At 46.5% G+C, this 57671-nt stretch carries 56 protein-coding genes, 2 tRNA genes and 5 pseudogenes (2 of these 63 only partly in view); 32 read left to right on the forward strand and 31 right to left on the reverse strand.

All coding sequences use genetic code 11. From position 1 onward, the window contains the following. Positions 1 to 37, forward strand: partial view of an ankyrin repeat domain-containing protein gene (locus tag JCM23214_RS01710; RefSeq protein ID WP_148301740.1) — the 3' end only. Its footprint begins 1385 nt before the window's first position; the window shows 37 of its 1422 coding nt (coding positions 1386–1422); its start codon lies off the left edge, out of view; its stop codon occupies positions 35 to 37. Between the two features lie 779 nt (positions 38 to 816). Here the strand turns inward: JCM23214_RS01710 and JCM23214_RS22975 are convergent. Continuing rightward, positions 817 to 1930, reverse strand: a pseudogene (locus JCM23214_RS22975) (IS3 family transposase). Between the two features lie 415 nt (positions 1931 to 2345). On the opposite strand from JCM23214_RS22975, the gene JCM23214_RS01730 reads away from it, so the two are divergent. Then, positions 2346 to 3356: a site-specific integrase gene (locus tag JCM23214_RS01730; protein ID WP_025897199.1), complete on the forward strand. Its 1011-nt coding sequence runs from the start codon at positions 2346 to 2348 to the stop codon at positions 3354 to 3356. Positions 3357 to 3477: 121 nt separating this feature from the next. Here the strand turns inward: JCM23214_RS01730 and JCM23214_RS01735 are convergent, their stop codons facing one another. Then, entirely contained in the window at positions 3478 to 3702 is a 225-nt protein-coding gene (locus JCM23214_RS01735; RefSeq protein WP_025897201.1) for a hypothetical protein, read from the reverse strand. A 156-nt stretch (positions 3703 to 3858) separates the two neighbouring features. Beyond that, complete coding sequence (locus JCM23214_RS01740) at positions 3859 to 4578, reverse strand: hypothetical protein (RefSeq protein ID WP_025897203.1); 720 nt, start codon at positions 4576 to 4578, stop codon at positions 3859 to 3861. Between the two features lie 96 nt (positions 4579 to 4674). Here JCM23214_RS01740 and JCM23214_RS01745 point away from each other — a divergent pair, with 96 nt between their 5' ends. Together JCM23214_RS01745 and JCM23214_RS01750 are read left to right on the forward strand one after the other, a co-directional pair. Beyond that, positions 4675 to 6663, forward strand: a complete 1989-nt coding sequence (locus JCM23214_RS01745; protein ID WP_025897205.1) for a phage exclusion protein Lit family protein — start codon at positions 4675 to 4677, stop codon at positions 6661 to 6663. A gap of 158 nt (positions 6664 to 6821) precedes the next feature. Next, the gene (locus JCM23214_RS01750; RefSeq protein WP_148301741.1) at positions 6822 to 7121 is read left to right on the forward strand and encodes a hypothetical protein; all 300 of its coding nucleotides are present in this window, start codon (positions 6822 to 6824) and stop codon (positions 7119 to 7121) included. Between the two features lie 329 nt (positions 7122 to 7450). On the opposite strand, the gene JCM23214_RS01755 is transcribed toward JCM23214_RS01750, so the two are convergent. From JCM23214_RS01755 to JCM23214_RS01785, 7 genes are all read right to left on the reverse strand, one after another. After that, positions 7451 to 7780 carry a hypothetical protein gene (locus tag JCM23214_RS01755; RefSeq protein ID WP_025897210.1) on the reverse strand — a complete coding sequence of 110 codons (330 nt, stop codon included), beginning with the start codon at positions 7778 to 7780 and terminating at the stop codon, positions 7451 to 7453. 13 nt (positions 7781 to 7793) lie between these two features. Then, on the reverse strand, positions 7794 to 8708 hold the full coding sequence (locus JCM23214_RS01760) for a hypothetical protein (RefSeq protein ID WP_025897211.1): 915 nt from the start codon (positions 8706 to 8708) through the stop codon (positions 7794 to 7796). 244 nt (positions 8709 to 8952) lie between these two features. Continuing rightward, positions 8953 to 9657 carry an endonuclease I family protein gene (locus tag JCM23214_RS01765; RefSeq protein ID WP_025897213.1) on the reverse strand — a complete coding sequence of 235 codons (705 nt, stop codon included), beginning with the start codon at positions 9655 to 9657 and terminating at the stop codon, positions 8953 to 8955. Positions 9658 to 9677: 20 nt separating this feature from the next. After that, positions 9678 to 9935, reverse strand: coding sequence for a hypothetical protein (locus tag JCM23214_RS23250; RefSeq protein ID WP_148301742.1), 258 nt, complete (start codon positions 9933 to 9935; stop codon positions 9678 to 9680). A 286-nt stretch (positions 9936 to 10221) separates the two neighbouring features. Then, positions 10222 to 10854, reverse strand: coding sequence for a lipase family protein (locus JCM23214_RS21935; protein WP_159104281.1), 633 nt, complete (start codon positions 10852 to 10854; stop codon positions 10222 to 10224). A gap of 646 nt (positions 10855 to 11500) precedes the next feature. Then, entirely contained in the window at positions 11501 to 12235 is a 735-nt protein-coding gene (locus JCM23214_RS01780) for a hypothetical protein (RefSeq protein WP_148301743.1), read from the reverse strand. Between the two features lies 1 nt (position 12236). Then, positions 12237 to 12710: a hypothetical protein gene (locus JCM23214_RS01785; RefSeq protein WP_025897217.1), complete on the reverse strand. Its 474-nt coding sequence runs from the start codon at positions 12708 to 12710 to the stop codon at positions 12237 to 12239. A gap of 952 nt (positions 12711 to 13662) precedes the next feature. On the opposite strand from JCM23214_RS01785, the gene JCM23214_RS01790 reads away from it, so the two are divergent. Then, entirely contained in the window at positions 13663 to 13896 is a 234-nt protein-coding gene (locus JCM23214_RS01790) for a hypothetical protein (protein WP_025897218.1), read from the forward strand. 2 nt (positions 13897 to 13898) lie between these two features. Beyond that, on the forward strand, positions 13899 to 14936 hold the full coding sequence (locus JCM23214_RS18625; RefSeq protein WP_025897220.1) for a tyrosine-type recombinase/integrase: 1038 nt from the start codon (positions 13899 to 13901) through the stop codon (positions 14934 to 14936). Between the two features lie 57 nt (positions 14937 to 14993). Here JCM23214_RS18625 and JCM23214_RS01800 read toward each other — a convergent pair. The 10 genes and pseudogenes from JCM23214_RS01800 to hemC all read right to left on the reverse strand — a co-directional run bounded on the left by JCM23214_RS01800 (position 14994) and on the right by hemC (position 23505). Continuing rightward, positions 14994 to 15069 (reverse strand) — tRNA-Thr (locus tag JCM23214_RS01800). Positions 15070 to 15123: 54 nt separating this feature from the next. Further along, positions 15124 to 16479, reverse strand: a complete 1356-nt coding sequence (locus JCM23214_RS01805) for a TRAP transporter large permease (protein WP_025897222.1) — start codon at positions 16477 to 16479, stop codon at positions 15124 to 15126. Next, positions 16479 to 17696: a TRAP transporter small permease subunit gene (locus JCM23214_RS01810; RefSeq protein WP_025897223.1), complete on the reverse strand. Its 1218-nt coding sequence runs from the start codon at positions 17694 to 17696 to the stop codon at positions 16479 to 16481. The genes JCM23214_RS01805 and JCM23214_RS01810 overlap by 1 nt, the downstream gene beginning before the upstream one ends. A gap of 81 nt (positions 17697 to 17777) precedes the next feature. After that, positions 17778 to 18878 carry a TRAP transporter substrate-binding protein DctP gene (gene dctP, locus JCM23214_RS01815; RefSeq protein ID WP_025897225.1) on the reverse strand — a complete coding sequence of 367 codons (1101 nt, stop codon included), beginning with the start codon at positions 18876 to 18878 and terminating at the stop codon, positions 17778 to 17780. Between the two features lie 211 nt (positions 18879 to 19089). Then, complete coding sequence (locus JCM23214_RS01820; protein WP_025897226.1) at positions 19090 to 20073, reverse strand: tetratricopeptide repeat protein; 984 nt, start codon at positions 20071 to 20073, stop codon at positions 19090 to 19092. A gap of 11 nt (positions 20074 to 20084) precedes the next feature. Continuing rightward, on the reverse strand, positions 20085 to 20426 hold the full coding sequence (locus tag JCM23214_RS01825; protein WP_025897227.1) for a heme biosynthesis HemY N-terminal domain-containing protein: 342 nt from the start codon (positions 20424 to 20426) through the stop codon (positions 20085 to 20087). Continuing rightward, on the reverse strand, positions 20427 to 21482 hold the full coding sequence (locus JCM23214_RS01830; protein ID WP_148301744.1) for a COG4223 family protein: 1056 nt from the start codon (positions 21480 to 21482) through the stop codon (positions 20427 to 20429). Positions 21483 to 21556: 74 nt separating this feature from the next. After that, complete coding sequence (locus JCM23214_RS01835; RefSeq protein WP_148301745.1) at positions 21557 to 21796, reverse strand: hypothetical protein; 240 nt, start codon at positions 21794 to 21796, stop codon at positions 21557 to 21559. A 104-nt stretch (positions 21797 to 21900) separates the two neighbouring features. After that, positions 21901 to 22557 (reverse strand): uroporphyrinogen-III synthase, encoded by a 657-nt coding sequence (locus JCM23214_RS01840; protein ID WP_025897231.1) that lies wholly within the window; start codon positions 22555 to 22557, stop codon positions 21901 to 21903. 7 nt (positions 22558 to 22564) lie between these two features. After that, positions 22565 to 23505, reverse strand: a pseudogene (gene hemC, locus JCM23214_RS26405) (hydroxymethylbilane synthase). A 66-nt stretch (positions 23506 to 23571) separates the two neighbouring features. On the opposite strand from hemC, the gene tsaD reads away from it, so the two are divergent. Genes tsaD through JCM23214_RS01860 form a run of 3 tightly spaced genes read left to right on the forward strand, consistent with a single transcriptional unit; the run spans position 23572 to position 25823 of the window. Beyond that, positions 23572 to 24627, forward strand: coding sequence for a tRNA (adenosine(37)-N6)-threonylcarbamoyltransferase complex transferase subunit TsaD (gene tsaD / locus JCM23214_RS01850; protein WP_025897232.1), 1056 nt, complete (start codon positions 23572 to 23574; stop codon positions 24625 to 24627). 12 nt (positions 24628 to 24639) lie between these two features. Further along, positions 24640 to 25326, forward strand: a complete 687-nt coding sequence (rpiA, locus tag JCM23214_RS01855) for a ribose-5-phosphate isomerase RpiA (protein ID WP_025897233.1) — start codon at positions 24640 to 24642, stop codon at positions 25324 to 25326. Then, positions 25323 to 25823, forward strand: coding sequence for a GNAT family N-acetyltransferase (locus tag JCM23214_RS01860; RefSeq protein ID WP_025897234.1), 501 nt, complete (start codon positions 25323 to 25325; stop codon positions 25821 to 25823). The genes rpiA and JCM23214_RS01860 overlap by 4 nt, the downstream gene beginning before the upstream one ends. Before the next feature lie 141 nt (positions 25824 to 25964). Here JCM23214_RS01860 and JCM23214_RS01865 read toward each other — a convergent pair whose 3' ends face one another. After that, positions 25965 to 26579, reverse strand: a complete 615-nt coding sequence (locus JCM23214_RS01865) for a TetR/AcrR family transcriptional regulator (protein ID WP_025897235.1) — start codon at positions 26577 to 26579, stop codon at positions 25965 to 25967. 156 nt (positions 26580 to 26735) lie between these two features. Between JCM23214_RS01865 and JCM23214_RS18635 the strand changes: the two are divergent. The 5 genes and pseudogenes from JCM23214_RS18635 to JCM23214_RS26415 all read left to right on the forward strand — a co-directional run bounded on the left by JCM23214_RS18635 (position 26736) and on the right by JCM23214_RS26415 (position 29413). After that, a pseudogene (locus JCM23214_RS18635) lies at positions 26736 to 27745 on the forward strand (NAD(P)H-dependent glycerol-3-phosphate dehydrogenase). Positions 27746 to 27770: 25 nt separating this feature from the next. Beyond that, positions 27771 to 28057: pseudogene (locus tag JCM23214_RS26410) on the forward strand (YciI family protein). A gap of 2 nt (positions 28058 to 28059) precedes the next feature. After that, complete coding sequence (locus JCM23214_RS01880) at positions 28060 to 28473, forward strand: EVE domain-containing protein (RefSeq protein ID WP_025897236.1); 414 nt, start codon at positions 28060 to 28062, stop codon at positions 28471 to 28473. 26 nt (positions 28474 to 28499) lie between these two features. Continuing rightward, on the forward strand, positions 28500 to 29246 hold the full coding sequence (locus tag JCM23214_RS18645; RefSeq protein ID WP_199899217.1) for a DMT family transporter: 747 nt from the start codon (positions 28500 to 28502) through the stop codon (positions 29244 to 29246). Continuing rightward, positions 29216 to 29413, forward strand: coding sequence for an EamA family transporter (locus tag JCM23214_RS26415; protein WP_439646371.1), 198 nt, complete (start codon positions 29216 to 29218; stop codon positions 29411 to 29413). The genes JCM23214_RS18645 and JCM23214_RS26415 overlap by 31 nt, the downstream gene beginning before the upstream one ends. 20 nt (positions 29414 to 29433) lie before the next feature. Here the strand turns inward: JCM23214_RS26415 and JCM23214_RS01890 are convergent, their stop codons facing one another. Beyond that, positions 29434 to 29619, reverse strand: a complete 186-nt coding sequence (locus JCM23214_RS01890) for a DUF1674 domain-containing protein (RefSeq protein WP_025897237.1) — start codon at positions 29617 to 29619, stop codon at positions 29434 to 29436. 90 nt (positions 29620 to 29709) lie between these two features. Between JCM23214_RS01890 and rsmB the strand changes: the two genes are divergently transcribed. From rsmB to JCM23214_RS01905, 3 genes are read left to right on the forward strand one after another with little or no spacing between them, the layout of a single operon-like run. Beyond that, a complete protein-coding gene (gene rsmB / locus JCM23214_RS01895; protein ID WP_025897238.1) occupies positions 29710 to 31005 on the forward strand; it encodes a 16S rRNA (cytosine(967)-C(5))-methyltransferase RsmB in 1296 nt (431 codons plus the stop codon). A 47-nt stretch (positions 31006 to 31052) separates the two neighbouring features. Further along, entirely contained in the window at positions 31053 to 31715 is a 663-nt protein-coding gene (rpe, locus tag JCM23214_RS01900) for a ribulose-phosphate 3-epimerase (protein ID WP_025897240.1), read from the forward strand. A gap of 3 nt (positions 31716 to 31718) precedes the next feature. Beyond that, the gene (locus JCM23214_RS01905) at positions 31719 to 33380 is read left to right on the forward strand and encodes a heparinase II/III family protein (protein ID WP_025897241.1); all 1662 of its coding nucleotides are present in this window, start codon (positions 31719 to 31721) and stop codon (positions 33378 to 33380) included. Here the strand turns inward: JCM23214_RS01905 and JCM23214_RS01910 are convergent. Further along, the gene (locus JCM23214_RS01910) at positions 33377 to 34654 is read right to left on the reverse strand and encodes a nucleotide sugar dehydrogenase (protein ID WP_199899218.1); all 1278 of its coding nucleotides are present in this window, start codon (positions 34652 to 34654) and stop codon (positions 33377 to 33379) included. The genes JCM23214_RS01905 and JCM23214_RS01910 overlap by 4 nt on opposite strands. Positions 34655 to 34900: 246 nt before the next feature. On the opposite strand from JCM23214_RS01910, the gene purH reads away from it, so the two are divergent. Both purH and JCM23214_RS01920 read left to right on the forward strand, forming a co-directional pair. Further along, positions 34901 to 36499 carry a bifunctional phosphoribosylaminoimidazolecarboxamide formyltransferase/IMP cyclohydrolase gene (gene purH, locus JCM23214_RS01915; RefSeq protein WP_025897244.1) on the forward strand — a complete coding sequence of 533 codons (1599 nt, stop codon included), beginning with the start codon at positions 34901 to 34903 and terminating at the stop codon, positions 36497 to 36499. A 36-nt stretch (positions 36500 to 36535) separates the two neighbouring features. Beyond that, positions 36536 to 36850, forward strand: a complete 315-nt coding sequence (locus JCM23214_RS01920) for a heavy metal-binding domain-containing protein (RefSeq protein ID WP_025897245.1) — start codon at positions 36536 to 36538, stop codon at positions 36848 to 36850. A gap of 18 nt (positions 36851 to 36868) precedes the next feature. Here JCM23214_RS01920 and JCM23214_RS01925 read toward each other — a convergent pair whose 3' ends face one another. The 3 genes and pseudogenes from JCM23214_RS01925 to JCM23214_RS18650 form a co-directional block, all read right to left on the reverse strand. Further along, complete coding sequence (locus JCM23214_RS01925; protein ID WP_025897246.1) at positions 36869 to 38215, reverse strand: MFS transporter; 1347 nt, start codon at positions 38213 to 38215, stop codon at positions 36869 to 36871. Between the two features lie 60 nt (positions 38216 to 38275). Then, positions 38276 to 39499: a hypothetical protein gene (locus JCM23214_RS26420; protein ID WP_369405886.1), complete on the reverse strand. Its 1224-nt coding sequence runs from the start codon at positions 39497 to 39499 to the stop codon at positions 38276 to 38278. Continuing rightward, positions 39494 to 43109: pseudogene (locus tag JCM23214_RS18650) on the reverse strand (NAD-glutamate dehydrogenase); the annotation flags it as partial. The pseudogene JCM23214_RS18650 and the gene JCM23214_RS26420, both read right to left, overlap by 6 nt. 539 nt (positions 43110 to 43648) lie before the next feature. On the opposite strand from JCM23214_RS18650, the gene JCM23214_RS01940 reads away from it, so the two are divergent. Together JCM23214_RS01940 and JCM23214_RS01945 are read left to right on the forward strand one after the other, a co-directional pair. Further along, positions 43649 to 44821 (forward strand): M20 aminoacylase family protein, encoded by a 1173-nt coding sequence (locus JCM23214_RS01940; RefSeq protein ID WP_025897248.1) that lies wholly within the window; start codon positions 43649 to 43651, stop codon positions 44819 to 44821. A 16-nt stretch (positions 44822 to 44837) separates the two neighbouring features. Continuing rightward, positions 44838 to 45941 carry a YhaZ family DNA alkylation repair protein gene (locus JCM23214_RS01945; RefSeq protein ID WP_025897249.1) on the forward strand — a complete coding sequence of 368 codons (1104 nt, stop codon included), beginning with the start codon at positions 44838 to 44840 and terminating at the stop codon, positions 45939 to 45941. Between the two features lie 44 nt (positions 45942 to 45985). Here the strand turns inward: JCM23214_RS01945 and JCM23214_RS01950 are convergent, their stop codons facing one another. Further along, entirely contained in the window at positions 45986 to 46450 is a 465-nt protein-coding gene (locus JCM23214_RS01950; RefSeq protein WP_025897250.1) for a YtoQ family protein, read from the reverse strand. Positions 46451 to 46867: 417 nt separating this feature from the next. Between JCM23214_RS01950 and JCM23214_RS01955 the strand changes: the two genes are divergently transcribed. Both JCM23214_RS01955 and JCM23214_RS01960 read left to right on the forward strand, forming a co-directional pair. After that, entirely contained in the window at positions 46868 to 47494 is a 627-nt protein-coding gene (locus JCM23214_RS01955; RefSeq protein ID WP_148301746.1) for a PEP-CTERM sorting domain-containing protein, read from the forward strand. Between the two features lie 133 nt (positions 47495 to 47627). Next, entirely contained in the window at positions 47628 to 48170 is a 543-nt protein-coding gene (locus tag JCM23214_RS01960) for a hypothetical protein (RefSeq protein WP_025897252.1), read from the forward strand. Positions 48171 to 48186: 16 nt separating this feature from the next. Here the strand turns inward: JCM23214_RS01960 and JCM23214_RS18655 are convergent, their stop codons facing one another. The 3 genes from JCM23214_RS18655 to JCM23214_RS01975 all read right to left on the reverse strand — a co-directional run bounded on the left by JCM23214_RS18655 (position 48187) and on the right by JCM23214_RS01975 (position 50460). After that, positions 48187 to 49692: a two-component system sensor histidine kinase NtrB gene (locus JCM23214_RS18655; protein ID WP_025897253.1), complete on the reverse strand. Its 1506-nt coding sequence runs from the start codon at positions 49690 to 49692 to the stop codon at positions 48187 to 48189. Then, a complete protein-coding gene (locus tag JCM23214_RS01970) occupies positions 49667 to 50179 on the reverse strand; it encodes a methanogen output domain 1-containing protein (protein ID WP_025897254.1) in 513 nt (170 codons plus the stop codon). The genes JCM23214_RS18655 and JCM23214_RS01970 overlap by 26 nt, the downstream gene beginning before the upstream one ends. A 206-nt stretch (positions 50180 to 50385) precedes the next feature. Then, positions 50386 to 50460, reverse strand: a tRNA-Gly gene (locus JCM23214_RS01975). A gap of 159 nt (positions 50461 to 50619) precedes the next feature. Here JCM23214_RS01975 and JCM23214_RS01980 point away from each other — a divergent pair. The 5 genes from JCM23214_RS01980 to JCM23214_RS02000 all read left to right on the forward strand — a co-directional run bounded on the left by JCM23214_RS01980 (position 50620) and on the right by JCM23214_RS02000 (position 53406). Then, positions 50620 to 51108: a prolyl-tRNA synthetase associated domain-containing protein gene (locus JCM23214_RS01980; protein ID WP_025897255.1), complete on the forward strand. Its 489-nt coding sequence runs from the start codon at positions 50620 to 50622 to the stop codon at positions 51106 to 51108. 95 nt (positions 51109 to 51203) lie between these two features. Beyond that, positions 51204 to 52112 (forward strand): thioredoxin, encoded by a 909-nt coding sequence (gene trxA, locus JCM23214_RS01985; RefSeq protein WP_025897256.1) that lies wholly within the window; start codon positions 51204 to 51206, stop codon positions 52110 to 52112. Next, on the forward strand, positions 52109 to 52771 hold the full coding sequence (locus JCM23214_RS01990; protein ID WP_025897258.1) for an LON peptidase substrate-binding domain-containing protein: 663 nt from the start codon (positions 52109 to 52111) through the stop codon (positions 52769 to 52771). Before trxA ends, JCM23214_RS01990 begins: the two co-directional genes overlap by 4 nt. 21 nt (positions 52772 to 52792) lie before the next feature. Beyond that, entirely contained in the window at positions 52793 to 53008 is a 216-nt protein-coding gene (locus JCM23214_RS01995; protein ID WP_025897259.1) for a Trm112 family protein, read from the forward strand. 20 nt (positions 53009 to 53028) lie between these two features. Continuing rightward, positions 53029 to 53406 (forward strand): gamma-butyrobetaine hydroxylase family protein, encoded by a 378-nt coding sequence (locus JCM23214_RS02000; RefSeq protein WP_025897260.1) that lies wholly within the window; start codon positions 53029 to 53031, stop codon positions 53404 to 53406. 1 nt (position 53407) lies between these two features. Here JCM23214_RS02000 and JCM23214_RS02005 read toward each other — a convergent pair whose 3' ends face one another. Beyond that, a complete protein-coding gene (locus JCM23214_RS02005) occupies positions 53408 to 54637 on the reverse strand; it encodes a UbiH/UbiF/VisC/COQ6 family ubiquinone biosynthesis hydroxylase (protein ID WP_025897261.1) in 1230 nt (409 codons plus the stop codon). A gap of 53 nt (positions 54638 to 54690) precedes the next feature. On the opposite strand from JCM23214_RS02005, the gene JCM23214_RS18660 reads away from it, so the two are divergent. The 4 genes from JCM23214_RS18660 to JCM23214_RS02020 all read left to right on the forward strand — a co-directional run. After that, entirely contained in the window at positions 54691 to 55695 is a 1005-nt protein-coding gene (locus tag JCM23214_RS18660; protein ID WP_051547983.1) for an amidase, read from the forward strand. Continuing rightward, positions 55584 to 56063, forward strand: a complete 480-nt coding sequence (locus JCM23214_RS25780) for an amidase family protein (RefSeq protein ID WP_084264644.1) — start codon at positions 55584 to 55586, stop codon at positions 56061 to 56063. The genes JCM23214_RS18660 and JCM23214_RS25780 overlap by 112 nt, the downstream gene beginning before the upstream one ends. A 196-nt stretch (positions 56064 to 56259) precedes the next feature. Further along, positions 56260 to 56598 carry a P-II family nitrogen regulator gene (locus JCM23214_RS02015; RefSeq protein ID WP_025897262.1) on the forward strand — a complete coding sequence of 113 codons (339 nt, stop codon included), beginning with the start codon at positions 56260 to 56262 and terminating at the stop codon, positions 56596 to 56598. A 10-nt stretch (positions 56599 to 56608) separates the two neighbouring features. Beyond that, positions 56609 to 57671, forward strand: partial view of an ammonium transporter gene (locus JCM23214_RS02020; protein WP_025897264.1) — the 5' portion only. Its footprint extends 257 nt past the window's final position; the window shows 1063 of its 1320 coding nt (coding positions 1–1063); its start codon is at positions 56609 to 56611; the stop codon falls past the right edge of the window.

The following is a 57671-nucleotide window of genomic DNA, read 5'->3' on the forward strand; positions in this document are numbered from 1 at the left end:
TAAGACCTATTGGGCTATCAGAAATTCATGTAATTAACTCTAGAAGACTCGACATTATCTGACATTCCTGGTGGCTTCCAGTAATGTCAGAAGCACTTATTGATGAGTTTATTTCTTAACCTTTGAGCTTATGGATAATAAGGATAAAAAACCATTTGCTAACAATTTTTCTGCCGTTTTCATCCAGTGAGCCAGTAGTACCAATAATATCAAAACTTTGTCCAAACCAGACGGCGAGCAGAAAATTTAAGAAATACGTTTCACCGCTACTCGTGTTACCCAAATTGCAGTCTATCTTGTCTAAGAGGATTCTTCCCCTTGCTGTGTCGAACTCCCAGCAGTGCTCAAATTGCTTCAAGAGTGGATCTTGCAGCAGCTGGAAAAATCTCGTCTTTGAATCACTTAAGTCTGGGTGCAATCCACTTTTTCCTCGAAATTCTTGTAGTTTCGCTTAGTCTTTCTTGTAGGCCTTGTACTTGGCTTCAAACTTTCGTTCATATTCTGCGCGTCTAATCTCATTGGTCTCATTGTTCATTTATTTCTCCAATAAAAAAATTGATTATGGGTATCTCAAACCTCTATATTGGTTCGCTTCTTGAAAATGTCCCTTTTATCTTCAAAACTTAGCTGTCAAAACAAATTGCACTAATTTACTGCGCAAACTTCCAATCCCTTCTTCAACAAAATTGCTAGCAATATCAAAACAACTAATGATTAAAGCAACCCACTAGAAATGCGCTTTACAGAACACTTTCCAATAGAAGTGACCTTCCCCCCGGCTTAAGGCCATTTCCTAGGTTAGGAACTTGATGGTTATCATGCCACATCCTTCTGAGCTACAGGTAAGTTAGTGGAAGGAGCCGGAGGCGACTGTAAGCGTCTTGCCTGTAGCTTGGCAAACGTCGCCGACGGCTGATATCCGAGCGAACTGTGGGGCCTTTCTTCATAATAATGTTTTCTCCATTCGTTGATGACTGAGCGAGCCTCCTTGAGGCTCATGAACCAGTGCTGGTTGTGGCAATTGTCTCTGAGAGCACCATTGAAGCTTTCGCAGAAAGCATTCTGCACCGATTTGCCGGGCTGGATGAAATTGAGCTTCACGCCGGTCCTTTGCGACCACAGGAACATTGCATTGCTTATGAGCTCAGGGCCATTGTCAAGAACAATCTCCCGAGGGAGGCCGTGTTGGCTACCAAGGACATCCAGAAATGTCGCCAGCCGCCGGCCGAAGATCGATGTATCCACCAGTTGGCCGACACACTCGCGGGTGTAATCATCCACAATATTAAAGGTGCGGAAGCGCCGGCCAGTTGCCAACTAATCCGATACAAAATCCAGAGACCACCTCTCTGTCTGCCATGACGGCAGAGCCATTGGCTGGCGCGGCACCTTAGGCAGCTTGCGCCGCTTCTTCGTGCGCACCTGAAGTCCTTCTTCCGTATAGAGGCGGTACGTCCGTTTGGCATTTTGCACGAGGCCTTCCTGTCTGAGGAAAGCATGCAGTATCAGATAGCCATATCGGGGATAGCGTTCCGCCAGTTCTTTCAGGCACAACCTTAGAGCCCCTTCACAGCGGCGCTGGCTGTTATACTGAACCACCGACCTTGATATGCCAACAAGCCCACAGGCACGGCGTTCAGACTGCATCTTGCCCGCTACAAGATGCTGAACCTGCTGGCGCCTGACTGAGGGCTTTACCACTCCTTTGAATGCAGTTACTTCAAGGCTGTGTTGTCGAGCATCTGATCGGCCGGAAGCTCCTTCAGCCGGGCATTCTCGACCTCCAGCGACTTCAGCTTCCTAGCATAAGACACATCCATACCGCCATACTTGGACTTCCACCAGTAAAAGGTCTGTTCGGCGGTGCCTTGCTTGCGGACGAGGTCCTTAACCTTCATCCCCGCAGTATGCCCTGCAGGATCGTAATGATCTGTTCTTCTCAAAATCTTTTGCGCTTCATAAATGGATCTCCTGATCATCGTTTCACAGAAAATCCTAACTTTAGAAACGGCCCTATTTATGGGGAGGAGGTCAGCAACAACCAAATATTTTATGATATAAGGTAACTTCTCTAGCTTTTGGCCTCAGAGTTAGTTCATACCCACGTCTCTCTTCCACTTCTTCCAGGATCACCTCCACGCTCACCGCCCCCCCCCTAATCGGTCCCCGGAAATATTGCGCCTCTCCCAAAGCTTGATCCCTTATACAGCTAACGTTTTTGTGAGAAAGAGAGCGAAGACATTTGAATTCCTGGCCTACAAATCGCTCAATCCGGGCGCGATCCGCACCTCCCCTCTTGACTTCTGCTCAGGCGGCGCTAGGTGAAGCCTCAAAGGAAGGGTCCGATGCCAAACCTGCGCGTCACAAAGGGGGACCATTACACATCCGAGCCGCAGCTGACTGCGCTCGGAAAAGACGTCCTGCCGCCCTCGTTACAACCCGCTTTGAAACGCGCCCGCCGCTATCTAAAAGCGGCCCATGCGGACACCACCCAGCAAGCCTATCATGAGGACTGGACCGCGTACAAAAGCTGGTGTGCGGCGCAAGGTCTGGCACCGATCTCGGACGGCCCCGGCGAGCCGCTGGTAGGGCTGTATCTTTCGGACGCCGCCGATCACCTGGCACCGACCACATTAAATCGCCGCATTTTTGGTATTGCCGATGGCTTTTATGCGCGCGGGCGCGCCTTTGATCCGCATCATCCGTTGCTGCGCCAGGTCATGGACGGGATCTACCGCCTGGAGGGGCGTCCGGTGGCGGCGCGCAGCCCGCTCTCATACGAGGAGCTCGCCGCCATGGTGAGAACCCTTGGAACCAATCTCCGGGATCGCCGCGATGCCGCCCTGCTGCTGGTCGGCTTCTTTGGCGCCTTTCGCCGCAGTGAACTTTGCGCCCTCACCGTTGCCGATCTCAGCTTTCGAGCGGAGTCTTTAAAACTTCTCATCCGCCGCGCCAAGAACGATGCCAGGCGCCTTGGCCAGATCAAGAGTCTGCCGCGCGAGACAGATCCCGCGCTCTGTCCGGTGGCGGCCCTGCACCGCTGGCTCGCCGCGGCACAACTTAAGGAGGGCGCTGTCTTTCGGAGTGTCGATCGTTTTGAGCGGTTGGGCCGGACGGCTCTCACCCCGCGCTCCATTGCCCGCCTGGTCAAAAGCCGCTACCAGGCGATGCTCAAAGCGACAGGTCATACGGACGCTGATAGTGAAGAAAGGAGCCAGCTGATCAGCGCCCATAGCCTTCGAAGCGGCTATATCACCCGGGCCGGTCTCAAAGGTGACAGTCTTTGGCAAATCCGCGCCCGATCCGGTCATAAAACCCTGGAAGGAGTATCGCGCTACATCCATATACCCGACTAGAGATCAGCCCCGGTCCCGGCACTGTTATTAATTTGGTGGTACCCAAGAGTCCGCTAATCCTATTTATGGGACTCGTGCCGCCAAAATTGGCAGAATTCCAGCCCCTTCCGACGATGCGGTTTTAACGCTCCGGAAAGGCAAACCACCCTGATTTCAACAGAGCCGCCCTTCGCGCCGAGGTCTTTGGTGACTTTGGCGACCAAGCCATTCTCATTTCACTTGGTATATCTTCTACTTTCCCGCGTTCAATCGCATCGAGCCCAACGAGCGACGTAATAATCAGGTGGTTGGCGTTCCCGAGATTTGCTTTAAAGCGCTTGCGTCCGAAGCTTTTGTTTAGATACATAGTGATTTCCTATTGGCGCGCTTGGCACGTGCATCACCTGCTCTAAGAAAGCAAGTGCTTCATAAAGGCAGGAGCTTTAACATTAAGCTACAAGCGCACTACAAAAGCTACGCATATCTTTAGGGAAGGTCAACTAATGTCTGTATTAGGGAGACTCTAAGACGGCGGCGTGGTAAGAGATGAATGTCCGGTAAGGGCCGATTTCAACCGATATGTGCCAGGAGCCGACCTTCGCTGCAAGACTAGCGACCTCACACAACGCCGAGTAAAACAGACATTGGAAGTCTCGAGGTCTTTGGAGAGCCAATCGCGCGCTGCGCGTTCAGCAAATTTGTCTGCGGCAAGTTCGTCGGCCCGGTTGCCAATGTTGTCAAGTAACCCAAAGAGTCCGCCAGCAGCGACATGGTTTTCGGCACGATGACCAAGTTCATGTAGGATCAATAATGACAGCCACGTGGCGTCAAGAATGGTTGATCCGCCTTCGCCCAACACGCGTTTAACTTGCACCTGATCAAGAAAAACTATGTCATCTTCCGAAGCATAGGCGGCATTGCCCAAAACCCAGCCACGTTTGTCAAATGGGTAGCCATCAAAGGATTCCGCAATCGTCAGGACATTTAATATGTTGTCATGGACGGGTTCATTGATCGCAAACTTCGTGTCTGGTGTTCCTGCAGCGGCAAGCGCCTGCGACATTAAATCCTGAAGCCTGGCTGCTTGCATTTTGTCAAGCTGACCAACGTTATTTTCTCCTAATGCAGCGTTGAGCGCTGCAGAGATGGAATTGCGATCAGTTAATAGCGCGAGCAAAAGTAAGGCGAAGATAGCTATCAATAGAACGAGTGTCGTGAACTGACTGACGTGACGAGAATTCATCTAAGCACCCGATGGAAAGAAAATTCAAATTGGTGTACTTTGGCAGGTGCAAAACATAGCTCGAACATAAAGGAGAAGCAATTTGTGAGATCAACTATGATAAAAGGCATTGAGTGGATGCGACTTGCCATTGCCGCTGTAGTGATCATCCTCTTAGGGTTACTTGCATTTTCGGAAACCCCCAATGAGCGCCGCGCAAAGGCCATCAATGAAGCATTGGCCAAGGTGGACGTAGCCCCCGCGCGGCTTCAGAGTTTACGAGAACAAACGGAATGGATCCTGCGCAACACCGATCTTAGCGAAGAGCCTTATGTCGAGCAGAAAATCTCGCTGGATCGACTCGATATTGTGGTAACCGACGACAGCTTTTCGAATATCACGAAGACCGGACGGGCCAATGCGATTTACGATCCCGGATTAAAGGTCATTTTTATCGATCAATTTCTTCTTCGACCGACTGATTTGACTTATCTGGGCACTGACGGCCCGGCAGCGGCATCTTCTGAATCAGAGTTTGGTTTTTGGAACACGAGCCTAAGTTTCGTCATTGCCCACGAGCTGGGTCATCATGCCGCGACCGACGCGGCCTCTGCCTTTTTTTCCGTCGACTGGTTAGGGCGTTCTCCTAGCGAAGTTGACGCCGAAATCGCTGCAGATGCCTATGCGCTAGCAACATTGTCTCGAGCATATGCGGATCCGGCCATGCCTGAAGCGCTTGTCAACGAGAATGCTTTGTTCTTTTTCGGATTGGATCTGAGTGACCTTTCGGGCGCAGAACGGGCTGCGGGCGACATTATTGGGGCATTGAAGGGCATGACATTGATGATGCAATTTTCTTCTGGCCCGTACAGCCCGTTCTATCAGGATAAAGCGCATCCAAGTTTCTTGGAGCGCATCCGTATGGCCATAGAAGGGCTTTCAATTGGATCGGAGTCGATTGTGCACGGGCAATCCCCAATTCTTGTTGAAGAAACGCGCCGCCAGCAACTGGCTGCCAACCGCCGGTTTGTGGAAATTCAGGCCCCCGGACCGATTGCACGGGTCGTTGTTGGTTCCGACAATATCTTTGTTGCAGTGCGAAGTTTGATTCAAAACAGAGGCGACGAAGGGTTGGGCGCAATTCATCGTTTGCATCTTCATGACGGCGAAGAAGAGATGCGCTTTGAGTTGGTGGACACTGAAAATATCGCTCCTGCTGAGGATGAAGACCCGAATGCTTGGATCGAAGGTCGCCTTGGGCAACTTGCGCCCGGGTCGGGAACAGAAGGCTTCGTCACAGAACCAGGTACGGCGAAAACGATACGGTTATTTGAAGCACTCGAAAATACTGCGTCCGATGAACTAATGTTTTTTGGGGAGGGATGGGCGTTTCCGGGTGGCGATCAGCGGTTGGTTGTCTCAACCGAAACAGCACAAGCAACGATCCGCTCCTATCTGGGTGTTGACCGGGTGGAGTTGGGGCCACCGTTTGCTTCCGCCTCCGAGATGATTTTTCCCACTTACTTTCCTGACGATAAATTGTTCCGAACTGTTAGCGTGATCCCATCCCCGGAAGGTACGACGGCAAAGTCATTGTTTGTGTTTGAACAGGACGGAACAGTAGCTGTGTCCGAACCTTCTATCTTGGTTGGTGAGGCAACAACCCCGTTTGCGGCTCTTTTCTCACCGAAAGATGGCTGGATCGACGTTGAAGGTGCGCGTTGGGCAGGCACTGATTGGATGGTGCCGGGGCGCGCTTCAAGCGAGGATGAGCCTTACGTTTGGAAACTTTACAGAGGCAGGGGAGTGGGCGGCTGGGTGACTCAATCGCGCGAACGGCTTTTGGCGGATTACATTGCCGAGACGGGAGAGGCTTCTTTTGGCCGTGACCTTGATCCACAAGGTGCATCACTTCTCGTGTTGGACGAACATGTGGTATTGGTTTGGTACGATAACGACACAGTTTGGCTGTCAACGCCCGATAGGACAGTTCCGATTTTTCATCCAGCATCAAGCTTTCTTCGTGTAACGCGAATTGACAAATCCCGCGTATTATTCTGGATTAGCAACGCGACAAAAGCTTACCTTGTTAGCATTGACAATTGAAGGTACTTGACATGAGCCAAACAATTAAGCGTCGGCTACTCCTTTTTAGCGCCGTCATTGTATCATTCGCGATCATCTTATTCTTTGTAAACGGGTCCAGCCAGCCGAGTATCAGTGGCGCCTTTGGAGTTAATTCAGATTCGACTTTCGGGGCAATTTTGACGGCTCTGAGTGCGTTCGTTATGACACTTTTTGGCGTTCTGATTGGCGCACTTTACCGCCGGCTGGTCCAGATGCAGGAGGATGGGCGAAAAACAGTAAAGTACATGGTGCTTTTGAGAAATGTCTTGCGCTCCATCGACTTCCAGATCGGCCTTGTTGGCGCACCAGTGGTTTTTGGATTGCTGTGGCAAGCGATTTCCGGCCTCTCCATTGAGGCCATGCTCGTGATTGCGCTGCAGAACGGTTTCGCAAGCCATGCCGTTTTGAAGGAAGTCGCACCATTCCGAGGAGAGTAGAGTAACCATTGGAAATCATCCAAATTCGAGAAAGTCCGAATAGGCGCTTCATTGTCGGCTCTTGCCCGGGCTTCGGCTGACACCACAAATTTGAGTTCTCATATCGACCTTAAACAACAGCTTCAAATGGAGGGTTAGATAAACTATCCTATCTCCCAACCTCACCGGAAGAAAAGAAATTATGCCCCTTTAATCTGCGGGCTGAAAAACGCCATAGTCAGATATCAGTCACTCTCAAATGCCTTTGGCGCGCCACTCGAGGGCATAAACAGGACAGGAACTCTCTATATATCCTTTTCGTATTCCTCGTTATGTCCGTTGAAGAGTGTTTAAATAAATTTGCCAATAAAACCGAGGGCTTTACCGATACTTTTGACTACATCAGCAGCCAAATCAACTTTTTCGATAATGTCATCAATTTCTTTTTTGAGTTTTTCGAGTTTTTTATTAACCCGTACAACGTCAAAGGTCAAAACCTCATACTCTTTTGATCTGTTTTCTATTTCCAATTTATTCAGTGCGCTGATTTCTTTATAGATGCTGCTGCTAATTCCTCTAATCAAATCACGGTCTTTAGGGTCACTTGATGCCCAATATGCATCGTCAAGCGACTGATATAATTCATCTAGAATATCGATTGCTTCCTGGTTTGTAGTCATAGTTGGATATTCCTTATCCTTCAGAAATTACTTTTATTAGCTTGTATATTTCACGAATTTCATCAGCTGCATTTTTGAACTGACTGATTGTTAGATCCACATCCAAGTCTTTAGGGTTAGCTGCTCTTCGGAGGTTTTCGTGTGCAGTGACGAGTTTATCCATTGACTTTGCTGCAGCATCCATGGAGGCGTCGACAGCTTTATAGCTAGCCTGTTTAGCAAGCATATGCTCCACTTCGATCCGTAACTCGGTCGCTGTCATTTTTTGCTGTTTAAGGGCCTCTGCGATGAATCCATCTCGGGTTTGAAGGTATTGTTTTCTACTATTCTCTAATTGCCCTTTTAGATTATGCATGTCTTCGTTTAGAAGTTTTGCAATGCTTACAATATTTTTATGCTGATCTTCTATTATGCTTGGTAGGCCTTTGTTTAACTTAGCCTGAATAATAAACTTGCCAATATTGTGTATAGCTTTTTCACCTGCATCTATTGCGCTTGGAGAAACTCCGGACAAAAAGGGTTTGCCATCAATCTCCAGGCCTTGAAGTTCTTTGGATAAACCTTTGACAGAGTTTCCAAGTTTTTCTTCAGCATCTCCATTCGTTAGTGACGCAATTTTTGTGCTGTAACCGTTTAGTGCTTTGAGTATTTGTAGCCTCACTCGGATGTGTTTGGCACTCAAGAAGGGTTCAATTTTTACAACTGCTGTGCCCGTTTTGAGGTAATCTAATCCGATTTTTTCGGTTTGTACTGCAGCGTGAGCTTGATTTGCTGTAGCAAAAGCCATCGAAGTTCCGTCGGTTGTTTTAGAAACAGCCGCTGAAAATTTTTGTAGCCGCTTGGTGAGGACATCGTTGCTTGCGCAGCCTGCTAAAATAGTTATGCAGATAGTAATCGCTGCAATCAGTGGAAATGGCCTAGTAAACATAATGCTAGTGTACCCTCCTTATTAAATTAAATTTGGGGCCGATGAAAAACACTCTTGCATTGGTTGGTTTCTAACCCGCAAATTTAGATTTATCATGTAATTCTCGACTTAAACCGGGTTGCCTTTCAGTTATCTTATTAGACCCAAATTCTGCACCTTGTTTTACATCAATCTCGAGTCACGCCAGTCCAGCGATAATTGAGATGATTAGTACTGGAAAGCATGGTTGCTCCTTGAGCTTCTATCATTCGGCTTTTTCAACGTATGGATTGCCGTTACCCTGAACGGCTTTCACTCGACGATTCTTTTCGCGTTCCCAGTCACTTACCGGATCATTCTCATGCCAACGTAGGAACATGGCTCGTTCGGCCTCAGGAATCTCTACACCATGGCGATCGCTCATGTAGAGCCAAATCCGAGCGACATCGCCACGCTGATTATCGCCAGGTTCAAAGGAATCGCGCGTATCCTCGATAGGGCAATCACCAAAATTGCGAACCTCGCCCTCGATCTCGGCGTAACGGTCGTTACCGCGAAGCGCGTTGACCTGGCCAATCGCGGGTACAAGGTTATGGAGGTCAAAAATCATGACCTGAGCAGCCGCGTCATTCCGTTCGCAATAATTGCGGTCGTGTTCTGTCCAACACGGAAACTGCCGGGCAGGCATGAGAGAGGCAGGAACAACATGCTCCCATTCAACCCGCCCGGCACGGTGCTTGTGCTTGTCTGGGGCAACGTATCCGCAGATATCGGTGTCTGTAATCTTGCCGGACCCGTCCGAGTCCTCATCACTGGTGTAATGGCAACGACAATAGAACGTGTGAGCGTTGCCTTCGTGAATGATGTCGTCTGCTGCATTTTTGGCGCTTCTCCAACTGGTCGAAGGATCTGCATCGGCTGCCGCAGTCAATGTGAGGCTGAAAAAGACAGCAAGAATGAATTTTCTCAAGAGATTAGACCTTACTTGCATCAATTGTTGTGATGGGCTACAGCTCGAAGTTTTTCACAGTAACGTTCCATGTCGTGATACAGATCAATGCGATCTGCTCCGACAGTTTTGATAGATGAGGAGGCAGCCGCAGTTGGCAAATTATTTGCTCTTTGAGCCGATGGATTTGCTAAGTCTGGATCCTTCGGCGGATCGTGAGCCGGGTTGAACTTGTTAATTCGCCAAGGCATGCCCTTGTTTTGCCAGAGCATACTTAAATACCGACCAAACCGACTCATGTTGCCGATGTGTCCCCGGATCATTAGACCAGGGTAAGTGCCGTCGGGACCAGGTTCTGAGAACGGAAGATAACGCATGTCGCCGCAATGTCTCATACCTTGCAATCGGACCGTTTTTTTAACAAGCCAATTGATCCACCCGAACCAAGGCAATAGCGTTTCCAAGAACCTGAGAAACGCCTTAATACTCCAGACGGTAAAATCGTTTGGCGGGACAAACGGAACTGGGTCAGCTGCGTTCACAATCCGGTAGATGGGTGTCTTGAATCGTCCCTCTAAGCCTTTATCACCAACACGGGGCCCCAAAAGTATAACATGCAGCTAGTTTTTGAGCGGACAAATACCATGTTGCGACAACGGCAAGTGCTCCGCCTAGGGAATGGCCGGTGACATAGATCGGCAAGTCAGAAACAGCCTTTGCCGCCAAGCGTTGTTTGATGACTGGTTCGATCGCCTTGTAGCCTTGATGAAACCCTCCATGCATGTTGCCAATTGTGCCGCCAATACCTTTCGGGTCGGCGATCGGCACCGGTTTGATTTTGAGGTTAGTAATCCAATCACGAATCTGTTGAGTGCCTCGAAAGCAAACGACGACGTAATTCTCACCGTCAGTTCCCTTGTGATGAACAACAAACGCCTGAGTATCCGTATTTTGGTCGTGTATCGGTGCATCTCCAACGAGGCTAAACCCACCCGCCTCAAGCGCCGCCTTAAGGGCCGCATTACCGCTATCGCCACCGCCAGCACGTCCGATGTCTGCCAGAGTCTTTGTAAATTTGTCTAGACGTTGCTTAATGTCTGCTTCGCTATTTTCAGCGCCTGTAAGTGCCGCCAGCTCTTTCGCAAGACCTTTTAAAAAATCGTTCGATTCCTCGTCAAAGCGGATGTAGCGAGTTTTGCCAGGAGGGCCATCGTCCAAGCCATGCGATCCGAGTAGGCCGCACGTTTGGCGGGTACCCTCATCTTCGCCAATAATGCAAAGTGGTCGTTTGAATCGAAGCTCACGCGTCCCCCCTCTCACGCAATAAATCAATTTAGAGTAACTACTATAACATATTTCTCCTCAATAGTGCGCAAAATATTATTTTTATCTAATTTGTTAATTTTATATGTCTATTCCAATGGGTTATCGGTTATCGTTATTATTTGGAAAGAACACTCAGTAGGGTAGAGAGATGGACCACTTAGAGGTAGAACTACTTCTTTGGCAACTGCACCCGAATGGCTATTCTGGACCAGAAAATTCATATATTTTTAGTGATAATAGTAGCCGAGCTATATTAAAAACCAAGTCCTCGATATATCAAACGTCCAAGAGTTTACCCCATTTTTTGCGCTTCATAAGTGCCTCTTTTGTTTCAAAAAAAACATTAACCTCAATTCGGATCAAGATTTTGAAAGAACGTCAACTTTTAAAGGCCTACTGTGTAGCCTTGCGCAGAGGTACTTCAGGGCATGTTACACTGTTGTCAGCAATTTCAGCTGCAGGAGAAACGCAGGAGTGGCTCCGAAACCTGCCCTGCAAAGAATTCAATATGCCAGATATTAGGGGATGCAATCCTAACTTAAGAACATCGCCTTGTCAGAGCGCGTATCACCGAAGCCTGGCGCTTGCGATCCACACTTTCTTTTGGGATTGGGATTTTGCAACTACCCAAGACAGTCCAGTCATTTGAACCTGGAAACCGTCCCAATATCTCAATCGGGATTCGTACGCCACTTAAAGGGGAGGGATCTTGTAATATCAGATCTCGAAACTTTGAAAACACTATTTGGTTTTGTTTTTCAAAGGCTCGAAAGTCAAACTCAAGAGGGACACGCTGGCCTGCAGCTAATAACATCATACGCCATGGCCACCTTTGGCTAGTTTGTGTGTCATTCTCCAAAATATGATAAACCAATCTAGTTTCATTCCAAACCAGCGGTGTATCTGATAGGCCTAATTGTTTTGGAAAGTTTATACGCAACGCAACACTGGCAAGCGTTCGATCAATAGCATCTTCGTTTTCAAGATCAAGCTTTACCCATGCCGATAGAGTTGCCTCATTGCATTGTTCGACACCATAAGCTTGGCGATCTGTCACATGAGCCGGAATGCGATCAATTGCAGGACCACACCGCAGACCAACACTGTGAACATCAGCCATTACGTCAGGTCTTGTCAGCACATCTCCAATCTCATTAAAAAATACTGTTATTGTGAAAATCGCACTTGGCAATGCAATCAATGTCATCAATTTCCCGCTGATGTCTCCGATATGGAGTATCCTCGCCCAAAGGCGTGTTAGCGTCACTCGCATCCTATTGTCCCGGCAACATGACCGGTCCTTTTTTCTGAATTAGATTTTCCAATTGTTGAAATTGGTAGGGTTGCAGGTTTAGTAAATTATCCGGATTTGGCACGTTTTGGCTCAGGCTCAGTGCTTTTCCCATTTCCGGCAAACCAAATTTTTGCTCAAGTGCCTCTGTATAGTCTTCTGGACACTGGCAAAGAGGAAGGATCGGGTTAACAATGTCAGGTGGGATAGCAATAGGGCGCACAGGCTCGTTTGATGTCGCAGCAAATGCAGTCGCAGATCCTTGGAACACAATGAAATCCTCACCAAGAAGTTGATGCATTTTGCCCGCGCCTAGAGCATCAACACTTGAGGCTGCAACACGCGGCCGTTCGCCTTCAACTTTGAAGATGTACACCTTAATAGTTTCATCGGCAAGGACGGATGTTACACATATTGCGCTTACCGTAATAAGGGCTGAAAACAGAGTCTTGAACATAAATTTTCCCAACACGTTTCATATGCAATATTGCGGACTTAAGTCACTCCGATAGCGCAATAAGCCGGACCGACCAGCAGTAATTCTACAGCTACACCGAGGCACTCCATACACTGAAGAGTATCAGGTTTGGGCCGTTCTATCGGGACCGAACGTCCGTCTTGTCTGGTGATCTCAATTGTACACGGATAGAATACGAAAAACAATCACTAGGAGTTTTTTTGTCCGCCCAATAATAATCTTAGTTTTTTTTAAATATTCGCCTCACAACCAAATACCCGAAATAATCCGTTCAATACATGTCGCAAGCTGGATAATAAATGTTGCTCAACTTGGTCACTTAGTCCGCCTAGCCACCTATCAAATAGATGATCTTTGCGCGAACGCCCGCTTTCGGGAAGATACATACTGATGGTTAGTAGTAGTTGAAGGTCGGCTTTGGGCCGTTTATGGCAGAAACCTTCTCGAAGTCGAATGTACACTCTGCATTAACAGTAAACTGACCAAACTCGCGAAGTTTGAATTCGCTCTAAGGTGGTCCAAGTCTCTTTTCGATTTCACCAATATTTTCTATGTTTCCTGATACCACTACACTCTAACCATACATTCACGTTTTATAGAATTATTATCCATATTAACACACCCTTAAGTTACATTAAATCGTTTCCGGTGTTAAATGCAACAAATCAGGTAAAATCAGCTGTTTATTTCGATTTCGCGACATTCTTCGATTTCAAAATCAATTAAAACCTTCACTAATTGTAGAAAATCCGTTCACCTAGGAGGATTTTTTTTCAAATCACATATATGGAAGTAATCAGTCCATTTATTGCGTGTTTGTCTATGTCTACTAATTTGTCAGCAACTTCTCACATTACTCCTCTGAAATGCAGGTCGGCATTAAGAGTTTTTAAAACCAACCTTCCAAACAGAAAACCTGATTGGAGGTTTCATGGTTAGGAAACTCTCACTCTCTGAATATCCTGATTGGCCGCGCATGATGAGTAAATCCACTGCGGCAGCTTATCTGGATGTTTCCATCGCAACTTTTGAGAAATATGTTCCGGTTGAAAGCCTGCCTTTTGGCTCCCGCGCCCTATATGACAGGGAAGAGCTGGATCAATTCGTCTCCGGATTGACTAATCGCGGACCTCTTGATCTGGTAGCCACTTATATGGAGCACTGATCATGGACGTCAAAACCCCCGGAGTAAAGGCATACTGGTCAAACGGCAAAAAATACTATTACCATCGTAAATCTGGCGTTCGAATTAAGGAAAAGTACGGAACTCTTCGCTTTGCGCTCAAAGTAGAAGAACTCAATCAAATCCATGAGCCAGAAAAATTTCATTCCATACCCGGAACATGGGGAGAGCTAGTCGAAAGGTATCGTGGAAGTGAAGAATTCCGTCGCTTGGCACCAAGAACTAAGTCAGACTACCAAAAAATATTCAGTTATCTTAGCGGTACGAGGATGGCACCCCTCGAAAGAATAACTCCTGTCTCTTTGGAAAAACTGAAAAACCATGCACTAAAGGAAAGAAAAAGAGACTTTGCGAACAAGCTTAGGAGCGTTATGTCCCTCACATTTAACTTCGGCGTTCGAAACGATATTTGCAAAAAGAACCCGGCAGAAAAACTCCGAAAAATTCCTAGGGACAAACATAAGCCTCCTGCAAATAGGCCCTGGACCAACGAAGAAATCACAACGGTTCTTGAAAACGCGCAAACGGCTGAAATAGCAGCTGGGATTGGCCTGAGTGCGTATACTGCTCTTCGAAGTGGTGACATGTTAAGTCTGAAGTGGAGTGATTACCAGAACGGATTCATACAATGCCAACAATCCAAAACAGGAGATTTTGTGTGGGTGCCTGTAATTGCAGAGCTCAAAGCGATACTAGATAAAATGGATAGAAAATCGCCATGGATTGTCCTCAACACACGCGGCAAGCCATACACATCTAGCGGGTTTCAAACTCAATTTCAAAAACTGAAACGCTCGCTTATTGAACAAGGAAAAATAGGTGAGGGGCTCACCTTTCATGGCCTTCGCGTTACTGTGGCCACGCGATTGGCAGAAGCGGGATGCACAATCAACGAGATCAGAGCCGTAACAGGGCACACAACAAATGATTCCGTTGAAAGATATGTCAGAACGGTTGATCAAAAGGGTCAAGCTCAGAAAGCAATGCAAAAATTGGAACAAAGCAAATACAAAAGTGTCTAAAACACCGTCTAAAGATGTCTAAAAAAAAGTATGCTCTCGGCTAAGTCATTGATTTTATGGTGCCGCTGGCGTGACTCGAACACGCGACCTACGCATTACGAATGCGGTGCTCTACCAACTGAGCTACAGCGGCACTTGATTTTCGCTTTATACTCATCTCAAAACGCGAAAACAAGCAGATCTCTCATCACCCATATACCATTTTAGGTAACCAGGTAATAATCTGTGGGAAATACATACATAGCGCCAAGCCAACCACTTGCAAGCCAAGAAATGGTAAGGCTGCCTTAAAGATATCGGACATGGGAATATGGTCAGGCGCGACCCCCCGCAGATAGAATAAGGCATACCCAAAGGGCGGAGAGAGAAAACTCATCTGCATATTGACAAGATACAACACGCCAAACCACAAAACCAGGTCGCCACTGTCATCCAAGCCAAACGCAGCAGCCCCCAAACCTTTGATTATGGGGACAAAAATAGGTACGCAAAGCAGTAAAATACCGACCCAGTCCAAGAACATGCCCAGTATGATCAGCAATATCTGCATGAGGATTAATATTCCCCATGGTCCCAGACCTGTTGCCGCAAGAGACTCCGTTACGAACGCCTGCCCGCCTTCCAAAACGTATAAGCCGACAAATATGGTCGCACCGAACATGATCCAGATGACCATGGAAGAGGCTTTCAAGGTGGTAATCACTGCTTCACGAGCTGTACTCCAGTTCAGTTGCCGGTGAAGTGCGGCAACTATGAACGCACCAAAAGTGCCTATTCCTGCCGCCTCGACCGGGGTTGCAGCACCAGAGAAAAGCACCGAGAAAACGACCAAGATCAAAATGATGGGCGCTGCCATCTGCTTAAGCAATAACAGCTTTTCCCGAAAATCAATTCGTTCCGAAACCGGAATGGGCGGGCCTTTTTCCGGGTCCAGATTGGACATGATGGTGACATACAAGATGTAAAAACCCGAAAGCATAAGACCGGGAATAACAGCCCCTATGAACAATTCGCCGACAGATTGCTCGGCCACCACGGCATAAATAATGGCTAGTATGGACGGAGGGATTAATATTCCCAACGTACCACCGGCCATAATCGAGCCCATTGCAATTTTCGTATCATATTTACGTGCCAACATTGCAGGCAGGGCAATTATTCCCATCGTAACAACGGCAGCCCCAATAACCCCAACCATAGCCGCCAATATGGTAGAGGCGATAATGGTTGCAGAAGCAAGGCCTCCTTTCAGACCTCCCAGCAACTTATAGATCACATCAAACATTTCCTTGATAAGACCTGCACGCTCCAACATCGCTGCCATGAAGATGAAAAGCGGTATCGCAGACAGCTGATAATCCGTCATCAGAGGAAATATTCGGCTTGGCACGATATTAAGAGTTTGCGCATCACCGAGCACAAACAGAAACACACAAGCCAAACCACCCGTTACGAATGCCAGCGGCAAACCTGCAGCAAGCAATAACAACAGACTGCCGAACATGATCAGGGTCAGCCACCCGATTTCAATTTCCAATCCCATCAGGCAGCCTCCCTCTCAGTAGAAGAAGGATCGATCAGGGTTTTCACATCTTTGAGAACTAACGAAATTCCCTGAATAATTAACAACAAACTGCCAACAATCATCACACATTTCACAGGCCAATATTGTATGGCCCATTCTGTAAAAGAAACTTCCTGTTGACCGATTGCATCAACTGAAAATATGTAGCTCGTTACAAGTAAAGTACCCGCAAATATGAAAAAGAAGATTGAAGTCAACAAATCCACTGCGGCCTTCATTCGCGTGGAAAATTTCGCATAAAAAATATCCACACGGACGTGGCTACCGGTTAGCATAGCGTAGGCACCGGCTACCAGATATTGCATTCCAAACATCAGAAACATACTTTCATGAGCCCAGTTGGTTGGGCTGTTAAATACATATCGCACGACAACTTCGTAGTAATAAACAAACACTGCAATGATTGACCAAAACGCGACAAATTCTCCGCTATACAGGGATATTCGATCGAGGATTCCCGGAACGCCCTGACCAACAAAACGGCTGTCTTCTTCGACAGGTTCACGAACAATTTCTGGCGCACCTTCGCTTGCAAGCTTGGCTGCCGCCTTTTTCAATAGTGACGGAATAAGCAGCAAATCAATCAGCAGCAACAAACCGATTAGATACCCCGCATATAAGGCATAGCTATCCCATGCAGCTCTTTTTGCCTCGGCTGCTTTTGCAACAACATTCAATCCCGCGATTTCCGATTTTATTTTTGTAATCTCAGCCTTGTTGCGAGAGATTTTTTCTTCTTCTTTAAGAATGCGATCTGCATAGCGTTTGGCCAGTATGGAGCCCTCTTCCAAACTTTCGAGGCGTTCACGGGTAGCCTCAATTTTCTGATCAGATTTGGAAATGGATTTTTCTTTTCGTTCAATTGAACTATCAACCAGCTCCAAATTGGCTATGGCATCCGAATATTCCACGCGTGCCGATCTCTCGATGGAGGAAGCGTAAAGAATGAGCGCGAATAATGGCCAAAAAACAAGGCCCCAAGCGCTTCTCAGATAAAGACGATGTAAGCCCAGAAAGCCACCGACCAACCACACAAAATAGGCGGTTCCGATAGAGTATCCTTGAGCTGATGAAGTTTTTTTGGTCTTGCGGGCCAGATACATGGCGACAAGGGGAAACACAACCAGCCCCACCCAGTACAGCCAATGGGGCAAGACGAAGTCGACGCTTGGCATCTCTTCGTTCTCCTATATAACAAAGACAAATTGAAAAATCTGAAGGATCAATCTCATTGACCCTTCAGAAAATGCGCTTGATCAGAACTTCAGGCTATAATTCTCAACCATCTCTGGTGTCACATACCCTAAAGACCCGGACATCATATATTCGAGCTGAACTTTGAAAATTTTCGCAGCATCAGCATCCTTGTTTGCCCACGCAAACCAGCGCTCAACCGCAACTTCGGTCAAGGCTTCGATGTCATCTTGTGAAAGACGGGTGACCTCGTTGCCTTCCTCTTCGAATTTCTTCCATGCTTCCTGATCCGCCTTCTGGATTTTCGCATGATGTTCAACTGAATAGGATTTCACTTCCATCTCAACAAATTGTTTCATGGCGGGGCTGAGTTTGTTCCAAGTCTCCATTCCCACGGTAAGATCCATAACATCAACCGGCTGATATACTGACATGAAACCAGGAGGGCCCATGGAAATATATTTGGTGACCTGCCCAAATCCAAGCGCGTGGTTGATTGCCGGGCCGACATAGTCAGCAACATCAATTGTTCCCTTTTCAAGGGCTGGGAAAATTTCCGATCCGGGCAACAATGTGGTTTTAGCACCTATTGCCTGAAACACCTCAGCGACCATGCCGCCAGGTAGCCGCATTTTACGGCCTCGGAAGTCATCAATTGACCGAATTGGAACTTTCGAATGGATAATATTTGGACCATGGTGAATGGGGCCAACATAATACATGCCCTGTTTGGCAAAAACTTCACGGGCCATTTCCAATCCACCTAGCCCATAGAAAAATACATCCCATTCATGAGGGTTGCGCAATCCAAGTGGATAGGAAGACAGGAATACGGCAGCAGGAATTCGACCTGCCCAGTAAAGTGTAAATGGGTTCATTGCCTGAAGAACACCATTTTTCACAGCGTCAAAAAGCTGAAAATCACCAACCACATCTTTGGCGCCGAAAGGAATGAATTCCAATTCGCCCCCGGTTTTCTCCTTGATTGATGCACACCACTCTTTAAAAATATTAAGACCTATTCCTCCCGGCCAAGAAGTCTGCACCTTCCATGTAGTTGTCTCTCCTGCGGCGGTTCCAATTGACGGTGCCGCCAGAGCAGCCGCGCCCGTTGCCGCGGTTCCGGCAAGAAGTTTTCGTCGGTTGAGTGTTTTTTCTGTCATCGCTACCTCCCTGTTTATAATGTTGGTTGCGCCCAAAAACTCGAAACTCGACTTTTCTTTTTATGATTTAGAAAACCCTATACCATTTTTATAAAATATAAAATTGCAGACCATCGCATGCGGAATAATTTCCACATTACGGAATTTCAAAAACTAAAAACCGAATAAAAAGGCGGGTCTGCTACGGACCACATATTCAGCTTCAACTCAGTTAATTGCCGGTTAGTTCCTTAACTACCTGCGCTTCAATTAGCTGATCTTCCAGATCAACATCAGTAGATTTCCACTCGAAGCTGTCAAAGCTGTTACAGGATCCACATCGAGAGGTCCACTTTCGCTGGATTCTCCCGCAGTGATCACAATGCCATTCCGGATCCGCTTTTGCTTCGGGAATTTTTTGAATCCAGTTACGTGCCGCGGCCGCATCGGCATTCGCTTTTTCTTCAAGATCTGCCAAGAGGCGGTAGACGCTTACACTCGGATCACTCTCCAAAAGTGCATTCAGGTATTTCCGTGCATCTCCCCACTCACGAGCAGCCAAAGCTGCCTTAGCAAGTTCTATGAGGCTTTCCCTATGATCGGGATTGGTCGAAAGAAATAGTTTTTTGGCACGAGCATACCAGTCTGCTTCGCTCTCTACAGGAACAAGCCGTTTAATTGCGAGCGCTACATCCGGATGAGGAGTTTGTCTCCATGCAGCTGATATCAGCTTTTCCCGGCGGCGGCCATCGTCTGATAATGAAATTAATTTTGCTGTTGCAGGTACAAAATCCGGATCAAGATCATGTGCGCGTTGCAGTAGTGCCTGCGCCTGCTGAACATCCGAGGCATCCAGCCTGCGAATTGCACGCTCATACTCGAGTATGGCTTTCAAATGTAATCTGGCTGGGTCTTTGGCTGCTTTACCTTTTCCAGATCTCTCAAGATACTTCAAGGCGCCGTCAAAGTCTTTAAGTTGCAAAGACAAATCAAACAGTTCCTTTAATACCCAATCAGTGCCGGGTTTTTCCTGATCTGCCTGAAGCGCAAGTTCCAGCGCCTTCTGGTATTCATTGTTTCGCTTAGCCTGATTAACCAACCCCCTCAGCCCAAGAAGACGAGTCTCGGGTTTTTCAGTCATTTTGGTATAATATATGCCTGTTGCGCGTTCATCTCTGTTCAATTCTGCAGCCTGTGCGGCCAACAGCAAAGTCATAGGCTCACCACTCAGGTGTTTCTCAGCTCGATAGCCGCACGGCGGGCATCATCCGGGTTACCCGATGCAATGGCAACCATCCCATGACTGATAGCATCCAGTCCCCTGCTCCGCCTGCGCGATGCAAACAAACCACCGAGCTTTCCAGGGCTTTTCCGAAGCCAGCGATAGACAAGAAACAACACAGAAACCATGACCGACAATAAAGCGGTAGCGCCCAGCAAAACAACCAATGTGGTTTGCACCACATAGTCATTCCATCTCAATGACACATTTCCGGGATTATCTGCCAGCCACACAGCTCCAAATGCAACGACTGCAAGCAAGGCAAAAAGGTAGAGTGATCTAATCATCTATTTGTCCTGCTTTCCATCTGCCGAACTGTCCAGCACCTGACCGCCAACATCACTCATAAGCTGCGAAAGTGTTTGATCAATCAAGTGTCTCGCATTCGCTTTTTCAATCCAGTTTTTCGCAACTTCAGCGGAGGCACCATCCAATTGTTCAAGCACAGCTACGGCGTCGTCAAGGTTACCGATGGCTAAGTGTTTTTCCGCTCTGGCAACTTTGGCATCCACGCTGTCATCCTGAGTATCGGACACTTTTCGAAATTTGACCAATGACGCGATGTTATGAAGTGTTTTGCCATACCATGTATCGCTAGAAGGAAGTCTTGCTGCCTGCGTAATATCAATGGCAAGTGACGAAAAGCTCTCCTGAAGTTGTAGTAGCGTTGGGGCGCCAGATTTCGCGACCGGTGATAATTGAGCAATCGTATCCTGATAGGTATCAGGTAATGCCGCCATTGCCTGTTGCCAAGCACCGACAAATGGTTTGTCAGTGCGACTTTCCCGATGAAGTTGTCCCAACGCCAAAAGAGCAAGTGCCTGATCACCATTTGCATTAACCTCGACTGCACTTCGCAGTCCCGCTTCCAGAGATTTTTCAAGGGCCGCAACTAGTTCTTTCTGTGCAGTCAATTCAGCTTCTGAACTCTGCTTGGATTTCTGCAAACTGTCGATTTCTGTTTTGAGCCCCTGAACAACAAGCTGCAGGTCATCCAGCGTAGCGGTTAAATCCGTTTGCTGAGGCAGTGTTTCGATTTGAGCTGAATCAGAATTAAGATCCGCCACAGCACTTGCTTGCCCGGCTTCCATTTCCTGCGATAATTGAGCCAGCCGACTTTCCAAAACTGTCAATCTGGGCAGAAGCTGTTCCAATGCAGCTTTATTACGCTCAACAATCCCGACTTGACTATCCAGACTTACGTTCAAATCCTGCAACTGCTTTTCCAGCGGTTTCAGGTCAGGGCTTTGTGCTTCACCAAGCTTCGCCTCTACTTCAGCAATCCGTGTCTTCAGCTCCTGTACTTCACCGGAATTATTTTGGACACCTGTAAGTAGGGGCAAGCTTTTCTCTGGCAAATAACTCACCACACTTGGCAAAATAACCGGCCAAGCAGCCACTCCCAGCAAAAAGGCAATCAACGCCAACAATGCGTAGCGCGTAAGGTTGGAAGACGTTCCCTCTTGCGAAGCTTTGCCGATGCCTGTTCTGTCTTGAGAGTAGAGTCAGGTTTTGGTTTATTTTGCCCGGCCCCGATTTTCGCGCTACCCGGCGTTGTGGAAGCAGTAGATCCTGATTTTGAGCCGCCGTTATCTGCCACGGTCTTCGAATTTGTATCCGACGGTTTTGATGTGCCTTGCCCCGGTTTATCTGACACAGTTTGCTCCCCTGCTATGTTGTCTGGACCGCTTTGCTCAGAAGAAGCGGTATTTTCCTTCTCTTGGATCAAGTCCAGCAAAGACTTCTCGCTTGGATGATCCGCTATATAGATATTTCGAAACTGGCATCCGACAAGTTCATTTGCCACATTCTGACTAAGGCACCAAGCGTCAAATGTCGAATTTGCGCCTTTAAGTCAGGTTCGTCAATAAGCTTGCAAAAAACTTTTGCCGTATGCGGTGAGAAAAGCAAAACACCGTTCAATGACCCATCGAGAATAGCTTCAACCGCATTCGAATTGAGTTTCGAAGCATCAATCGCCTCGTACAATATTTCTCTTTGATATTTGTACCCTGCCTTTTCGAGTAAGCCTTTCAAATCACCGGCAAGACGCGCACCGCCCAAATGTAATAATGTTCCTCTAGACGGATCTACTTCACGCACAACAAGGTCAAAGAGACTGTTTACATCCCCGTTTGCTGAATGGACGTTCTTAAAGCCTAGCTCACTAGAAACCTGCGCTGTTTTATCGCCAACACAGTAAAGTGGAAGCTCTCTCTCGGTCGTATTACGAGCAAGACCCTGCACCCCGTTCATACTTGTTACAACTAACCCCTGAACCCCATCGAAAGTCAGCGCAACATTTTCATTAAACTTTACAGTTAACAGCGGAGAACAGATAACAGAATGTCCGCGCTCCATTAGTGTGGCAGCCAACTCAGTTGAAGCTGATAAGGGTCGGGTAACCAGAAGTTTCATGTTTTCTTCAAATCTGAAAGGCGACGAAATTAGTCCCCGCCATCTCTCTTAGCTTGTGTCCAAGTTCGTTACCAAGCTCAACTCCATCTTCAGGTAGCGCCGTTCCCTGAACGTCAAAGCGCTCTTTACCATCCGGGCTAAGCAAGCTGGCCCATAAAACAAGATTACCGTCATCCAGTATTTCCGAGTAGCCAGCTATAGGCGTTCGGCACGATCCATCAAGTTCGGCAAGCATTGAACGCTCTGCTACTACTCTTTGTTGACTATGAATATGATTAATCCCCTCAAGGAGCTCTTTCATATAGGTATCATCCTCTCTGCGTTCAATACCTATTGCTCCTTGTGCAACAGCAGGGAGCATTTGATCGGTTTCCATTGCATGAGTAATGACAGAGGTTTTCCCGAGCCTGTTAAGGCCTGCCATTGCCAATAGCGTTGCATCGGCCTCCCCCTCTCGTAATTTCCGAAGCCTCGTATCAACTGCTCCTCTGAATATACACACAGCCAGGTCGGGACGTTTATTGAGTATCAAAGCCTGTCGCCGCAAACTGGAAGTTCCAACAACGGATCCTTCTGGCAAATCATCCAGCTTTGGCCATGCGCAGATATAAAAGCATCCCTTGGATCTTCTCTTGGTAATATACAGTCAATCACCAAATTGGGCGGCAACGTCGTTTCCATATCTTTCATGGAATGAACGGCAATATCGATGTCACCACGCAAGAGTGATTCTTCGATTTCCTTAACAAACAGTCCTTTTCCACCGACTTCACTAAGCGCGCGATCCTGAATCTGATCCCCAGTGGTCTTAATGACGATAATTTCAAAATCATTGGCAGTCAGTGTATTTTGATCATCCTCGATAAGGCGATCACGGGTTTCATACGCTTGTGCCAAGGCAAGCGGACTACCGCGAGTACCGATACGCAATTTTTTCTGGATCGTCATGTTGCGAGTTTACCTATTCAATGTTACAGCCTTACCCAATTTGCACCGCTTTTGAACAGAAAACAAATGATTGTCCTCGGCCTTGAAAGTAGTTGCGATGAAACTGCTGCCGCTGTCGTTACGGCAGAAGGCAAGATATTGTCAAATGTCGTTTTGTCGCAGATTGAAGAACACGCGCCTTTTGGTGGTGTCGTACCTGAGATCGCGGCTCGTGCCCATATTACACAAATGGACAGATTGGTTGATCAGGCAATCACTGAGGCAGGGATCAGTTTTAACGAACTTGATGCGGTAGCTGCAACAGCTGGTCCGGGTTTAATTGGCGGAGTTCTGGTCGGTTTGATGACGGCCAAGTCCATTGCGCTGGTTTGCGACATTCCTTTTATCGGCGTCAATCATCTTGAAGGTCATGCACTCACTGCACGTATGACCGGCGATGTAAAATTTCCATATCTACTCCTACTCGTATCCGGTGGTCATTCTCAAATTCTGGTGGTGGAGGGTGTTGGCAAGTTCAGGCGACTTGGCACTACAATTGATGACGCTGTTGGCGAAGCTTTTGACAAAACTGCCAAAATGCTTGGCCTCGGCTTCCCCGGAGGACCCGCTGTAGAAAAAGCTGCAAAGAATGGTGATCCCAACAGGTTCGACCTTCCCAGACCGATGAAAGGCCGTATAGGGAGCGATTTTTCCTTTTCCGGCTTAAAAACAGCGGTTAGAACTGCGCTTCAAAATCTTGGCGATACAATCACCCAACAAGACAAAGCAGATCTTGCTGCCAGTTTCCAGCAAGCCGCGACTGAGTCACTTTGCAGCCGATTGGAAAATGCCATAACCACCTTCAAAACTGATTATCCAACGGGAACACAATTGGTTGTGGCGGGTGGCGTAGCTGCCAATCAAACTCTTCGAAACAAGCTGAATAATCTTTGCGCCTCAGCAAATCTTGAGCTGAAGATTCCTCTTCCGGCCCTTTGCACTGATAATGGTGCTATGATTGCCTGGGCTGCAATAGAACACTTGAAACTGGGCCGCTCGGACTCGCTGGATATGGCAGCTAAAGCCAGATGGCCACTGGACCCAAATGCAGAACCGGCACCATTTGCTGGAAAGAAAGCGTAATTAGGAAAATCGATGACCGAAGATGATCAAAAACTCGCGGCAGCCAAAGCGGCGGTGGAATATATAAAAGATGGTATGATCGTGGGCCTCGGCACTGGCTCTACTGCAGCCAAGATGGTCGACCTTGTGGGTGAGAAAGTCAGAAATGGTCTCAATATTATTGGAGTTCCAACCTCTGAGGCAACTGCGAAACAGGCCCGAGAAAATGGAATAAAGATTGCCTCACTTGATGATGTTTCTGTAATTGACCTGACAATAGATGGAACTGATGAAGTTGACCCGCAAATGCGTCTGATCAAAGGCGGTGGCGGTGCTCATTTAAGAGAAAAAATAGTGGCGTCTCTATCGGATCAACTCATTATCATCGCAGAAAATAAAAAAATGGTCGCTCATCTGGGTGCATTTAAACTGCCTGTCGAAGTGATTCCTTTCGCCTGCGGTGCTTTATTGCCAAAGTTGGAAGCGCTTGGTTGTACTCCTGCTGTGCGCATGAATTCTGGCGAGCCTTTTCGAACAGACGAAAATAATCTAATTGTAGATTGTGATTTTGGAAAAATCGACGATGCGGAAGAGCTGGCTTTAACTCTGAGTACAATGGCAGGTGTAGTTGAGCATGGGTTATTTTTGGATCTTGCTGACATCGTTCTCATTGGAACCGAAAACGGTGTACGGAAATTTGAAAGAAACGAGCTTTCATGAGTAATTTTAACATCACCAGCTCGACCGTTGATTACGAAGATCCAGTCCAAAGTGCTGAGATGATGGCGCTCCTTCAAGCGTACGCGTTGGACCCGATGGGCGGTGGTAAACCTTTGGATGAACAGGTTATTGAACGCTTGCCAATAGAATTATCAAAGCGACCCCACGCTTTTTCCATCCTTGTTTATGTTGACGGAGAAGCCGCGGGGTTGGCTAACTGTTTTGAGGGCTTTTCCACATTTGCCTGCGCCCCACTCGTAAATATCCATGATTTGGTCGTACTTCCTAAATTTCGCGGTCTGGGGCTTTCTTTAAAACTTTTAGATGCAGTCGAAGAACATGCAATAGCACGAGATTGCTGCAAAATCACACTGGAAGTCCTCTCAGAAAATGAACCTGCGAAACAGGCTTATCTTAAATTTGGATTTGCACCCTATAATTTGGATCCAGAGGCAGGGCAAGCCGAGTTTTGGCAAAAACCTCTACTTTTCTCCTGAAAATTACTTCATATAAAACAATCACTTAACAGAAATAATAAAAAATTCTTTATTTTGCAGTTAAGAATGAGTTGCAATTGCAAAAACTGACGTTATGATGGGTCTCGAGAATAAGCAGTGCTTATCCTCTCTAGCTCAGACCTAGCCCTCTGCTTTCCCGGCAGAGGGCATTTTTTTGGTCAATATTCCTGTCATCAGCAATTCAATAATATCTCGCAAGCTGTGGCGTTGAATTTCAATATCCGCGCTGGATCCAAACGTCGGGTAACGAGCTGAATGCGTAATTACATGAAGTAGTTGCGCCAATTTTACAGGGTCCTGAGGTTTAATTTGTCCAACTGATATTTGACGGTCCAGATATACGGATAAATTTTTCAGATACCTTTGCTCAATCCTTTCATAAGCCATCCGGTTTTTATTGCGCACCATTTGAAGCAACGGCTTCATTCCCGCATGGCGTTGCAAATCACGTGCGTGAAACATCAATTCCTGATCAAAATAGGTCAACAACACCTTTTCAACCGGTTGATCCGATTTCAGGAAATCGCGTAACTCATCTTCATATCCACGGTTGATATCGGCAAGAACCGCGACAGCCAAATCAAGCTTATTCTTAAAAAAATTATACAAATGTGCTGGCGACATTGAGCAGCTTTCTCCTATCTCGCTCATTGTCGTTTTGTGGATTGGAGTAGACAAAATCAACTTTTTTGCTTTTGTCAAAATTTCCTGGCGTTCAAATGAAGCTGTTCTCATAGTCGCATTTATGAAAATTGAATAAGTTAATTATTATTCAGTAATACTAATTTTCACTGCATTATGAAAGCCTTATCAACAAATATCTTTTGTTTTTTAATTGATCCTGTCGTGCTAATAACAACCTAATTCAAACTGCATAATCACCGGGTGGTCATGGAAATTCGTAACATTGGAGTGTTGGGCGCGGGTGCTTGGGGAACCGCACTGGCTATTTCACTTGCGCGAAAAAATATACCTGTAACCTTGTGGAGCAGACGCGCTGCCCATGCAGAGGAAATGAGTAGTGTCAGAGAAAACCAGCGTTACCTGTCCGGCTTCAAATTTCCAAACACTTGAAAATTGAAACTGATCTCAAGTTTCTGCGGGACTGTGAATTTATTCTCAATGTTACACCTGCGCAGCATTTGAGGGCTAACCTCGAAGCATTAAAACAAAACATATCCCAAGATGTGCCCATGGTTATCTGCTCAAAGGGAATTGAAAAAAACTCAGGTAAGCTCATGAGCAGCGTGTTCGAGGAAACCCTCCCTCACTATCCGTTTGCAATATTGTCTGGCCCAAATTTTGCGCATGAAGTTGCGGCGGGACTTCCTTCGGCCACGACTTTGGCTACAAGTGAGGAAAAGCTTGGAAAAAAACTGTCTGAAATGATTGGACAGAGTACCTTTAGACCCTACTTGACCAACGATGTTATTGGCGCACAAATGGGAGGTGCGCTAAAGAATGTGCTGGCGATTGCCTGTGGTATAGTGGCTGGTGCCAAACTGGGTGAAAACGCGAAAGCAGCACTTCTAACGCGCGGCATGGCAGAAATTTTGCGTCTGGGTGATAAAATGGGAGCAAGAGCGGAAACCTTGATGGGACTATCCGGCTTTGGCGATCTGGTGCTAACCTGCTCCTCACAAGCCTCCCGAAATTATTCGCTTGGATTTCAGCTGGGCGAAGGTAAACAGTTAGACACAATTCTGAAATCACGGGTTACGGTTACTGAAGGCGTTCACACAGCAGAAGCAATTCACAGGTTAAGTGTCGACCTACAGACTGAAATGCCAATATGCCATGCTGTAAACGATATACTCAACTACGGTGCATCTGTGAAAGAGGCTGTTGAAGGATTACTGAACCGGCCATTTAGAGATGAAAAGCTAGCCGGCTTCACCTAAACTAAATTTGTAAGGAACGAGTGAAATGCTGTTTATAGCCCATTGTATCGATAAAAAAGATCATTTGCAGGTTCGACTGGATACCCGCCCCGCCCATCTTGAATTTATCAAAGAAAAAGGGGATGCAATGAAAGCTGCAGGCCCGACAACTGCAGACGATGGCGAAACACCAAACGGTAGCTACTGATATTTGAAGATACATCTCTTGAAGCAGCCCGCAACTGGGTCGCAAAAGATCCATACGCCGCTGCCGGGTTATTTGAGTCCGTTGAGGTAAAACCCTGGAAACACCTACTTGGTGCCGGATTGTAATCATGCAGTATTGGCTTATTAAATCAGAACCCGGTAGTTGGTCCTGGCAGGACCAACTGGATGCTGGCGAGAAAGGTACTTATTGGGATGGGGTGCGAAATTATCAAGCATCCAATAATATGAAATCCATGAAACTGGGAGACCAGTGCTTCTTCTATCATTCTGTAAAAGAAAAACAGATTGTTGGTATTGTCGAAGTCATTAAAGAATACTACCCCGATCATACCGACCCGAAAGAACGTTTTGGAATGGTTGATGTCAAGGCGCTGAAATCCATCCCGGTTCCTGTTACCCTTGCTGACATCAAGGCAAATGAAAAACTTGCAGACTTGGCACTTATCCGTCAAAGTCGGCTCTCTGTCGTCCCTGTAGACAAACAAAGCTGGGATATAATCTGTAAAATGGGCGGACTTTAACCTGCCACCTTCCACATGGGCTCCTGATGCAAATACCTATCTCCATCCCTGGCCTGTCGCCGAGTATGCATGCTTATGTATTCCTGACCCTCACAACCTTATGCTGGGCAGGAAACGCTTTATTCAGCCGACTTGCTATTGGAGAGGTGTCTCCCCTGACCCTTGTTACTTTTCGTTGGTTATCGGTTATACTCCTTCTCATCGTGTTTGCACGAAAAGACCTGAAACGCGACTGGCCGATGCTAAAACCAAAGCTTGGTTATATCCTCGCGATGGGCGCAATTGGATTCACGGGTTTCAACGCGCTTTTTTATATTGGAGCCCACTATACGACAGCTGTAAATATCGGGATTATTCAAGGCACAATCCCAATGTTCGTTTTTCTTGGGACTTTTCTCTTATTTAAAACCCCCGTATCCAGCAAACAAATCACCGGAGTAATCGTAACTTTAATTGGAATTGTCGTGGTGACGTCTGCCGGTAGTTTTGAGCAACTTAAGAGCCTTGCGGTGAACAAAGGGGACCTTTTACTTCTAATCGCCTGTATTTTGTATGCTGGATATACCGTTGCGTTGCGGTTTAAGCCCGATGTTGCTGCACTTTCCTTCTTTTCAGTGCTGGCTTTCGCAGCCTTGGTATCCTGTATCCCGTTGATCGGTTATGAAATCATCACAGACACAGTACAAATGCCGACAACAAAAGGTGGATCCTCATTGCTGCGATCGCAATACTACCTTCTTTTCTGGCTCAGATATTCTTTATCTATGGTGTAAGCCTAATTGGACCGTCCAGAGCTGGGATTTTTGTAAATCTCGTTCCCATATTTGCCCCAATTCTGGCGGTTCTATTCCTGAACGAGCCGTTTCATCTCTATCACGCGATCGCACTTGCGCTTGTTTTAGGGGGAATCTATCTGGCGGAAAGAACAGGCAAACAATAAGTCACTAACAGCGGGTTGCCTTAAAAATCGCTGATAATGCCTTTTCTTTCCCAATCGCCATAACGAGTAGGCTCTAATCCGGATGGCCCGCCGATTTCCCCTTCAGCCTGCTTGAGCTTGTGCGCGGGGTCACTGGTTTTACTCATCTTTTCAGCTTCTGCCTTAGATGACTGATCTAATTTTTTTGCTGGTTTTTCGTTTGTCATAAATTTTCAAACCTCAATTTTTTCGCTCTTTAGCATATATAGTCATAAACCGCTATAGACCAACGGTCGGAATTCACCTACATAGCCTCAATGACAGATCAATATCCAAATACCCGACGACGGGCCGTAAACATGCTCAGCCAGGTTCTTGACAAGAACCGCCAGCTTGAAGACATCCTCTCTGAAAACCTTAAGGGACTCTCAAACCGTGATCGAGCTTTAGCACGCGCAATGGCGTCCACCTGTTTGCGTCATCTGGGCATAATAGACAGCCTAATTGACAAAATGCTGGACAGACCCCTTCCAAAGGCAGCTACCAACATTCGAAATGTAGTAAGGATTGGATTGGCCCAAATTCTGTTCATGGATATACCGGCCCACGCTGCTGTTCACGACACGGTGGAACTAATTCCTCAAAACAGCAAATTTAAAGGTCTGGTAAATGCACTGCTCCGCAGGGCTGATCGGCAGGGGGCAAAGCTGCTCACCAGAATAAATAAAGCTCACAAAAACACACCGGATTGGCTTTGGAAAAACTGGAAATCCCACTATGGCGCCGAAGCTGCAGAAAAAATCGCGTTGGCCCATCTCAACGAAGCCCCGCTAGACATTAGCGTTAAGAAAGATCCAGAAATCTGGGCTGAAAAACTGGATTGCAAACTATTACCAACAGGTCATTTACGCAAATCAGCGGGCGGCGCAGTAACTGCCTTTGAAGGGTTTGAAAATGGGGACTGGTGGATACAGGATTTTGCAGCAAGCCTGCCGGTTAAGCTATTCCCTGATCTGCTTGGAAAGCGCGTTTTGGATGTTTGCGCAGCACCGGGCGGTAAAACAGCTCAACTGGCCGTTCGCGGTGCAAAGGTTACGGCAATAGACCGATCAAAAGCGCGCCTTGGCAGGCTTTCTGAAAATATGGATCGGCTCCAACTTGAAGTCACGGTAAAAGCCGCGGATGCAGCCGGTTATTTACCCGCAGAGCCATTTGATGCAGTGTTGCTGGACGCGCCTTGTTCCAGCACAGGAACCATACGGCGTCATCCAGATGTCGCCTGGCTAAAAAGCCCTGAAGATGTTGAAAAGTTAGTTCAGCTTCAATCTCGCCTTTTGGATGCCACAATTTCCCAGTTAAAATCTGGCGGTGTTTTGGTTTATAGTACCTGTTCTCTTCAACCCGAAGAAGGGGAACTCCAAATTGAAGCGTTTCTGGACAGGCATCAAAATATGAAACGATTACCAGTCAGAAGTGACGAAGTTGGTGGGTTGGCTGAAATTATTTCTGAAAAGGGCGACCTTAGATGCTTACCCTTTCATTTGAAAAATGAAGAAGATCAGACGCTCTCGGGAATGGACGGATTTTACGCAGCGCGTATGGTGAAAGAGTAAACTAAGTTTGAAAACTTTTGGTAATTCAGTAATTAAGGAAACAAACAATGGGTAAACCCGTCAAAATTGCACCTTCAATCTTGGCTGCAGATTTTGCACGTTTGGGCGAAGAAGTAACTGCAATTGCGGACGCAGGAGCTGATTATATTCATATCGATATTATGGATGGGCACTTTGTCCCTAATATCAGCTTCGGACCAGCCATCACCAAATCTGTAAGAAACTACACAGATCTTCCTTTTGACTGTCATCTGATGATTTCCCCTGTCGATCCATATATTTCTGAATTCATTGATGCCGGTGCTGACATAATTACGGTTCATCAGGAAGCAGGTGCCCATCTGCATCGCACCCTTCAACTTATCAAATCCCATAATGTAAAAGCAGGAGTTTCGCTTAATCCTGCGACCCCGGCTTCGTCATTGGAACATGTAATGGACGAAGTTGATCTTATACTTGTCATGAGCGTCAATCCGGGATTTGGCGGTCAAAAATTTATTCCCTCTCAACTTCCAAAAATTCGCACCTTGCGTGAAATGATTGATGCAACCGGACGCGATATTGATTTACAGGTGGATGGAGGAATTAACGCCGAAACCGCACCACTTGTAATTGAAGCCGGCGCCGATGTTCTCGTTGCAGGAAGCGCTGCATTCAAAGGTGATGCAGATCAATATCGCGCCAATATCACAGCGCTTAGAGGATGCTAGCAGATGAAAGGGCGCTCAAAGGATAGATTGTCAACGTCCGAAAAACGCTCACTCAAAGATTATGTTTTTTCAAGTGCGCTTTATACAAGCAGCCTGCAAAACCGCACGCCTAAACGCCTAGCTCATATTCCCGTCGATATTATTTCTGGCGATCCCACCGCCGCGGATAAGCTGTTCAAGGGCAGCTATTGCTTACAGGGCATCACCAATGAAATCACAGGTCGAAAGCCTTGGGATTGTGAAGAAATGCCACTTTATTGGCATCAGGAATTACACAGGTTTAATTGGTTAAGAGATTTTACAGCAAACGGCTCAGACTCTGCAAAGCGGCACATTAGACCTTTGATAGCCGACTGGATTGTGGAATTCGGTGAGTATCAATCAATTATTTGGGATCCTGAAATACTTTCTCAAAGGGTCAAGAACTGGATGATGCAATCGCAATTTCTGCTCACCAGTAATGACGGGGATTTCAATTACAAATTCTTGAAATCTCTCAGAATACAGTTGCAACATCTGCAACGCTATTGTCGATATTTCGCGAGGGAACCCTTTCAGTTTAACTATTATCTTAGCCTATATCTTGGAGCAGCGTGCTTTTCAGACACGCAGGATCAAGCCCCTAGGTTAAAAAAACGCATGCTCGACGAGCTGGATAAAGAAATTCTCCAAGACGGGCCTCACGTGACGCGAAGCCCAAGTAAACAACTTCACCTGCTAGCCGATGTTATCTCACTTCGTGAAACGCTGCGAAATATGGACAAGGGAATTCCTGATCAGCTGGTATCCGCCATAGACAGGCTGACAACCGCAACTCGGTTTTTCCAGCATGGAGATGGTGACCTTGCACTCTTTAACGGTGGCTTCACAGTGGGTGAAGGGCGTTGTGATCAACTGCTGGCCATGAGTGAAGTTCTTGGACGTGCCCCCCACCATCTCAAGCAAGGTGGGTTTGAACGGTTAAAAGCTGGAAGGGCACTCGTTCTTTTCGAATCCGGTCAATCTGGCAGGTCTGAAAAACTCCAACACTATAAAGGTTTAGGAAGTTTTGAACTAAGCTATGGTCGAGAACGACTAATCGTGAATTGTGGCGCTCATCCGGACCCGCAATCCCCATGGTATAATGCATTGGCGGCAACCGCTGCGCATTCAACCTTGTCTGTAGCGGACACAAATTCGGATTTCCCTAAAACCGGTTCTATGAATGAAGACAATAGTCCGGTATCTGTACTTGAAGATGGTGGTAATCTGTGGCTTGAATTTGAAAACAGCGGATACGAAAACTCCGAAAAAATCCGGCATACAAGACGGCTTTATTTGGCTGCAGATGGTAAAAATTTACGAGGCGAGGACACAGTACAGAGCTTTGAGCAAGACACAGAACTGACTGAGTTCGTGATACGTTTTCACATTCACCCTGACGTCACCGTTTCAAAAAGTATGGGTGGGCGCAGTTTTTTAATGCTCACAAAGCAAGGGGTTGGCTGGCAATTTCTTACCAGCCTGTCAGAAGCTGAACTTGAGGACAGCGTCTACTGTCCCGCTCCAGGTATCGTGCGAAACAACAGACAAATTGTCTTGAAAGGGCGCGTCCATGGGCAGGAAGAGCTGAGTATAAAATGGGCTCTTCAACAAAAAGGGGATGTCGAAACGTCCGACACCTAGAGTTGCCACCGTCGAGTTTTTGAAGAAAACTCAGTATCCCGCCAAATACCTTTAACGTCCGCCAGCAAGCCCCCTTCGCTCATCATGGCTTCAATCGCAACAGGCGAAAGGTCCCGGTAAACCGAGTGCGCAACGGCCCCTACGATGGCGTCATACCCTTCAAGTGAATTCAGATTTTCTTTCAATTCTATGTCAAAAAACTGTCTGGCTTCTTCTGGGTCCGCCATTGGATCGTGGACATCAACCTTATGCCCATGGCTCTCAAGACCTGAAATGATTTCACGAACCTTTGTATTTCGCAGATCCGGAACATTTTCCTTAAACGTTAGCCCAAGTACGAGAACCCGACATTGACCATCCAGCAAATTATTAACCGTATCAGCAATAAACTGACCCATGCTTTCATTGATACGCCGACCGGTCAGAATAAGGTCAGGAACATGACCTACTTCATTCGCGCGGTGAGCAAGATAGAATGGGTCAATACCAATACAATGTCCACCAACGAGGCCTGGTGTAAAATTCAAGAAATTCCATTTCGTACCCGCCGTTTCGAGCACGTCATATGCTGAAATTCCAAGCTTTTGAAAAATCATCGTCGCCTCATTCACAAAGGCGATATTGATATCACGTTGGGCGTTTTCAATAACCTTGGCGGCCTCTGCAGTTTTTATGTTTCGAGCCCGGAATGTTCCCCCAGTTGTTGCAGCCCCATAAACCTGTTCCAGAATTTCAGCGACCTCATCCGTTTGACCAGCAACCACCTTAATAATTTTGTCAACTGTATGAACTTTATCACCTGGATTAATTCTTTCGGGAGAATAACCAAGGTAGAAATCCGATCCTGACTTCATACCTGATACTTCCTCTAAGAGCGGGCCACAAATATCTTCGGTAACGCCAGGATAGACGGTGCTTTCCACCACAACTATCGACCCCTTTTTAAGGATCGGACCAATAGTACGACAGGCTGACTTTAAGGGTTCAAGGTCCGGCTTGTCCCCTTCATCAACTGGAGTTGGCACGGTGATAATGTGAATATCTGCATCAGCTGTGTCGGCTATATTTTGTGTATAACGCATACTGCTTGCCCGCAGGACAGGTGTATCGATCTCAAAAGTTCGATCATACCCGTTTTGCAATTCCTTAACGCGACTATCACTGATATCGAAACCGATCACGCTAAAATGTCGCGCCAGTGCAACAGCCAATGGCAGCCCCACGTATCCAAGACCAACAACTGAAATTACTGATTTGCTGGAAACTTTCATCATTTAATGCCTATCCGGACTAAAGGTATCGCTAATATCTGAAACAGGATACGTAGACCCCATCTTGTCCCTATTGTCAATTGAAGCCGTCCAATCATACTCAGTCAAAAATCGTAAATTCTTAAAAAGTTGCTCAAACAAACCGGCTTTCTTTAAAAACTTCCCGCAAATACGGTTCCGAAAAATTACTGATCATGCTATAGGGCGCGCATCTGCTCACTTAATTTTTGCTCACAGGACATGACGTCAATGCCATCTTCCGATTTACAACCAGTAACACGTGCTCTCATTTCAGTATCTGACAAAACCGGACTTGTTGAACTGGGTCAGGCGCTCGCAAAACATGGCATTGAGATACTTTCAACAGGCGGAAGTGCAAAAATGCTTGACGAAGCTGGTGTTCCGGTCACCGAAGTCGCGGATCACACCAAATTCCCTGAAATGATGGATGGGCGCGTCAAAACACTTCACCCAATTATTCACGGTGGTATTCTGGCGCTACGAGATAACTCAGACCACAATGAAGCGATGGAAGCACACAATATCGCACCGATTGATCTGGTCGTTGTGAATCTTTACCCTTTCGAAGAAACCGTTGCCAAAGGTGCTGACTTTCATACCTGCATTGAGAATATCGACATTGGTGGTCCCGCCATGATCCGCTCAGCTGCTAAAAATTATGGGTTCGTGAATGTGGTCACAGATCCTGCGGACTATGAACTCATCATTAGGGAGCTGGATGAGAATAACGCTCAGACAACGCTGCAAACTCGAAAAAAACTCGCAGCAAAAGCATATGCTAGAACTGGCGCCTATGACGCAGCAATTTCAAACTGGTACGCCGATCAGATCGGCGAGGAGTTTCCCGATCGCATTGTACTGGCCGGCACCCGTCAGCAAACTCTTCGCTATGGGGAAAACCCTCATCAATCTGCTGCATTTTATAGAAACTCCGAAAAACGGATTGGCATCGCCACAGCCCAACAACTTCAAGGCAAAGAGCTTTCCTACAACAATTACAATGACACAGATGCAGCATTCGAACTTGTAGCTGAATTCAATCCCAATACTGCTGGACCCACTTGTGCCATCATTAAACATGCCAATCCTTGCGGTGTCGCAAAAGGAGAGACACTGGCAGAAGCCTACAAGGCTGCATTTGCCTGCGATACCACATCAGCGTTTGGTGGGATAATTGCAGCAAATCAGACGCTGGATGCAGAAACAGCAGAAGAAATTGTCAAGATATTTACCGAAGTAATTATCGCACCGGACGCCACTGATGAGGCTAGAAACATTATCGCCTCCAAGAAGAACCTTCGATTGCTTCTAACCGGAGGACTACCAGACCCTGCTGCTTCAGGACGCCTTGTAAAATCACTTGCTGGCGGCTACCTCCTTCAGGGACGTGACAATTCACTGACCGCCAACCCTGAATTACAAGTGGTTACAAAACGCAAACCAACCGATCAGGAGATGGCTGACCTGTTATTTGCCTTTACAGTTGGCAAGCATGTAAAATCCAACGCAATAATTTATGCCAGAAATGGCGCAACTGTTGGAATTGGTGCAGGACAAATGAGCCGGGTAGACAGCTCAAAAATCGCTGCATCCAAATCACTGGAAGCGGCTCAAAATGCCGGTGAAAACGAGGCATGGGCAAAAGGATCTGTTGTTGCATCAGATGCATTCTTCCCATTTGCTGATGGTTTGCTTGCAGCGGCCGAGGCCGGCGCCACTGCAGTAATTCAACCAGGTGGTTCTATGCGAGATGATGAAGTGATTAAAGCCGCGGATGAGGCAGGGCTTGCGATGGTATTCACCGGTATGCGTCATTTCCGCCATTAATTTTACGTCAACCAAACGATTTCAAGGGGTATCAGAATGATCGTAACCACAACAGGTTCAATTGAAGGTAAAAAAATTACGCAGTATCACGGAGTTGTTGCCGGTGAAGCCGTCATGGGCGCCAATTTCATTCGGGATTTCTTTGCGCGCGTGACAGACGTGCTGGGCGGACGCTCTGGTGCCTACCAGAAAGAACTCAGAAAAGCCAGAGAGCTTGCGCTTGAAGAAATTATCGAAGAAGCACAGGGCATGGGTGCCAATGCAATTGTTGGAATTAGCATGGACACTGAGGTCATGGGCGAAAGTATGCTCATGATGGTCGCAACAGGTACAGCGGTTACTGTCGAATAATCTGATGAAAGAGGTGCACTAGCTTGCTGACTGCTCCTCTTTCACAAAACTCATTAGGGCTGCGCCCACAATCAACAACACAAAGATCACGATCATTGCCGGGCGTTGCTGACCTGTCACGTCCGTTACAACACCTATCAGAAATGGGGCAAGAAACGCTGTCGCCTTGCCTGAAAACGCGAATAATCCAAAAAACTCTCCTGTTTTTGCAGGAGGGGACAACCTCGCCAGCATGGTCCTGCTGGCCGCTTGGGCGGGGCCAAGGAAAAACCCCATCACAAAAGCAAGTGCGATAAACACCAATTCGGCAGGGCTGGACAAAAAACCACTTGTCTCAGAAGGCATTGCTGCTGGCAGACCAAAAAGCACTTCGCCGTGACCAATAGAAAGAACTCCGACCGATGCAAATGCCAGACCAAGAACTGAAATGACAATGGTTGGTTTAGAGCCAAGCTTGTCGTCAAGAGCGCCTCCGGCAAATGAGCCCGTAATGGCAAAAACATTAATCAGTATCCCAAAAACCCCAAGGGTCATTGTATCCCAACCAAACAATCCCGCCGCATATATGCCGGAAAATCCGATCAGCGCCAGAATTCCATCGTTGTAAAACATGCGCGCGATCAGGAACGCCATTATATTGCGATAATCTTTTAACGAACGAAGTGTCCCCATAAGTGAAGAGAGACCAATTCGAACGGCTTCTTTTTTACTGATCCCGGTTGAATGCGCATCTGGCGTAAAGAACATCATCGGTAAAATAAAGATCAGGAACCAGATACCGGACAGCGGGCCAGTAATCCGATCATGTTCATGGGTAACTTTATCCAGCCCGAAAAGAGGGTTTTCCGGAAGTGAAAATGCCAGCAGAACTATAAACAATACAGTCAAGCCCCCCATATAACCAAGCCCCCAGCCAAAGCCGGATAATCGACCCATATTCTCCGGACCTGTAATTGTAGGAAGCATCGCATTGTTAAATACGAGTGAAAATTCAATGCCAACTGTGCCCACAATTATCGCAAACAAAATCCAATAGAGCCCCGTGCTCTGTTCGGGAACGGCCCACCAAAGGCAAAAACTGCCAATCGAACACAACACGACAAAAGCAGCGATCCACGGCTTTCTGGGCCCACCAGCATCCGCAATGGAGCCAAAAACCGGGCTTAATAATGCAATGAGAATACCCGCAGCTGCTTGAGTGTAACCCCAATATGCCTGTCCCTGGGCTGGATCCCCAACTACAATCGACGTAAAATAAGGAGCAAAAATAAATGTCGTAACTACCGTGAAATAAGGCTGGTTTGCCCAGTCAAATAATGCCCAAGAAAATTTGCCAAGCCTTGAAGCTTCACGGATCTGCGACATGCGTACTTCCCCCTCTGTTTCGGTCAGTTTAGACCAAAACAAAGGAAGAAGAAGTAAAATCTAACTGATCATGGATCTGAATTGACGATTGGCAAAAGCAAGCTTCGCGATATCAACTGTTCCACTCGCTTTAAACTCTTCAATCAGGTGTTGAGACCGCCGTACTGGACTTTCATTTTGTTCCTGCCAATGTTCCAGCGCCTTTAAACCCTTGTGTTTTCCTGCCAGAGAAAATACCGAGTTTGTTAATGCACGCTGTTGACCATACAGATCATCGATAATCGCCGTGACAGCTAACCGTTCCCAATGATTTTCGGGCTCGATTCCCTCTGCTGCAAACCGCAGCCAATCCAGATAAAGATTTGCACCAACGGCGTAATACACCCCACCAACCTCACCAATCGGCCGGTTCGAAATTTTACCAACCTGCACAACATCCAGTGATGAGCGAAGCGGTGCAAGGCTGGCAACACGCCTCGCCAGTTTTTCAGGCACATTCATGCCAGTAAAATATCTAGCTTTATCCTGAAAGGATTTCCGACCCATTTCACTAAGCAGTTTTTCGAGTTGTTCTTCAAGCTCACGCATTGAGGGCGCCAACTCATCAATTTGACCACCAATTTCATAAGAAGCAGGCAGGTGCCTCAAACACCACAGAGTGGCGCGCCTCATCAACATTTGCGTCGCATCGATCATCTGACCTTGAATTTCGGTATCTACCTTATTGTCCAATGCTTCAATTTCCGCCCATAAGGACTGTAAATCAAAAACTTCAACGACTAATGCGTAGGCTCTTGCCACATCGTCTGGACTAACACCCAGCTCCTCAACCATTTGCATAACAAAAGTAATACCAGCCCTATTGACCAGAGAATTCACGACAACAGTGGTAATGATCTCTCGGCGCAGACGGTGACTCGATATGTATGAAGCGTACTTTTTCCTAAGTTGCGGTGGAAAATAGTCACGTAGCCAAGCTTCGAAAAATGGATCATCTGGCAAATCAGTTTTGAGAATATCCTCATAAAGCGTCATTTTGGCATAGGCGAGCAATACACACATTTCTGGGCGCGAAAGCCCAAGGCCTTTAGACACTCTGTCTTCAAGCTCTTCTTCATCTGGAAGATATTCAACCGCGCGATTGAGACGACCCTGTTTTTCCAGTTCGCGCATGAAACGCGCCTGCTCATTAAAATTGGCAATACTTTGACGTTTTGCTGTCGTTAATGCCTGAGTTTGCAGATAATTGTCCTGCAATACATGTTCAGCCACGTCATCCGTCATATCAGCAAGCAAGCGATCTCTTTGCTTGTCAGTCATCTCCCCGTCATCCAAAACTGCACGAAGGAGAATTTTGATGTTAACTTCGTGGTCGGAACAATCCACGCCCGCAGAGTTATCAATGGCATCCGTGTTCAGGCGCCCCCCTTTAAGAATATTCTATACGTCCCAACTGAGTGGCACCGAGGTTCCCCCCCTCACCTATTACTTTGGCCCTGACATCCTTGCCATCAATCCGAATGGCGTCATTAGCACGATCACCCACCGAACTATGGCTTTCACCGCTGGCCTTCACATAGGTTCCAATTCCGCCAAACCATAATAAATCAACATCTGCTTTTAATATCGCAGTCAGCAATTCATTTGGCGTTAGCTTGGAGTCTTTGATACCCAGCAACTTCCTGATTTCAGTAGTCAGTGTAATGGACTTGGCGCTGCGATCAAACACCCCGCCCCCTTTTGAAATCAGTTTGGGATTGTAATCCTCCCACGAGGAGCGCGGTAACTTAAACAGACGCTCACGCTCTTTATAGGATTTAGCCACATCTGGATCCGGGTCGATAAAGATATTTCGGTGATCAAATGCGGCGACAAGCCGAGTTTTTTTAGAAAGAAGCATTCCATTGCCGAACACGTCACCAGACATGTCACCCACACCGGCAACTGTAAACTCTTCTTCCTGAATATTTTTACCGATTTCCCTAAAGTGACGTTTAACAGATTCCCAGGCACCACGAGCCGTGATAGCCATCTTTTTATGATCGTAACCGGCTGCACCACCCGAAGCGAACGCATCCCCCAGCCAAAAACCGTAGCTGATTGCGACTTCATTGGCGATATCAGAGAATGTAGCCGTTCCTTTATCAGCCGCAACGACCAAATAAGGGTCGTCCCCATCATGACGGACAACATCGTTAGGCGGAACAACATCACCGCCCACAAGATTGTCTGTAACATCCAGCAAACCCGAAATAAAAATTTTGTAACAGGCAATACCTTCTGCCTGTATCTCTTCACGGCTTCCACCGGCTGGCAATCGTTTTGGATAGAACCCTCCTTTGGATCCCACAGGCACAATTACTGTATTTTTAACCATCTGGGCTTTCATAAGCCCCAGCACTTCTGTTCTGAAATCTTCCCGCCGGTCTGACCAGCGCAATCCGCCTCTGGCAACGCTGCCACCGCGCAGATGTACACCTTCAACACGCGGGCTATAAACAAAAATCTCCACATATGGGCGCGGAAGCGGCAAATCGTCAATTTTTGCACTGTTAAGCTTAAATGAAAAATACGGCTTGCTGGCCTCTCCCACACCTTCCTGGAAATAATTGGTGCGCAGAGTATTTTCTATCAAGTTCAGAAATCTTCTTAGGATTCTGTCATCATCAAGGCTGGCAACGTGATCCAATTCATCAATAATTTCACCCCGCACAGCTTTAAATGACTTGTCGCGATCTTCGCTAAATGCTGGATCAAACCGAATTTCAAATAGTTGTACCAGCAATCGGCTAATTTGCGGGTTTTCTGAAAGTGTATTCGCCATATAGGTTTGCGAAAAAGTAATTCCCGTTTGACGGAGATACTTTGCCAGTGCCCGCAAAACTGCCACACTTTTCCAACTCAGACCTGCAAGCATGACCAGACGGTTAAAACCGTCACTTTCAGTCGTCCCGTGCCACACCCGCTCAAAAGTTTCTTCAAATTTTTCTTTTAACTGGTGCAGGTCCAGCTCAACGCCACTTGGCTCAATCAGCTCAAAATCATGTATCCAAACTTCACGCGACTGATTGGTGGCCTGAACCAGATAGGGATTTTCGGAAAGAACCTTCAAGCCCATATTCTCGATCATTGGCAAACAGTCAGAAAGAGGAAGCGGTTCGCCAGGACTGTAGATCTTGAAGCGGACTTTGCTGTCAGGATCTTCGACCCATCGATACAGGTTTAATCCAACACTACCGTCGCGCTCAATTTCTTCGAGCTTGGCGATATCCCGCAGTGCAAGGTTGGCATTAAATCTAGCTCTATACCCGACAGGGAAAGCCTCGCCATATTTTGCGAAGAGTTTCAGGGACTTTTCTTCACCCCACCGCTCGAGTAGAGCGTCGTTCAGATCATCAACCCATTCTCGTGCGGCTGAAACAAGCCGTTTCTCCAAAACAGCTTCGTCAACATCCGCTACGCTTTCACTGTTCAAAGAAATGATAAAATGAATACGCGCCAGCGCATCATCACCTACCTGTGAATAATGCGCAGATATTTTACCGGCATGCATCTCTTCTAAAATGCTGCCAAACTTTCGGCGTAGATCGGTATTGAATTTTTCCCTTGGTACATAGACGAGCGCGGATACAAAACGCTGAAAACGGTCGCGCCTCAGAAAAACATTGATACGTGGCCTTTCTTGAAGTGCAAGGATACGCGTTGAAATTTCATGTAATTCATCAACAGTGATTTGAAACAATTCATCTCGCGGATATGTTTCAAGTATGTGAGCCAGCGCTTTCTGGTCATGACTACTTTTCGTCAGGCCAGACATCTCCAGCGTTTTCTGAACTTTGCGGCGCAAGTACGGAATGTCACGAGGAATTCTGTTGTAAGCTGCGGAAGTGAATAAGCCTGTAAATCTATATTCGCCGGTGACCTCACCTTTTGAGTTGAACTTCTTGACCCCTACATAATCAAGATGAACAGCCCGATGTACAGTTGAGCGTGCATTGGCTTTCGTCACAATAATCAGCTCAGGCCGATGGAGAAACTCCCGAACTTCAGGCGACATTTCAGCCTTGCCGGTCATTATTCTCCGCTTGGGGCTTCTTAAAATCCCGAGCCCTGATCCCTCTACAGGTTCCCAGTTTTCAACCTTGCTTTTTCCTGTATCGGTAAAGGCATATTCACGGAAACCCAAAAAGGTGAAATGATCATCAACCATCCATTCCAGCAGCGCACGACCTTCATCAATTTCCTCCTGCTCTACTGGTGGTGGATCTGACTTTAAAATCTTAACAATGGATTTTGCTTGTTCAACAATCGGCTTCCAGTCCGCAACGGCAATTCTTACATCCTCCAGAACTGAAGTCAGCTCAGCTTCAATTTCCTCTAGGACATCAGTGTCACTCAATTCGTCCACTTCAAGATGCATAAAAGATTCAGCCGCACCTTTCTGTTTGCCATTTTCGCCCGCGGGATGGAATTTTAGATGCTGACCATCTTTATCTCGCTCAACAAAAAAGATCGGATGAATAACCAGATGTACATTGACGCCTCGCTGATTTAGCGCAGCAGTGACACTGTCGACAAGAAACGGCATATCATCATTCACAATTTCAATGACTGTATGAGAAGTCCGCCAGCCATGCTCTTCTAAAGTGGGGCTGAACGCTCTTATCTTTGCACTACCGGGTGTTCTGTTTGCAGCAAATTTGTAAAGGGAGAGAGCCGATCCGTATAAATTTTCGAGCTGAATACCAAGCACATCATCAGGTGCAAGCCGTTCATATAGCTTTTGCACAAAATATCTAACATCCTCAGCTTGCTTTTTTTCAAGGCGATTGTCGATCATCGCCAGAACTTCGCCTATTCTTTCCGCCTTCAATTCTTGTGCACTTGCTGCCATGACTGCTATCCCATTCCCTCAGTGTCTCAAGTATCGGAAGTATTTTACTAAAATATTATGCAAGATGAGTGTTAACGTATTCTTTTCATTTCTAATCAATTTCAATCAACAACTTAAGCCGTGTTAAATCAGGTAAAATACTCATGCTGAAACCTTCAAATCTGTTTAATATTTGAACCAACAAACAAGACTTACAAACTTAGAAAATACGGCGATAATTATCACTATAGAACGTTAACCATCGACTTGTTTATGTGGTTATGCAGCCAGCTTCAACCAAAAAATACGCTAAAAATCAAATAGTTACCGAACAAACGTTAGGCTACTTTTATATTAGATTAACCATGTTTTGCTAACCGGGTCAACTTCTGCGCAGACAGGAACGGCAAACAATTCCATTCAAGCGCTTTTACATGGTACTCCACAATAATTTGCTCATCAGTTTCATCGAATAATTCACTTGAGTCCCCACCTGAACTTTGACTACAATTTTTCATCATCAGCGCTGCATCCCCTCCATGAATCAAGAAGGAAAGCAAATGCCCATCTACAACAGGATCGCCGAACTACATGAAGACATGCAAACCTGGAGACGGGACATCCATCAACATCCTGAGCTTTGTTTTGAAGAAGTACGAACTGCGCAAATTGTTGCTGAAAAACTTCGCAGTTGGGGAATTGAGGTTACCGAAGGCATTGGAGTTACCGGTCTTGTTGGTACTTTAAAGGGTCAGGGTGATAGCAAACGGACAATCGGAATCCGTGCGGATATGGATGCTCTTCCCATGCAGGAATTGACAAACCTTCCCTACCAATCCGTACATGAAGGAAAAATGCACGCTTGTGGACATGACGGACATACAGCGATCCTGTTGGGTGCGGCGAAATATTTATCTGAAACCCGTAATTTTGATGGCACTGTCCATTTCATCTTTCAACCTGCCGAAGAGGGGGGCGGAGGCGGCGATGCCATGGTCAAGGACGGGCTGTTTGACCGCTTTCCATGCGATGGAGTCTACGGCCTTCACAATATGCCTGACCAGCCCAAGGGAACGTTTCATATCAAATCTGGAACATTAATGGCATCAGCAGACATAGCAACCATTACCATCCACGGGAAAGGTGGCCATGCCGCGCATCCACAGCGATCCATAGATCCACTAATGGTTGGTGTCCAACTTCACACTGCATTGCAGACAATTGTATCGCGAAATGTCAGCCCTATCGACAATGTTGTCGTTTCTATCACTGAGTTTCACGCAGGGACTGCTCAAAATGTAATTGCTCATGACGCAAAATTGACAGCATCCATTCGTACGACCAGCGAAGAAATGCGGGATATGGTGGAGCGACGATTTAAAGAAATTTGCAAAGGCCACGCCGACAGTTTTGGTGTAAAAATTGATGTCGAATACCATCGCAATTACCCTTGCACGGTCAATCACGAGAAAGAAACTGAAATACTAGCTCGAGCTGCGAGGGCCGTTGCAGGTGAGGATGCTGTAAATACAAACGCCCCTGTGAGAATGGGCAGTGAAGATTTCTCATTCATGCTGAATGCATGCCCAGGCGCCTATATATTTCTGGGCGCAGCAGATGACACCCATAAATTTGCAGTTCACCATCCCGAGTATGACTTTAATGACGATATTCTGGGTTTAGGCGCCAGCCTTTGGGTCAAACTTGTTGAGCAGGAATTACCTCGCACTTGATAGACGGAGACTCAAATTGGCAACTGAGCTAAGAAGTTATTACTCTGATGCGTATATTCAGTTGATTGCTGATGAACTATCCAAAACAGCGGACATCAATTCAAATCTGTTTAAGGCGGAAGTTCTTGGAGGCAACTGGGTTGAATTAAGTCTCAAAGAACGCTCAGCCCGGCTTACACAGTGTCTTGTCAATTTTCTTCCGGATGATCCTCACGAAGGAATTGCGATACTAAAATCGCTCCTCCCCAAAATTAGCGGCGACGCCCAAAAATATGCAGATATGCTGTGTATTTTTATCCCCGATTACGTCAGCCATTACAAAAACACCCTCCCTCTTGAGGACGCCCTTGACGCTCTTTGTTATTTTACATCCAATGGTACGACTTCCGAATTGGCAGTTCGTCCTTTTCTACTGGAACATCCAAGCGAAGTGCTAAGCATCCAAAGAAATTGGCTCGCACATGAGCACCCACATGTTCGCAGATGGATATCTGAAGGATGCCGTCCCCGACTTCCTTGGGCACCTGCTTTGCCTCAGTTTAAAATTGATCCAAAACCAATTTTACAAATCCTGGACGCCTTAGTTGAGGATACCAGCAAGTTTGTACAAAAAAGCGTGGCAAACAATCTCAACGACATTTCAAAAGATAACCCTGAAATTGCACTTCAATTTGCAGAGAATAGACTTGGAAAAAGCCCGCAAACTGATTGGATATTAAAACACGGTCTCAGAGGTCTATTAAAGTCGGGAAACCCAAAAGCACTTGCCTTGTTTGGGGCTATGCCTGTTAAACTTCGCAATCCAAAGCTTACTCTTGAACTGCCCAGCATTCATCTAGGCCAGTCACAGACCTTTGATTTTTCTGCACATATTGACGCTCCGCTACCGTCAACTTTACGCCTTGAATATGCAATGGACTTCAGAAAAGCAAACGGTCTTACATCCCGAAAAATCTTCATGATCAGTGAAAAAAAGCCGGCAGATCCACAAATTCAGATCAGAAAATCCCACAAATTTGTCGACTACACCACACGCCGACATTATTCAGGGCAACATTCAATAACCATTCTTGTAAACGGTGCAGAAGTTGCAAGCCATGACTTTGACCTGATCCGCTAGACTTGCCAATAAATGACAAGTCTGTTGGATAAGGAGGGACCAATTTACTTGGGCATACTGCCCGCGATGATATAGGCAATGGCCTGCACAATCTGTTCTGGTTCACGTGCCATGCCTTTTGCGCCAGCATCGACTTCTTTCAATGCGTGATCATGTTCCGCTGGGTGAAGGGTTAAATAAGGAATACCAAGTGCTGCGGCTTGCCCAGCATCAAAAGCGGCGTTCCACTGTTTATATTTCTCTCCAAAGCGAACGACTACCAGATCGGCCTCTTTGAGCAGTGTTTCAGTTCTAATACTATTGAGCAAGGCGCCCTTGCGATCGTGCCAGTACTTATTTTCCTCTGATCCGAAAATTGCAACTCCGCAATCATCACTGTCTTCGTGAACCGTATTTGGGCCCGTCAAAATTACAGGCAAATTTGCAGCTTCAACACCCGCCTTGATCCGCTCTCGCCAGTCTGTATGAATTTCACCTGACAAATACACTGTCCAGATTTTATCACTCATCCTCAATCCTCCGCTCAGAAATTGCCGCAAGTACTAAACCAGCCTGCAATCAATGTCACCCGGTAAAAGCATGTCAATTGATTCGATGTCAGTGAGTAATTGCTTTACCCACAAACCAAACCAGCAAAAGTCGCAAAACAGTAAGGCGTTGAAAAATTGAACAAACTAAATTCCGTTTAGTTGAACGACTAATAAAACTTGAAATTACGCAATTATTGGTTTTATCTAAAAATAATATTCTATTAATCTAATAATAAATATATGTTGGAGGGGGTCATGCTTTTTAAGCTGCAACAATCAATAATACCCATAGTTTTAGTTGTTCTCTCTTGTTTTACAGTTACACACAATGCTACTGCCGCAAACGTTACCCCGGATGTTATTTTTGGTTCAGGCAATGCAAATGGTAGTTTTACTGTGGGTACCAGTACGGATGGAGCTCTTGAGGTAGGATTAAGAGCAAAACAACGGTATCCAGCAGCAAATATTTTTAACTATGACGGTGTCGATACATACAACTTCATCGCAGGCCCAGCACCAGGAAATCCAAGCAGAGCCCTTTGGAATTTTGAATGGTCAGTCAACACAAATGTAAACGGATCGGGTGGTAATTTATCCGACTACACATATGCCCTTCGTCTGGACTCCGATCCAACCGCAAATACTTCATTTGTAACATTCGACCCTATCTTGAACACCTATTCTGATCATGCACTCGGTAATAATGGGACAGGAAACGGAGGCGGCACTGTAATTGACAGGAATGCAGCGGATAGAGACACACAATATTCGAATGCATTAACTCAATATAACGTGGCACAAAATTCATGGACAATGCATTGGTTTGTCCTCGGCTTCGATCCTAATAATACAGGTACGTACACAATAGAGCTGGACATTTTTGACGATGCAGGCGGACTACTGGCTGGTAGCTCAATCGATGTAATTGTCTCTGCCGTACCATTGCCAGCGGCCCTTCCGATGTATGCAATTGGAGTGGCAATTTTGGGGTTCATAGGGTGGCGCAAACATAAGTTGAGTTAATTATAATTTGGCTAATTTAAATCCGTCTCATCTACTTTTCATTAGCTTGGTGAGCAGTAACCCTTGAATCTGCCATAATTTGACCCTTTATGTTTAGGCAGGATTAATCATTGTCGCAATATGGGGTGCAACCATGAAAAAACATCTGGGATTTAGTATATTATTGGGTCTGATAACTGCATCTTTTTCCAACTCCTATGCCGCCGAGTTGAAAGAGCACAGTTTAAGAGGTTTTCCAAAAGACCTTAGTCTTGGCAAAACCTATGACGAAAACACCCTTTCCCCAGCACAGCTGAAAAATTGCCTGCAAATGTCGCGTAAACTTGACCTATTGAGTAATATTCTCAATAGCCAGAGTGAAGGGTTTGCTTCAAAGCTCGCTGAGCTTAACGAGCTATCAAACAATATAGATGAATCCCAAGCCTATCTGGATCAAAATCCGACAAAAGAAGTAAATGACGACGCTGCGATGGCTCAACGGAATGCGCGCGTTCGCGCTCACAACGAGCTTGTAGATTTATACAATACGAAGACAGCAGCTTACGAAAAAGAAACACAAGGGTATCGGGATAACACTACGCGCTATGAAGAAATGCGGTCAGAATTTACTGAAAATTGTGCAACCAAAAATTACTACAGCGACGATATGGACGCCGCGGTGCTTGAAAGTAAATGAGTATACACTTTCGCTATCAAGACGCGGACTTAAAAAACAGGCTAACAACGGTTCCCTCGTCGGGTGAACTGTTGATTGTCATAAATCCACCCGACTGTTTCACGTATCCATGAACCATTGATAGCCCAAGGCCCGTACCCATCCCCACGTCTTTGGTTGTGAAAAACGGTTCGATTGCTTGATCAAGAACGTCTTGTGACATGCCGGTACCGGTGTCGGAAACAGTGATCTTGACGAATTCGCCATCACGGCCTTCATAATTTTTGGCAGGATCTACTGTTATTTTAATGACACCGCCTGCCCCCAATGCATCACGAGAATTGGTTGCAATGTTTATGAGCGCATTGTTCAATTGCACTGCATCAGCAATTGCCATGATATTGTTCGATTTTATATCTGTCTTTATCTGGATATGCTCACCCAGAACCCTGCTTAGCATTTCAACCGCTTCACTAACCACGTTTGACAGATTAAGTGTTTCATTATTCAGGTGCTTTTGGCGACTGAAAGACAGCAACTGATCTATTAACGCAGCACCCTTTTCAGCTGCCTTCAGCGCTATGTTCAAATGCTGCTGTACTTCCTCTTTTTCGCTAAAATCACTTGCAAATTCCAACCTGCCAATTACGACCGCCAGTAAGTTGTTAAAGTCATGGGCAACCCCGCCGGAGAGTTTTCCCAAAGCTTCCATTTTCTGAGACTGCTGGAGTTTCTGCTCAATCTCCTTGTATCCACTTAGATCATGTATGATACCTGTATAGTATAGATCGCTGCCCATCAGAGATTCTCCGAAAGAGAGTTTCACAGGAAACAAACTTTCGTCTTTGCGCTTGGCGAAGGTCTCCCGATTTGATCCGATATAACTGGGATTTGATCCGATATAACTGGCAAGTGTTCTTTGCTCTTTAATCTGTTCACCTTCGTCGGCCTCACACTCATAAATTCCTGGCATCAAAAGCTCCAGACCTGCTCCGATAACCTCGCCAGGTGAATAGCCTGTTAATCGTTGAATGGCCTTATTGGCCAAAACAATCCGCCCGGATCTGTCGGTTAAAATGATGATATCCAGCGCCGCATCAATGACCGTTTGCAAGCGCAATTCTGAAAGAGCTCGTTCGTGTGAGATCCGGTTATTAAAGTTCAGTCGAGAAAAACCAGAATTGCTTTTTTCTATATCACATAAACGCACAATGAGTGCATGTTCGCTATCCTGCACCAGTGATGCACCTTCGAAACGGTATTGCTTGCGTTCTCCGCCTGGTAAAATCAGCTCTTGCCGAGAAAATAAACTTCCCCGACTGCCAGCACATAATTCCAAAAACTCAAGCGCTTCAGCGTCTACGAGTATGTCCGCAAAAATATCACCCGCTTTCAGACCTATTTTTCGTGCAGCCGGATTAACTGACAAAATTTGACCCTGAATTGATGACAGTATGGCAGGAGTTTTCTCCGAATACGTGATTAATTCGAACGCATCCTTAAGCCGGTAGGACAGATCATTGTGATCGCTTATAATATTCACGACCTTCTTCTTCGTTTGGTTTGAAATACACCACAACCCTGCACTCAGCATCCCCAGACGCAATGGTCTCTCGCAACTGTACTTTTGCATACTTCATATTTTCAGATGCAATATACCCAAAAACATTTGAAGTCATCATACAAAGCGATGGACGGTCTTTCACTCTATCACCAAAAGGGCATGCCCGGTTTCCAAGAATGATATAATCATCTGTTTCTTCGACGATATAAAAATCGCCATTGATACGCCGCTTTAGATCGACCAGCACTTCACTCACCTGTTTTCGGGACAGATTAGTGACATTGATAGCGTTCTTGTAACTTTGATCAATTTGCGAACCGATTTTCTGACCAACCAGACTGACATAGCCCTCCGCCTCGTCGATACCGACCACATTTTCCAGCGTTCCGGTTAGTTCTCTCAGTAAATCAAGTAAAAAGCTTTCCCGCTGCAAAGGAACTTCTGAAGTATTTATCTCGTTACTCATGATCCATCCTTTCTAGCTCCCATCGGGACACTAACAATGAATCATCTATAATTCCTAAATAAAAAGTCGATAATGCAGAGCGAATTCACTCTCGTGCTCGGATGAGAAGGCTTTAAAAAAAATATTTTATGGGAAATGGTAACAAAAATGCCTATCGTGGCCCAATATGACCACAAGACAACCAAACTTATTTTCGTGAGAAAATTTGGAGCGGGCGATGAGATTCGAACTCACGACCCTAACCTTGGCAAGGTTATGCTCTACCCCTGAGCTACGCCCGCTCGGCGTGCAACGTCGTTGCGAGGCGGGATAATAGCTATCTTGAAACTGATTGCAAGCCCGTTTTTCACAAAATGCAATTTTATTTTGTAGCGCCTTCAAATCCTTGCAATTCAGCGTCTAGATGATCAAAAATTACCACAAAAATGAGAGGTATTTAAATGACAGCAACCCCGGAAGATCTATTTAGGCGGCTTGATCAACTCGGAATCACATATAAAACGCACCACCACCAAGCAGTTTTTACAGTAGAGGAAGCCCAAACTGTCTCCCGAACACTGGAAGGTGGTCATAGTAAGAATCTTTTTTTAAAAGACAAAAAGGATGAACTCTATCTGCTTGTCTGTCTGGAAGATACAAAGGTGGACCTCAAAGAGCTGCGAAAAAAAATTGGGGCAAAAAACCTCAGCTTTGGAAAAGCAGAGCTGCTGCAAGAGGTCTTAGGGGTCACGCCTGGCTCTGTCACACCCTTTTCCTTGATCAACGATGTCGATTGCAGGGTAAGTGTCCTACTGGATGCGGCAATGATGAAAGAAGATTTTTTAAACTTCCACCCCTTGATAAATACACAAACTACGCAAATCTCTATGGATGACTTGAAATTGTTCATTAAAAATACAGGACACCAAATGACAGTGGTCGAGTTTTAAGTGACAATTGAGCTATGCAGTTAACAAATGAAGCGAAAACTGTTACTGACGAACGCAATGAAATCTAAATTGTCAACAGAACTGAAAACGGATTAATGGATATTCAAACGAACAGCATGCCAGAAACCACGGGCAACTGGGTAAAAGACGGTACTACCGAAACTTTTACAACTGACGTAGTACAGGAAAGTCAGGAACGACTTGTGCTGGTCGATTTATGGGCTCCTTGGTGTGGCCCATGCAAGCAGCTAGGGCCGGTAATTGAAAAAGTCGTCAATAGTGCCGGGGGCGCTGTGTCGCTTGTTAAAATAGATATTGATCAAAACCCCCAAATTGCTCAGGCTTTGCGTGTTCAAAGCATTCCAGCCGTGTTCGCCTTTAAGAATGGGCAGCCTGTGGATGGCTTCATGGGCGCCTTACCTGAAAGCCAGGTAAAAGAGTTTATTGAGAAAAATCTGGGTGGAGAGATTGGTGCCTCGCCATTAGAGGAAGCCCTTCAGACAGGTATTCAGGCCCTTGAAGAAAACAACACAGAAGTTGCCCTTGCTGCCTTTGTGCAAGTTCTGGAAGCGGATCCCGATCACGTGGAAGCAAAAGCTTATCTGGCGCGAGTGTATATAAAACTGGGAGAGGTTGAGGCTGCCCAGTCATTGCTTGAAACATTTTCAGAAGAAGAAAAGCAATCACCTGTTGTTTCCACTAGTGAAGTAGCGCTTGAAATTGCGCTGAATGCAACAGATCAGAGTGAGATTAGCGAGCTCCGTGAAAAACTTTCATCCGACCCTGAAAATATGGATTTGCGGTTTGAGTTGGCAAAAGGGCTTATCAGTAACGGTAGTTATAGTGAAGGCGGAGATGAATTAATCAGCCTGATCAAGATGGATGCCCAATGGAATGATGGCGCTGCAAGGCAGGAGCTACTTAAGATGTTTGAGCTGCTAGGGCCAATGCATGACGTCACCAAAACCTATCGCAGACAACTTTCAGCAGCGTTATTCTCATGAGTGATCAGGGCACCACATCTGGATTGGAGGAATTACCGGCAATTTTGCCAATATTCCCACTCAGTGGTGCCCTACTTCTAACGACCGGGCAACTCCCACTGAATGTATTTGAACCCCGCTATCTGGACCTTGTCCGAGATGCAATGGAAAGTCACCGGGTCATTGGCATAATTCAACCTCGAAACCCTGACACGTCCGCTCATGAGCCTGCCCTTTACGATATTGGGTGCGCTGGAAAGATCTGCGAGTTTTCCGAGCATCCTAGTGGCATTTATCAAATTACAGTGGAAGGCATCTGTCGTTTTTCGGTAGTTGAAGAGATCAGCGATCGAACGACACTGTATCGTCAGGTTAAAGCAAGTTATGATCCCTTCAACAGTGATCGAACTCCGTGTGATAATGGAAAAGTGGATCGAGACGCACTTCAAAATGTCCTGAAACACTTTCTAGAGTTTGAAAATGAAGAGGCCGATTGGGAAGCGCTTAATCATCTCGCAGATGATAATCTCATTAATTCGCTATCCATGATTTGTCCGTTTTCACCCGCCGAAAAACAGGCCTTGCTCGAAGCAACAGATGTGCCGGCTAGAGCTCGATTACTGATCGATCTACTGAATATGATGATGCAACAAAGTGGAGTGAACAGGACTGTTCAGTAACCCCTTAAAAGAGTGACCAACATGACAGAAAATTCCACCTCAGACAAAGCAGATCAGGACACAGCGGTAATTGATCCAAAACTGCTGGAAATACTGGTTTGTCCACTGACAAAAACAGCATTGACCTACGACCGGGAAAATAGAGAACTAATCAGTAAAAAAGCCAATCTTGCCTTCCCTATTCGAAACGGTATTCCGATCATGCTCGTTGATGAAGCGCGCCGATTGGACGACTAACCAAGACTGGTTAAATAACTATGGATTTTTATGAAAAAGCTGGTCGCCCACAACCAACCGAAGTCCGCCTGAAAAAGACTGACAAAAAATTACGGGTCACCTTTTCTGATGGTCAACAGTTTGAATTTCCTGCTGAATTACTTCGAGTTGAAAGCCCCTCAGCAGAAGTACAGGGTCATGGGGCATCCCAAAAGCAACTCATCGCCGGTCGGCGTCATGTAGGCATTATGTCACTGGAGCCGGTCGGAAACTATGCAGTTCGCTTGCAATTCGACGACCTGCACGACACAGGTTTGTTTTCCTGGAATTTTCTCTACAATCTTGGAATGACGATGGATGACGTGTGGGAGAATTATCTACATAACCTTGAACAAGCTGGTTTAAGCCGCGACCCCTGAATTATAAAGATTTACCCGACAGTAAGCGCGGCATTTCACCGACCGTTCCGCGTGCATGTTCCATAAAAAACCCTTTAACGCTCGGCATTTTGTTTACCGCTGCAAGTCCAAGATCTCGCGCCAATCGAACTGGCTCGAAGTCTGTGGTGAATAAACGATTTAATCCATCTGTAATTGCCAGCAGAACAATACTGTCAAACCGCCGCCATTGCTGATATTTTTCAAGAGAACTATTGCTTCCCGGATCCAGCCCCAAGCGTGCTGTATCAATAATTACCTCTGCAAGTGCAGCCACATCCCGAAGTCCCAGATTCAAACCTTGGCCTGCTATTGGATGCATACCGTGAGCAGCATCCCCTACTAACGCCAAACGCTCAGCAATATATTCATCTGCCTGATGCAACGCCAGTGGGTAACTCCAGCGCGGCCCCACAACTTTCAGTTTACCGAGATAAGTCCCAAACCGCTTTGACATCGCGGCATGAAAACCGGCCTCATCCAGCCTCATGATATGTGCAGCAGTGTCTGTTTTTTCTGTCCACACCAATGACGATCTGTTGTCGGTCATTGGCAAAATGGCAAACGGCCCGGGCTTTAAAAATCGCTCTTGCGCGACACCCTGATGGGGTAATTCATGTTTTACAGTGCAAACTATACCCGCCTGATCATAACTCCAGCCAACAGTCCCGATGCCAGCTTCTTTTCTAAGGCGTGACAACCTGCCGTCCGCAGCTACTACGAGGCGGGCTCTTATCTCACGCCCGTCATCCAGTTTGGCGTGAACTCCTGCTTGATTACGCTCGATACTCTCATACGTCGCCGGCGCCAAAATCTTCAGATTTTTAAGTTCCTGGGCTCTTTTCAATAACGCAATGCGCAAAAACCGGTTCTCAACCATGTGACCAAATGGCTCGTCACCCAGTTGACGATGATCATAGTGAAGAAAAAGCTTTGAAGGGCCATCGGTAATCCGAATATCCAACATCGGTTCTTTTTCTGCAACATGCTCCCAAACACCAATTGTCTTTAACAAATTGCGCGAGGCATGCGCGATTGCGGACACTCGACCATCAAAAATTTCAGCCGTAACTGTTTCTGGAGCTTCACGCTCCAGCACTGTGACATCAAGACCCGCATCCGCCAATGCAATGGCAAGCGGCAAGCCATTCAATCCTCCACCAACAATCAGAATATCAGTAGTGAACTTTGCTTCATCTTTTGATTTGGCCATATTCAACGCTTTCGAATGTTGCTGCCTTTTCTATTTGGGGCTAACCTAACAGAATGACAACACAATGGCACCAATTTACAGCCCTTGAACTGGGACAAAAAATAGAACAGCAGGAAATTAACCCTGTCGACCTAACTGAATATTTCCTAAACCGGATCAAACAACTGGACCCGGACAATGAAATATATGTTCGCCTGACCGAGGAACGAGCGCTGAAAGAAGCGACGGCCGCAGCGTACAGGGCCAAAATGGGTCAACGAAGAAGCCTACTGGATGGAGTGCCTATATCCTGGAAAGATCTGTTCGACACTGCAGGTATCCGAACAGAAGCAGGAACCCGTTTGCTCGAGGGACGCATCCCATCAGAAGACGCAGATTGCCTGAAAAGGGCTACTCTTGCTGGCCTTGTTTGTCTTGGCAAAACCAACATGCCTGATCTGGCCTTTTCAGGTCTTGGCAATAATCCCCGGACCGGTACCGGAGCCAACCCGCACGACCAGACTACAAAGCGAGTTCCGGGTGGTTCATCTTCAGGTGCGGCGCTCTCCGTCTATCATGGGCTTGCGCCGGCCGCGATAGGCTCTGACACAGCCGGTTCAGTCCGCATTCCCGCCGCCTGGTGTGGCCTTACCGGCCTTAAAACTACACATGGTCTGATCTCGCTCAACGGTTCGGTTCCACTTTCACCCAGTCAGGATACTGTGGGGCCACTCACCAGAGACATCGCAGATGCCAATGAACTATGTGCCATCTTAAGCGGAAGAAAAGCGGCGGACTTAAAGGGAGCAAGTGTAAAAGGGCTTCGTATTTTACGGGCAACAACTGTTTTTGAGGATTTGGTTAACCCAGCCATTCAGTCACAAACTGACATTGCCCTAAATGAGCTTTCTCGGCATGGAGCAAAGATTATTGAGGGTCCCGTTCCTTCATTCCACGATGTTCTGGAATGCTGCAACGAGCACGGTTATCCTGGGATGCTAGAAGGATATGCCTGTGGGGAGACAAGATCAGGGAACATCCTGACCGAATTAACCCGGCCATTGGCAAACGTTTTCTGAACGGCGAAAACTTCACAGCTCAAAATGCTTTAAAACTTGAGTTTCACCTGCAAAAACTGCGTAAAGAGTACCTAAGGCAAACATCAGATTATGATTTCGTGGTGGGACCTACACAGCCACAAATTCCGCCAGAGATTTCTAAGTTGGAAACAGATACCAGCTATTATATTGAGATGGCATTAATGTCGATAAGCTTGACCAGACTTGCGAATTTGCTGGGCCTATGTGCAACAACCCAGCCGGTCGGATCAGCATTAGGCTTTCCAGTCGGCTTGATGATCATGGCTCCCCCATTTCAGGAAAACAAGCTTTTACGATGTGCAATGGCTGTTGAAACTCTCCTAAACACCGCATTGCCTAAAAAATGATCACCGCCTAATTTATGGGCAAATTTTGTTAGTATTTTTTAAACAAGTCCGCTCAAAATTTAGAACATCTCCCTCTAAGACACTGAAATAAATGCATAAAAATACATGCCAATAAAACTGGCACGCCTCTTGTAAAGAAGACTGCGAAACAGGGTTCAGCGCCCTGTAAGTAAGGGCAGCCCAAGAGGTGAACAAAATGAAATTGGTAATGGCCATTATAAAGCCGTTTAAGCTGGACGATGTCCGTGATGCTCTGACATCAATCGGAATTGACGGTTTAACGGCAACCGAAGTCAAGGGCTTTGGTCGTCAAAAGGGACACACAGAAATCTATAGAGGCGCTGAATACGCGATCTCTTTCCTTCCCAAAATCAAAATCGAGCTCGCGGTCAAAGATGACCTTGTCGAACAAGCTGTCGAGACCATCATGACAACCGCAAAAACGGGTCAAATAGGGGATGGCAAAATCTTTGTCTACGATTTGAACAATGTCGTCCGGATCAGAACCGGCGAAACAGACGCTGACGCACTCTAGGAGAAGTTCTATGCGTAATATTCGAGTAAACACAAAAGCCGTTGCAGCATCAGCTGCTCTGCTGACGCTGATCCCGGGCATAGCAAATGCCGCCGTGGATTCTGAAACCGCTTATATCTTCAACTCCTTCTCGTTCATTCTGAACGGTGCTCTGGTCATGTGGATGGCAGCAGGATTTGCCATGTTGGAAGCTGGTCTTGTTCGCAAGAAAAACACAGCCACCATCTGCCTTAAGAACATAGCTTTGTACTCTGTATCCGCGCTGACTTTTTATCTGGTCGGATACAACCTGATGTATCTGGATGTCACGGGATTTATCGGTAGCTTCAGTCCGTTTTGGGGCCCTGACGATGCTGACGCACTGGCGGGCACATTTTCTGAGGGTGGCTACTCAGCCTCATCTGACTGGTTCTTCCAAATGGTATTTGTTGCAACAGCAGCTTCAATCGTATCTGGCGCCGTCGCTGAACGCATCAAATTATGGCCATTTCTAGCATTCGTATTCCTTCTCACAGCCATCATTTACCCAATCCAGGGTTCATGGGTATGGGGCGGCGGCTGGCTCGCAGAAATGGGTTTCAGCGATTACGCAGGGTCAACCCTTGTCCATTCTGTCGGTGGCTGGGCCGCTTTGACAGGTGCGATTATTCTCGGCGCCCGCAAAGGAAAATACAGTGCGGATGGAAAAGTACAGCCAATCCCCGGCGCAAATCTGCCACTCGCCACTCTGGGCACATTTATCCTGTGGCTCGGTTGGTTCGGATTTAACGGCGGCTCAGTACTATCACTGGGTTCCGCGGCATCTGTGATCGAAATGGCCAATGTATTCGCCAATACAAACATGGCAGCTGTTGGCGGTGTTCTCGCCGCAATGATTGTCACTCAGATCCTTTATAAGAAAGTTGACCTGACTATGGCGCTCAATGGTGCAATTGCCGGACTGGTTTCCATTACAGCAGAGCCAGCCGATCCAACAATCGGTCAGGCGATTCTGATTGGTGCTGTCGGCGGTGTACTGGTTGTCTTCGCTGTACCACTTCTGGATAAACTGAAAATTGACGACGTGGTTGGTG

Origin of the sequence: Sneathiella glossodoripedis JCM 23214 (genome assembly GCF_000616095.1) — a bacterium.
Lineage (GTDB): Bacteria > Pseudomonadota > Alphaproteobacteria > Sneathiellales > Sneathiellaceae > Sneathiella > Sneathiella glossodoripedis.

Coding starts and splice junctions, on each gene's coding strand:
- JCM23214_RS01730 (WP_025897199.1), top strand. CDS start 2,346: ATGCCAAACCTGCGCGTCACAAAGGGGGACCATTACACATCCGAGCCG.
- JCM23214_RS01735 (WP_025897201.1), bottom strand. CDS start 3,702: ATGTATCTAAACAAAAGCTTCGGACGCAAGCGCTTTAAAGCAAATCTC.
- JCM23214_RS01740 (WP_025897203.1), bottom strand. CDS start 4,578: ATGAATTCTCGTCACGTCAGTCAGTTCACGACACTCGTTCTATTGATA.
- JCM23214_RS01745 (WP_025897205.1), top strand. CDS start 4,675: ATGATAAAAGGCATTGAGTGGATGCGACTTGCCATTGCCGCTGTAGTG.
- JCM23214_RS01755 (WP_025897210.1), bottom strand. CDS start 7,780: ATGACTACAAACCAGGAAGCAATCGATATTCTAGATGAATTATATCAG.
- JCM23214_RS01760 (WP_025897211.1), bottom strand. CDS start 8,708: ATGTTTACTAGGCCATTTCCACTGATTGCAGCGATTACTATCTGCATA.
- JCM23214_RS23250 (WP_148301742.1), bottom strand. CDS start 9,935: ATGAGTCGGTTTGGTCGGTATTTAAGTATGCTCTGGCAAAACAAGGGC.
- JCM23214_RS01780 (WP_148301743.1), bottom strand. CDS start 12,235: ATGCGAGTGACGCTAACACGCCTTTGGGCGAGGATACTCCATATCGGA.
- JCM23214_RS01785 (WP_025897217.1), bottom strand. CDS start 12,710: ATGTTCAAGACTCTGTTTTCAGCCCTTATTACGGTAAGCGCAATATGT.
- JCM23214_RS01790 (WP_025897218.1), top strand. CDS start 13,663: ATGGTTAGGAAACTCTCACTCTCTGAATATCCTGATTGGCCGCGCATG.
- JCM23214_RS18625 (WP_025897220.1), top strand. CDS start 13,899: ATGGACGTCAAAACCCCCGGAGTAAAGGCATACTGGTCAAACGGCAAA.
- JCM23214_RS01805 (WP_025897222.1), bottom strand. CDS start 16,479: ATGGGATTGGAAATTGAAATCGGGTGGCTGACCCTGATCATGTTCGGC.
- JCM23214_RS01810 (WP_025897223.1), bottom strand. CDS start 17,696: ATGCCAAGCGTCGACTTCGTCTTGCCCCATTGGCTGTACTGGGTGGGG.
- dctP (WP_025897225.1), bottom strand. CDS start 18,878: ATGACAGAAAAAACACTCAACCGACGAAAACTTCTTGCCGGAACCGCG.
- JCM23214_RS01820 (WP_025897226.1), bottom strand. CDS start 20,073: ATGACTTTGCTGTTGGCCGCACAGGCTGCAGAATTGAACAGAGATGAA.
- JCM23214_RS01825 (WP_025897227.1), bottom strand. CDS start 20,426: ATGATTAGATCACTCTACCTTTTTGCCTTGCTTGCAGTCGTTGCATTT.
- JCM23214_RS01840 (WP_025897231.1), bottom strand. CDS start 22,557: ATGAAACTTCTGGTTACCCGACCCTTATCAGCTTCAACTGAGTTGGCT.
- tsaD (WP_025897232.1), top strand. CDS start 23,572: ATGATTGTCCTCGGCCTTGAAAGTAGTTGCGATGAAACTGCTGCCGCT.
- rpiA (WP_025897233.1), top strand. CDS start 24,640: ATGACCGAAGATGATCAAAAACTCGCGGCAGCCAAAGCGGCGGTGGAA.
- JCM23214_RS01860 (WP_025897234.1), top strand. CDS start 25,323: ATGAGTAATTTTAACATCACCAGCTCGACCGTTGATTACGAAGATCCA.
- JCM23214_RS01865 (WP_025897235.1), bottom strand. CDS start 26,579: ATGAGAACAGCTTCATTTGAACGCCAGGAAATTTTGACAAAAGCAAAA.
- JCM23214_RS01880 (WP_025897236.1), top strand. CDS start 28,060: ATGCAGTATTGGCTTATTAAATCAGAACCCGGTAGTTGGTCCTGGCAG.
- JCM23214_RS18645 (WP_199899217.1), top strand. CDS start 28,500: ATGCAAATACCTATCTCCATCCCTGGCCTGTCGCCGAGTATGCATGCT.
- JCM23214_RS01890 (WP_025897237.1), bottom strand. CDS start 29,619: ATGACAAACGAAAAACCAGCAAAAAAATTAGATCAGTCATCTAAGGCA.
- rsmB (WP_025897238.1), top strand. CDS start 29,710: ATGACAGATCAATATCCAAATACCCGACGACGGGCCGTAAACATGCTC.
- rpe (WP_025897240.1), top strand. CDS start 31,053: ATGGGTAAACCCGTCAAAATTGCACCTTCAATCTTGGCTGCAGATTTT.
- JCM23214_RS01905 (WP_025897241.1), top strand. CDS start 31,719: ATGAAAGGGCGCTCAAAGGATAGATTGTCAACGTCCGAAAAACGCTCA.
- JCM23214_RS01910 (WP_199899218.1), bottom strand. CDS start 34,654: ATGATGAAAGTTTCCAGCAAATCAGTAATTTCAGTTGTTGGTCTTGGA.
- purH (WP_025897244.1), top strand. CDS start 34,901: ATGCCATCTTCCGATTTACAACCAGTAACACGTGCTCTCATTTCAGTA.
- JCM23214_RS01920 (WP_025897245.1), top strand. CDS start 36,536: ATGATCGTAACCACAACAGGTTCAATTGAAGGTAAAAAAATTACGCAG.
- JCM23214_RS01925 (WP_025897246.1), bottom strand. CDS start 38,215: ATGTCGCAGATCCGTGAAGCTTCAAGGCTTGGCAAATTTTCTTGGGCA.
- JCM23214_RS26420 (WP_369405886.1), bottom strand. CDS start 39,499: ATGACGGATGACGTGGCTGAACATGTATTGCAGGACAATTATCTGCAA.
- JCM23214_RS01940 (WP_025897248.1), top strand. CDS start 43,649: ATGCCCATCTACAACAGGATCGCCGAACTACATGAAGACATGCAAACC.
- JCM23214_RS01950 (WP_025897250.1), bottom strand. CDS start 46,450: ATGAGTGATAAAATCTGGACAGTGTATTTGTCAGGTGAAATTCATACA.
- JCM23214_RS01960 (WP_025897252.1), top strand. CDS start 47,628: ATGAAAAAACATCTGGGATTTAGTATATTATTGGGTCTGATAACTGCA.
- JCM23214_RS01970 (WP_025897254.1), bottom strand. CDS start 50,179: ATGAGTAACGAGATAAATACTTCAGAAGTTCCTTTGCAGCGGGAAAGC.
- JCM23214_RS01980 (WP_025897255.1), top strand. CDS start 50,620: ATGACAGCAACCCCGGAAGATCTATTTAGGCGGCTTGATCAACTCGGA.
- trxA (WP_025897256.1), top strand. CDS start 51,204: ATGGATATTCAAACGAACAGCATGCCAGAAACCACGGGCAACTGGGTA.
- JCM23214_RS01990 (WP_025897258.1), top strand. CDS start 52,109: ATGAGTGATCAGGGCACCACATCTGGATTGGAGGAATTACCGGCAATT.
- JCM23214_RS01995 (WP_025897259.1), top strand. CDS start 52,793: ATGACAGAAAATTCCACCTCAGACAAAGCAGATCAGGACACAGCGGTA.
- JCM23214_RS02000 (WP_025897260.1), top strand. CDS start 53,029: ATGGATTTTTATGAAAAAGCTGGTCGCCCACAACCAACCGAAGTCCGC.
- JCM23214_RS02005 (WP_025897261.1), bottom strand. CDS start 54,637: ATGGCCAAATCAAAAGATGAAGCAAAGTTCACTACTGATATTCTGATT.
- JCM23214_RS18660 (WP_051547983.1), top strand. CDS start 54,691: ATGACAACACAATGGCACCAATTTACAGCCCTTGAACTGGGACAAAAA.
- JCM23214_RS25780 (WP_084264644.1), top strand. CDS start 55,584: ATGCTGCAACGAGCACGGTTATCCTGGGATGCTAGAAGGATATGCCTG.
- JCM23214_RS02015 (WP_025897262.1), top strand. CDS start 56,260: ATGAAATTGGTAATGGCCATTATAAAGCCGTTTAAGCTGGACGATGTC.